Raw genomic sequence first — 57,671 nt, 5'->3', positions numbered from 1 at the left:
TCATCTAATATAGATCATTCTTTGCGTGGACATTTTCAATTAATTGGGAACAAAATTGCTCTTACAAGCGCTGATATATTTCTTAAAACGACGTTTCTTGCTCATTCGGCGTATTTTATGACCGATGCGATTATTCGTACACTCTATCGTATGACGATTTCAAAACAGCATCTTCTTGAATGGAAAACTTCTGCCGCAACAAAATCAATGCCCAATAGTTTGCGTTTCTATGTTTTTACAATGGCACCAGCATCGCTTATCGGTGTTCTTACTATAGCACTCCCTCTTTGTTCTGATAGTTTTGCAAGTTTGGTTGCTTTACCTTTTGGGATAGCATGGTTTTTTTCACCCTTTATTGCTTGGATTGTGAGTCAACCTTCAACCTTTCAAGATAGCCTTTATCTTTCTTCAAAAGATGAAAAAAAACTCCGCTCTATTGCACGGCGGACATGGCTTTATTATGCAACCTTTGTCAACGAACAAAACAACTATTTGCCTCCCGATAATTTTCAAGAAGATCCTGAACCTCTTGTTGCTCAACGTACATCGCCTACGAATATTGGCGTTTATCTCCTTTCTATTATTGCAGCACGTGATTTTGGCTGGATTGGTTTTGAAGAGACCATCAACCGTATTGAATGTACGTTACGCTCTCTTACAAAAATGGAAAAGTTTCGTGGTCATCTCTATAATTGGTATGAAACGGATACACTTAGGCCTCTTTTGCCTACTTATGTATCAACCGTTGATTCGGGAAATCTTGCCGGTCATTTGGTAACACTCTCTTCTGCGTTAAGTGAATGGGCTGAAAAACCGCCTCTTTTTTTTCAAAGTGATCGAGAAGGCTTATCGGATGTTCTTGCTATTCTTGAAGAAACTGTCAGAGAAATTCCAGATCATAAACCCAGTTTACGCTCTTTACGCCAAAAAATCGAAGAAAACATCACTCGTTTTCATGATTCTGTCTTCACTTTTATAGAACAAGAAAATACGATCCCTTCTCACGTCATAAATCTTTCACTTGCAGCCCACGATATTGTGCACTTAGTCGATGAACTTGACCACAAAATTCAAACGATAGAATCTGCTCGTGCACTTTCTTGGGCTAAATGCCTTATCGATACCTGTAACGCTTATCATCATGATGCGACTGCTCATTGTGATACTGAAAAATTACGTAAAAAACTAAACTGGCTGGCTATAGTGGCACGGCAAATAGCCTTTGATATGAAATTTGACTTTTTAGAACAGCCTAAACGGCATCTCTTATCCATTGGATATCGTGTTCAAGAAAACAAACTCGATGAAAATTGTTATGACCTGCTTGCTTCAGAAGCACGTCTTGCAAGCTTTTTTGCCATCGCAAAAGGAGATATAAAACTTAAACATTGGTTTCGTCTTGGTCGACTTCTCGTACCCATAGGTGGGAAAGGTGCACTCCTATCATGGTCTGGATCAATGTTCGAATATCTTATGCCATCTCTCGTAATGCATGAACCTTTAGGGTCTCTCTTAGATCAAACAAATCGATTGATTATTCGTTGTCAAATACAATATGCCCATAAACGGGAATTGCCATGGGGTATTTCAGAAGCCGCATTTAATGCTCGCGATCATTTAATGAATTACCAATATGCTCATTTTGGTGTTCCAAACCTCGGACTCCAACGTGGTCTTTCACGCAATGCTGTCATTGCTCCCTATGCCAGCCTTCTAGCGGCACAATATGCTCCTGCTTGCGCTGTCGCTAATTTAAAACGACTTCGTGATCTTGGAGCTTTAGGAACATATGGTTATTATGACTCTGTTGATTTTACCCCTTCACGCGTGAAAACAGGGGAAAAATACGCCGTTGTACGCAATTATTATGCGCACCATCATGGCATGTCTATCCTTGCTCTTAACAATGTTATTTTTCAAGGGCGAATGCGTGATCGTTTTCACCGTGATCCCGTTATTGAGGCAACACAATTGCTCTTACAGGAAAGAGCGCCTCATCTCATTCCTATTATTCATACCAAAGCTGTTAATCGTATGCGCAATAAGTCTCAAGCATTTGATGCAGCCCCTTTGCGCATTATTACAAACCCGTTACTCAAACCACGAGCAACTTTACTTTTGTCTAATGGCTTTTATTCTACCATGTTAACAGCGAATGGTTCTGGTTACAGCCGTTGGCACGATTATGCGATTACCCGCTTTATTCCTGATGCAACAGAAGATCAACAAGGTACTTTATTCTTCTTGCGTGACACGCATAGTGGACGGTGGTGGTCTGTTACTGGTGAGCCAACACGTGTTATTGAAGAAGAAGCTGTCAGCATTTTTACAGATGAAAAGGCTGAATATACAAAAATGGTTGATGGTATTAAATCAACACTTGAATGTCTTATTACATCTGAAGGATGTGGCGAAGGGAGACGTATTCAATTGATGAATACGACAAATAAAGACCGATTCATTGAAGTGACTTCTTATGGTGAATTAGCGCTTGCCACGATGGATACAGACCAAGTTCATCCTGTTTTTTCCCGTATGTTTATAGAGACAGAAATTGCTGAAGAAGGTAAAACAATTTTTGCCAAAAGGCGCAAACGCTCGCCTAGTGATCCTGAAGTCTATGTTGCCCATTTTGTTTCTAGTACAACAGATATTCTCCAAGAGACAGAAGCTGAAACAGATCGCTCTCTGTTTATTGGTCGGGGGCGATCCATTCATCGGCCCGCTGCATTTGGCCAAAATGCTCGTTTCAGTAACAGTCAAGGTTGTGTTCTTGATCCTGTTATGTCATTGCGATGCCGTATAAAAATTTCAGACCATGAAAAAGCAGAACTTATTTTTTGGACCTTTGCTGCTCATACAAAAGAAGCGCTAAATAATCATATTAAACATTATCGACAACCTGATATGTTTCAAAAAGAACTTTCAATGGCATGGACGCGCTCACAAGTCGCACTGTATCAGAGCGGAACCCAGCTTAAAGAAGCTATTATCTATCAAAAATATGCAACACCGCTTATCTATCCAGAAAGAACGTGGCGTCTTCCTTCTGAAATATTAGCAAAAACGCTAGGAAAACAGTCTGATCTTTGGCCCATGTCTATCTCAGGAGACAATCCACTCTGTCTTCTTAGATTAAATAACGAGGGAAATATAACCGTACTGCGCGAGCTCCTTAAAGCACACGAATATTGGTGTATGCGCGGACTCATTGTTGATTTGGTCATTCTTAATGAACAAACATTTTCCTATATACAAAATACACAACGCGCTCTCGAGTGGGTCTGTGAAACTTATTATCACCACACGCAAAAAGCAGATGAACGCCAACATATTTTCATGCTTCGACGCGATCAAATGAGTGAACAGAGTTTTAAAACGCTTCTTGCATCAGCACGCATCGTTCTTGATGCCCAAAATGGCTCTTTATCTGAACAACTTAAACGACTTGATGAGAATGATTTTAATCTCACAATTCGTAAAAATTATCAAGAATCTTATGATCAATTAGACTTGCCAAGATATAACGAAGGACAGCAATTTACAACACAAACTGAACAAAATCTTTTTTCTTCCATTGGTCTTATTAGCCAACAAAAACCATCCTCTTTGCTCCCAAATGGAGAAGATCTAAGATATTGGAATGGTTACGGTGGTTTTAATCAGTACAATCATTATGTAATACGTCTTCATGGACGTACCACCACACCACATCCGTGGATTAATGTCATTGCTAATCACAGATTTGGTTTTCATGTCTCTGCTGAAGGTGCAATTTTTACTTGGGCTAACAATAGCCGCGATTATCAACTAACTCCTTGGGCGAATGATCCAACGTCTAACCGGCCAGGAGAAGCTCTTTATCTGGTTGATCGCCAGTCTTTAAAACGTTTCTCACCCGTTTCTACTGTTGAATGTGACGAAAATATTGTCTATGAGGCGTGTCATGGGTTTGGATTCTCAACTTTTAAATCAATACATTCAGAAATCGCATTAGAACTGACTCATACACTTGATCCCGAAAAACCTATTCGCTTTTCACGTCTTATCCTTACGAATGAAGGGAAAAAACTACGCAGTTTACGCCTTTATAATTATGTTGAATGGGTTTTGGGAAATGTCCGTACAAAATATGCTCCCTTTATTGTTTCCTCTTATGAGGCCAGATGGGGTGCACATTTTATTCAAAATCCCTATCACATCGAGAAATCTCAACAAGTTACATTTTTATCAGCATCCGAAATGCCAACCAGCACTACAACCAATCGCGCTGAATTTATTGGTGCAACGGGAACCGTAACACGTCCAAATGCGATCCGTAAAGCCGGTGCTCTTTCGAATACCATTGAAGCAGGATGTGATCCTTGTTCAGCATTCGCCTATGATATTGATCTTCAACCAGGGCAAAAAAAAGAAATCATCTTCTATCTTGGCAGTGCTGAAAATAGGCAAGAAGCTGAAAAATTACTTAATCAAGTACGTGCAAGTGATTTTGAAATTCAGCTCACAAAACAAAAACAGCAATGGAGTGATTTTGTTTCTCCTTTCCAAGTCAAAACACCTGACGCTTCTTTTAATCTTATGGTCAACCATTGGCTTCCTTATCAAATCTACTCATGCCGCATCATGGCACGCGCAGGCTTTTACCAAGCTAGTGGTGCATTTGGTTTTCGTGACCAGTTACAAGATAGCCTGTCTTTGTTATTGCTGGAACCACAATTAGCACGTGAACAATTGTTAAATGCAGCAGCGCACCAATTTCTTGAAGGTGATGTGCAACATTGGTGGTTGCCTGACACAAATGCTGGTGTTCGTACATACATTTCTGATGATATCGTTTGGCTTGCATATGCAACAGCTCTTTATGTCAATACCACTGGCGATAATGCCTTTCTTGATACGCTGATTCCTTTTATTGAAGGTGATGTTCTCAAAAGTGGGCAACAGGATGCTTATTTTCAACCCACGCAATCCTCAAAGGTTGCAACAGTTTATGAACATTGTGCTTTAGCTTTAGACCTTGCCATTAAACGCTGCGGACCACATGGTCTCCCTCTTATTTTAGGTGGGGATTGGAATGATGGCATGAATTTGGTCGGTGTGGAAGGAAAAGGCGAAAGCATTTGGTTAGGATGGTTTCTTGGGCACACATTACAAGCATTTATCTCTTTAGCCAAAAAACGTGGTGACAATAGCCATATGCAAATATGGAGTACGTACCTTGAACATTTAACAAAATCCCTAGAGAAAAATGGTTGGGATGGTGCTTGGTATCGACGTGGTTATTTTGATGATGGAACGCCTCTGGGCTCTAAAGTCAATGATGAATGTCAAATTGATACTATTGCTCAATCTTGGGCTGTCATTTCTCAAATGGCATCGCTTGAACGCCAAAAACAAGCAATGACATCAATGCTGGAACATCTCTATGATAAAAAAGGTGGACTCATTCGTCTTTTTTGGCCGCCTTTTGATAAAAGTACGCTCGAGCCTGGTTACATAAAAGGTTATCCTCCAGGAATTCGAGAAAATGGTGGTCAATACACGCATGGTGCCATTTGGAGTATTTTTGCGTTGGCTGAAATGGAACAAAACGATAAAGCTTATGCTTTATTTTCTATGATAAACCCAATTACCCACGGACAAGATCCTGAAATTTATCGTGTTGAACCTTATGTGATGGCCGCAGATATTTATGCTGTTGAACCACGATGTGGTCAAGGCGGTTGGACTTGGTATACAGGTTCAGCCGGTTGGTTTTATCGCGCCGCAACACAAGCTATTCTTGGAATACAGCGTCAGGGAGACCTCTTGTTTTTGCAGCCACATTTACCCTCTATTTGGCCAAAATATGAAGCAACAATGAAGTTTTATGATGCCGTTTATAGCATTAAAGTAAAATGGGGACCTAAAAATATGCTCTATGTTAATAGCAAAGAATATACCGAATTTCATACAGGGATAAAGTTACAAAAAACAGGTCAGCATGAAATTATACGTATTGTCAAATATTAAAGATGAAAGATGAAAAAAGAGAGCAGACTTTTTTATTCTTGCCCAAAACTGTAGAGTTGTTATATTGCACCGCCTATATTAGCCGTGTTGGTGCATAATATTTTAGATTTTATGAAACTGAAAGAAAAAGGTTATGAATCATCCGGATATTGCTAGACGTGTTTACAATCATACTTGGAAACTTGATCCCATTATTCGTTCACTTCTCGATACGGATTTTTATAAGCTTCTTATGGTGCAGATGATTTGGGGGTTATATCCTAATGTTGATGTTACTTTTTCCCTCATAAATCGCTCTAAAACAATACGTCTTGCCGATGATATTGATGAGAGTGAATTACGTGCTCAACTTGATCATGCTCTTAGTTTGCACTTTACAAAAAAAGAAATGATTTGGCTTGCTGGTAATACATTTTATGGACGCAAACAAATTTTTGAACCGGATTTTCTTCAGTGGCTTGAGAATTTTCAACTCCCAGAATATGAACTAACCCGTAAAGATGGCCAGTATATTCTTCATTTTTATGGTTCGTGGGCTCATAGCTCTATGTGGGAAATTCCAGCCCTTGCTATTATAAGTGAATTACGTTCACGTGCTGCTCTCAAAAAACTAGATCGTTTTGCTCTTGATGTACTTTATGCGCGTGCTAAAGCAAAAATGTGGAGTAAAGTTGAACGTCTCAAAAAATTGCCTGATATTAAAATATCTGACTTTGGGACAAGGCGCCGCCATTCTTTTTTATGGCAGCGCTGGTGTGTGGAAGCATTAAAAGAAGGGATTGGTAATTCTTTTACTGGAACTTCTAATGTTCTTCTTGCCATGGATACGGATTTAGAAGCTCTTGGAACCAATGCACACGAATTGCCCATGGTTATTGCGGCTCTCAGCAACAACGATGATGAATTATGCAGAGCTCCGTATCAAGTCTTGCAAGATTGGAACCGTTATTATGGTGGAAATCTTCTCATTGTTTTACCTGATACCTTTGGTACAGAAGCATTTTTACGCAATGCACCAGATTGGGTAGCTGATTGGACGGGGTTCAGACCCGATAGTGCGCCCCCTATTGAAGGTGGCGAACGTATTATTCAATGGTGGAAAGAAAAAGGAAAAGATCCATGCAAAAAACTTCTAATTTTTTCTGATGCTCTTGATGTCAATACAATTGAAAAAACCTATCATCATTTCCATGGTAAAGTGCGCATGAGTTTTGGATGGGGCACGGATCTTACCAATGACTTTACAGGCTGTGCACCTCAGGAAATCGAAACTCTTGATGCTCTTTCCCTTGTTTGTAAGGTGACCTATGCCAATGGTCGACCAGCCGTGAAACTTTCAGATAATCCTGAAAAAACGATCGGTGATTCAAAAGAAGTACAACGTTATATCAATTTTTTTGGTAATACAAAGCGAATTGCTAGACCTATAAAGACGTAGTTTTCGGCTCTTTAAAACAAGTATATTGCCTCAACATATTGTTTATAAGATTGATTTTTGTTCTGCCCTAAGGATGAGGATTCTTAACCTTTGCTGGTCTGAAATAGTTCGGCTGTTTTTTGAGCAGATTCTACTTAGTCTATCAACGCATACGCTTCACTTACATAAGGCGCGATAGATAAGACTTAAAAATATTCACTACGCATTAAAAAAATACTTAACGCGCTAGGGAAGTTTAGCCAAGGAGGCTTCCTTATATCATTTGTCATAAATAACAGTGTTATACAGCATAACAAGATACTATCATTTTGCATGTTGAATGAGCGTGCGCGAGTATCATAAGTTTTTCTCATTTCAATCCTGTTAAATAAAGCACACACATCTCCTTGCATGTATGAAGGTTTTCAAGTTTTAAGGGTTATTGTTGTAGTTTGACAGCAGGTTTTGTACTAAGTGGGAAGAGTCCGGATTAAGTAGGAATACGTGGTAATTTGTTGTTTTTATGTATAACTGTTACCATTAAATGTGCGTTTTATCAAAATAGATTTTGACACCTCAAATTACAAAAATTACCGAAAATTAGAAAAAAGTGCGTTTTCATAGTAAAAATGAGAAAAGGTTTTGAAAACCCTTTGAGAACACCTTTAAAACTCTTTGAAAAAAATAAATTGGTACAAAATCTAGTGTCAAAATATACAAAACCAGATGACAAGCTACAATTGCAACATTAGAAATTACTAAGGCAACATTGGAGGATGACAAATAGCATGGTGACTATCGGTGTGCATTTTGCAAGGCAAGGATGATGGTGCTCAAATAGATTTTATACACTTTACAGGAGATTTTACTTTATCCATGTATGGTCTGCTATTATGAAATGAGTAAAGCGTTGAGAAATGTTTCATTAAAATAAATGTGTAAATAACATGATTTGGGAGACCTTTTGTTTTACGTGAGGGGCATGACTTCATTAAAAAACAGAGAATGCAATAATATTTTTATTTCGAATAAGCTTTATATCAAGACAGAGAAATTATTTATTCGCATATTATAATAAGAATGCGTGTATGTATAAACCATTTGAAAAATTCTGTTGTTTCTTATGAATTATTCTTAAGTTAAGAACAGATGTAACCTTAAAGATTGATATAATAGACCGGCTTCTTAACTGTATAAGTATAAAAATGAGGGTATTTAGTAAGCTTTGTATTATATCCTCATTAAGAGATATGAAAACAAACGAAATGTCTATCATATCAATGACTTTTCAATGATGTATATATAGAGATTCATACAAACATGCTTTACAAAAATAATGACTCTCTTCCATGAATGTGATTTATCATTGTTTACCAAGTGAGAACATTTTGAGTGTTCGTAAACAATCTTCGTTGTTCATAAAAATTATTTCACAAACATATTATTATTAATTGCGCTCAAAAAGCTTGCTATTTCATATGTATTTTGGATATGGAGAGCTTATATTCAAAACTTAAAAATCCTCATAGTTTTTACAAATAAGTCGAATCTAAAAAGAGTATCTCATAAAGCCTTTTTTATCATTAAGAAGATGGACGTGTTACAATATAAATGGCAATCAGCAATAATATAACCGCAACAAGTAAGGAAATCCATAAAGGAGGGTGTAGCATTACGAAAAAGGATAAAAATCCTCCTGTCATACTCATCATTGCAAAAACTTTAACGAATAGAGAGATTGCTTTTTTTTCTTCCCATCGCTTAATAGGGGGGCCAAAAATACGATGATTATTCAACCATTGATGAAAACGTGGAGAAGAACGCGTAAAACACCATGAGGCAACCAATAAAAAAGGCACAGTTGGCATAATAGGTAATACGACACCGATAATACCTAATATAACCATCGCCCACCCTGCTATATAATAGCAGATACGTAAAGGGTGCGATATCTTCGAATCTTTTTTCATTCTCTCGTACTATTTTCCTCTACGCAAAACCCTATACAAAAACATTGTATCTGTTTTTTTCTGTTTACATGTCTGAGTGCACAATTACGCTCTACCCCTTCATGCGTAAGTGTCTTTGCTGTTATAAGTTCCTTGAAAATACCGAATAGCTTACACAATATGATAATCATTTTAAATGATTTCAAGAAAAGAGGAGAGATTTTAGAAAAACAAAAAAATAAAAAGGCTGCAGAATAAATCAATGCAGCCTCTTAATTAAGAATGCAGTGTTGGGGGGGAGAAAATGTACTGCACTCATCTGCTAGATATTAGGAGGAAAAACAACCTAGCGCCCCAGACTCTAATTAAAATAAAAATGAGAAACAATATATAAAAATGCATGGCTGATATGCATGAATTTTAACACTTTCAAGTTTCTTGAACTGTGTTTCGACGAAAGAAAATCATCATGAAAATAGCCATAAAAATCAACGTCAAGATCAACACAATTGTGGAAGCAGAATCAGAGCCGATAAATAAGCTGAGATAAATCCCTAAAAAACCAGAAAAAGCTGCAACAAGTATCGCGATCATTAACATAAAAGAAAACCGCTTTGTGACAAGATAGGCAATTGCTCCTGGTGCTATCAGTAAAGAAATAACGAGCACGATGCCGACAGCTTTCAAAGCGGCAACAATTGTAAGAGAAATCATCGTTAGAAGGGTATAGTGGAGTAGAGATATTGGTAACCCCATTGCACGTCCTTGAACTGTGTCAAAAATATACAGCATAAAGTCGCGCCATTTTGCTGCTAAAATAAAAGTGACAACAGCAGAAATGATTGCCGTCTGCGTTATATCAAGCCAGTTAACACCCAAGAGATTACCAAATAGAATATGATTCAAATCTAAGCTACTATAAATAGACGTGGCTAAAACAAGCCCTAAACCAAACATTGAAGAAAAGACCACGCCCATCACCGTATCCTGTTTGATACGGCTATTGCTCCCTAAAAAACCCGTTAATAGTGCACACACCATTCCTGCAACAAAAGCACCGCAAGTAATCAAAGTCATTGTAATATTCTCTGGACGCATATGCTGAAACCAAGCAAATGGCAAAGAAGTTAAAAATGCGATTACCCATGGTGTTGTCATATAACCAACAACAACACCTGGAAAAACTGCATGAGAAATGGCATCGCCTAACAGCGCCCATCCTTTCAAAATAAGAAAACAGGAAAGCATCGCCATGGGAATAGAAAGAATCATGACAATAAGCATACCCTTAAGCATAAAAGAAAACTGAAACGGAAGCAGTAATTGATCAATCATGATAATATTACACCCTTTTTTGCTGCATTTATGCGTAAGCGCGCGGCAATAAACCCATGTTTAGGAGCAAAAATAAAAGCTAAAACAAATAAAGATGCTTGAAAAAGCACAACAACCCCCCCCGTTTGTGCATTCAAAAAATAACTCACATAAACACCAAAGATACTTGTGAAGGTTCCAATTACAACTGCAATAACCAAGATGTTCACGAAACGATCACTTAAAAGATAGGCCGTTGCCCCAGGTGTCACAACAAGACAAATGACTAAGAACGCTCCAACGGTTTGCATCGCAGCAACGGTACAAGCGGCAAGCAATGTGAAAAAGAGAATCTTTAAAAATTTTACGTTTAATCCAATGGCATGCGCATGCGTCTCATCAAATAACGAAATAAGAAGATCTTTCCATTTCAAAAGCAATATAAGCAACGAAACAAAGCCGATAAAAGCCAATTGTAGAATATCTGTTGAACTAACTGCTAAAATATTTCCCAAAACAATCGTATCAATATTAACAGCCATTGGTTTTAATGATTTGAGAAACAACCCAAAGGCAAAAAAGGAAGAAAAAATGAGCCCAATAATGGTATCTTCTTTAAGTTTTGTCCGGTGGTTAAAAAAGAGCATTGCTGCTGCTGCAAGACCACCAGAAAAAAAAGCGCCAAGTGAAAAAGGTAACCCTAAAAGGTAAGCTCCTGCTACACCAGGAACAATCGAATGGGAAAGTGCATCACCAATCAATGACCAACCTTTTAACATCAAAAAAGCCGAAAGAAAGGCACAAACACACCCAACTAACCCAGAAACCCACATTGCATTCACCATATATTGATAGCTCAGTGGCTCAAGCAACCAAGAAATCATGCAACGTGCTCCACTCTTTCAATATCTTCACAAACGGCAGACTGCTTTCTTCCCATGAAAACATCATTTTTTTTTGTGGTTTGAAGATCAAAAATATGGTGGTGCAAAGACCCTCCAAAAGTTTTCTCCAGATTTTCCTTTGTAAAAATTTTTTCTGTTAACCCAGAAGCTAAAACGGTCCCTTTTATTAAAACTGTATGATCACAAAATTCGCGAACAGAACCCAAATTGTGAGTTGAAACCAAGATCACTGCTCCTTCTTTACGAAGATCTTGTAACAAAGCAATGATTTTATCTTCTGTTGTAACATCAACCCCTGTAAACGGCTCATCTAATAAAATAGCTTTTGCTTTCTGTGCAAGAGCGCGCGCTAGGAAAACACGCTTTTTCTGTCCACCAGAAAGTTCTCCAATTTGGCGCTTGGCAAAAGCCAACATATCAACGCGTTCTAAGGCAATACGAACGGCTTCATAATCTTGTGTACGGGCATAGCGAAAGAAATTCATATGACCATACCGCCCCATCAATACAACATCTTCGACCAAGACAGGAAAATTCCAATCAACATCTTCACTTTGAGGAACATAAGCAATGAGGTTTTTTTTCAAAGCTATATCAACAGGTAAATCAAACATGCGAATTTTTCCCTTTGAGGGGCGTACAAACCCCATAATCGCTTTAAATAACGTTGACTTACCGGATCCATTAACACCAACCAATGCCGTAATAGAACCCTTTGGACTTTCAAAATTCACTTCGCGTAGAGCTGTATGTCCATTACGATATGTTACCGTTATTCCTTGGGCAAATATTCCACATTCCGTCATTGGCTTTTTACTCCCTCTACTAAAGCATTGCTAATACGCCCACTCGTGACACGTAATAAATCAATATAAGTGGGTACCTCACCATTTTTCTCACTTAAAGAATCAACATAAAGAACACCACCGTATTTAGCCCCTGTTTCTCTGGCAACCTGCTTAGCAGGCGCAGGGGAAATAGTGCTTTCAGAAAAAACTGCATGAATATTGTATTTGCGAACCATATCAATAACATGCTTGACCTGCTGTGGTGTTCCTTGTTGGTCAGCATTGATGGGCCATAAATAAAGTTCTTTTAGATCAAAATCACGCGCCAAATAGCTAAAAGCCCCCTCACTTGTCACAAGCCAACGTTTGTCTTGCGGTACAGCTTCTAATTCAGCCCTAATTGGATCAATCGTTGCACGAATTTTCTGTTTATAAATTTCAGCATTCTGTTTATAAATTTCAGAATGTTCAGGATCATATTTTACAAAAGCATCGCGAATATTATCAACGTAAATCAAAGCAGAGGTCGGTGACATCCACGCATGAGGATTGGGTTTACCGCTAAAGGGGCCATCACCAATTTTAATGGGTACAATACCTTTTGAAACAACAACACTTGGAACATCCTTGATATTTTGAAAAAACTTTTCAAACCAAAGCTCTAACTCTAAACCATTCCACAATACAAGGTTAGCTCCCTGAGCACGCATAAGATCGCGTGGGGTGGGTTGATATTCATGAATTTCCGCACCTGGTTTTGTAATGGATTCAACATCAGCGGCATCACCTGCTACATTGCGTGCCATATCAGCAATGATAGTGAATGTCGTAACAGCTTTAAATTTACCAGCACACAAAGCAAAATTGGGTGTAAAAAAAATAACACTTCCAAAAACTATGGTGAAAAACGTTCTTACGTTCATTGATTCTCTCTTTCCTTTATATGCCTTCTTTTTATTGCAAATAATTTGCATTATCATTTAGCAATAGCAGTTATCTTTTACATTTGCAATGAAGGATTAAGAGAAAAAATAACTTTTCAAAATGTTTAAAAACAGTTTTTTCATATTGAAAAAATTGATGATTTAAGCAGCTTGTTTTGGTAAGGAGGTCCCCTTTTAAGAAGTTCTATAGCTCTTGAATGCCAAACAAAAAGGGAGCACTCAAAGATGCTCCCACTTCATGTAAAATATCTCATAAAAAATGAGAATACTCAGTAGCGTAAATATGCACCTGTCATTTTGGTAACATTATCCACGATCTTTGAGGCAAGCTTTTCTAAATCTTCATCCGTTAGAGTCCGTTCTATGGGCTGAATAGTTACTTCAATTGCAACAGATTTTTTATCTTCACCAAAGCTTAAATCTTCGAAAACATCAAAAACTTGCACTGAATGAATAAGTTTTTTATCGGCTCCACTTGCCGCACGAATAATAAGAGAAGAGGCAACAGTTTTATCCGCTATAAAGGCAAAATCACGCCGCACCATTTGAAAAGATGAGAGTTTCAAAGGAGGACGGCTTTTGGTCGTTTTTTTCTTTGATTCTGGAATTCGGTCTAGAAAAATTTCAAAGCCGCATAAAGGGCCACTGACATCTAACTTTTCTAATGTAGCAGGATGAAAAACACCAAAAAAACCAAGAATAATCTTTGATCCAAGTTTTATGACACCTGAACGACCAGGATGATACCAATCTGGTGCTCCAACTTCAATCTGCACTTTCCCAATATCCATATCACATGCTTCTAAAATAGCTAAAGCATCTGCTTTGGCATCAAAAACATCAACGACGGTTGCATTTCCATTCCAAAAGCGCCCAGCACCTTTAAATTGCTCTGTTCCGCGACGAATCCCACTAACAACACGGTGTTGTTTATCAGGGGTGTCGCCCTCATAAATACTGGAAACTTCAAACAAAGCAAGATCGGAAAAACCACGATCAGCATTTCTTTGTGCCGCCATAATCAAACCAGGTAAAAGGGAAGGACGCATCATTGACATATCAGCAGCAATAGGATTAACCAATTTAAGCTCTTCTTGACCTCCTCCAAAAGCAAGAGCTTGATTTTCAGAAATAAAAGACCATGTTACCGCTTCTTTCATACCGCGTTGCACTAAAGCCAAACGCGTAGCACGTGAACGAATTTGTGCGCATGTTACAATCTGATCTTTTTCTTCTACGAAGTTTTCCAAAGGAATAGGTTTAATTTTATCTAACCCATAAATTCTCATGATCTCTTCCACCAAATCGGCTTTACCCATAATATCAGGGCGCCATGATGGTACTTTTACCGTAACGACATCTCCTTTTCCTTCAACAAAAAATCCAAGTTTTGTTAAAATAGAGATGATTTTTTCAGGCTCTATTTCCAAATTTGTTAAACGTTTAATTTCAGAAAAAGGAAAAGCGATCTGTTTGATTTCTTGTTGCTGATAGCCAACGATCCTCTTCTTAGATACTTCACCACCACAAAGATGCAAGACCAATTCTGTTGCAATCTCAAGCCCTGTTTCTATAAAAGCCGGATCAACACCTCGTTCAAATCGATAACGTGCATCACTGATAAGACCTAATGCTCTTCCTGTTTGTGCAATGCTTTGCGCATCCCAAAGCGCCGATTCAATAATAACGCGATGTGTTGTTTCATCACAACTCGTTCTTTCTCCGCCCATGATACCGGCAATCGAAACAACTCCTTCGTCATCTGCAATGACACAATTCTTAGCGCCCAAATGATAGATTTTTCCGTTCAGGGCTTGAAGCTGTTCTCCCTCACGCGCACAACGTACACACAAATTACCTTTAATTTTATCTGCATCAAAAACATGGAGTGGACGACCAAGGTCAAAACTGATGTAATTGGTCATATCAACAAGCGCATTAATCGGTCTCAAACCAATTGCATTCAAACGCTGTTGCATCCACTGGGGTGATTCGCCATTTTGAACATTGCGTACTTCACGCCAAGCAAAACCTAAACATAATGATGAATCTTGCGAAAAATCTAATGAAACATCGAGAGGTGTTTCAAAGGAAGGCTCAAATTTTGGTAAAGACAATTCTTTTAATTGTCCGATTCCTGTAGCGGCAAGATCACGGGCAATACCACGAACACCTGTGCAATCGGAACGATTAGGGGTCAAACCAATATCAATGACCGGATCATCTAAACCAGCATAAGCTGCAAATGAACCTCCAATAGGACTATCTTCTGGAAGTTCAATAATCCCATCATGCTCATTCGATAATTCAAGCTCTGCTTGTGAACACATCATCCCAAAACTTTCAACACCACGGATTTTTCCTACAGATAATGTTACATCAAGTCCTGGAATATAAGTACCTGGTAGTGCCAGAACACCAATAAGACCTGCACGCGCATTTGGTGCTCCACAGACAACTTGAACAGGTGTGGAAGTCCCTGTATCGACGGACAGAATCTGGAGTTTATCTGCATCAGGATGCTTTATTGCTGTTAAAACTTTTGCAATCACAAAACCTTTTAAAGAAGATCGATCATCAACGGAGTCAACTTCAAGACCGATAGCTGTTAGTTTCTCACAAATTTCATCCAAAGATGCATTTGTCTCTAAGTGATCTTTTAACCACGACAATGTAAATTTCATTTTAAAACCTCACATGAAAGCGATGACTAAGATCACACATTATCTATTAGGAAAAAAAGCAGGCATATCAAAGAAACGAAAGCCATAGTGGTCTAACCAACGCAGATCAGCATCAAAAAAAGCCCGCAAATCAGGCATACCGTATTTCAACATGGCAATACGATCAATGCCCATTCCCCATGCAAAGCCTTGATATTCATCGGGATCTAAGCCAACATTTTTCAACACATGAGGGTGCACCATTCCGCATCCTAAAATTTCCAACCAATCCTGCCCTTCTCCGAACTTTACGTCTGAACCAGAACGATCACATTGAATATCCACTTCCATAGATGGCTCGGTAAAAGGGAAAAAAGAGGGACGAAAACGCATTTTTACAGAGGGAACTTCAAAAAATTCTTTACAAAAGGTTTCATGTAGCCACATCATATGGGCAATGGTGGAGGTTTTATCGATGACAAGACCTTCTACCTGATGGAACATGGGAGAATGTGTTGCATCCGAATCCATGCGGTAAGTTTTTCCAGGAATAATGATCCGTATCGGTGCTTTTTGTCTTTCTAGTGTGCGAATTTGTACAGGTGATGTATGGGTCCGCAATAATTTTCGTTCTCCCATTTTATCAACATCAAAAAAGAAGGTATCATGCATTTCGCGTGCTGGATGCCCTTCAGGAAAATTCAATGCCGTAAAATTATAATAGTCTGTTTCAATATCAGGTCCCTCTGCAAGAGAAAAACCCAACTTCGTATAAATGGCAATAATTTCCTCAATCACTTGTGAAATAGGATGAATGCGTCCCCGTTCTATAGGTGAAGAGCGAATAGGCAAGGTAACATCAACTGTTTCACGAGAAAGACGGGCATCCATTGCCTGTCTTTTCAGAAGATCACGCTTTTGCGCCCATAATTCTAAAATACGATTTTTTAATCCATTAAGAACTGGTCCAACTTTATGACGCTCGCCAGCATCCATTTTTCCTAATTCTTTTAATTTTTCAGAGATACTACCTTTTTTACCCAATGCTGCAATACGCACTTCTTCAAGAGCTTTTTCATCACCTGCTGCCTCTAAGGCTAAACAAATTTCTTGTTCCAGACGCTCAATATCATTCATATTTTTGCCTATTTTTTAATAAAGAAAAACCCGCACTTGCAATAGCCAGCACGGGACCTCAAATAAATGAATGCTTTAAGAGAACACGACTGGCTTATTTGACAGCGCCTTCGAAAGCATTAGGTGTCGTATCTTTTAAATATTCTAAAGCTTTTTTTGCCGATGCAACTAAAGCAGAAAATGCTTCCGCCTCGTGGATTGCTATATCTGAAAGAACTTTACGATCAACTTCAATACCAGCTTTTGATAAGCCATCAATAAAACGTCCATAAGTTAAACCTTCTGCACGAACAGCCGCATTAATCCTCTGAATCCACAAAGCACGGAAAGTACGTTTTCTATTTTTGCGATCACGATAAGCGTATTGCTTTGAACGATCAACCGCTGCTTTAGCTGCACGAATGGTATTTTTACGACGACCGTAAAAACCTTCAGCCTGTTTAAGAACTTTTTTGTGCTTAGCGTGTGCTGTCACACCTCTTTTCACACGAGCCATATTATAATCTCCTCAAAATCAAAAGCGTAAGGTTTAAATACCATTCGGCAAATAATGCTGAATGACTTTTTTAGCATCTTGTTCACACAAAACCATTGTTCCACGTGCATCGCGAATAAATTTATTCGAACGCTTAATCATGCCGTGGCGCTTACCGGCAGCTGCTACTTTAATTTTGCCTGACGCAGTGATTTTAAACCGCTTTTTAGCGGATGATTTGGTCTTCATCTTGGGCATTTTGCTACTCCGTACATTAATTTATTCAATCAAAAATTTTATTTACTCAAGCGGACCAACGCTTGAACAAGCATTTAAACAGCCACGGCATGCCCTGCCGGGCGGCTCTTAAAGACGTTTTCATAAGCTAGTATACACAAAATTGCAAGACTGTATTACAAAAAAATCGGCGCTCCATTGCCTTGAAGCTCAACTAAAGGTGCTGGAATTGCATTTGTTTTGATGGCTGCTTTACATAAATCGGCAATAATGCATTGCGTACATTGTGGTTTACGGGCTTGACAAATATAGCGACCATGTAAAATCAGCCAATGATGTGCATGGCGAATATAATGAACCGGTATAATCTTTAATAATTTTTTCTCAACAATTTCTGGTGTTTTGCCAGGCGCTAAACCAAGACGATTGCTTAAGCGAAAAATATGTGTATCTACTGCCAATGTAGGTTGACCAAAAGCAACATTCAAGACCACATTAGCCGTTTTGCGCCCTACTCCAGGAAGGGCCATGAGTGCTTCACGCGTATCGGGTACTTGACCGCCATAATAATCAATTAAATAGTTGCAAAGCGCATAAACATTACGTGCTTTTGCACGCCAAAGACCAATTGAACGGATATGATGTGCTATTTCTTCTTCTCCTAATGCAACCATTTTTTCCGGTTGATCAGCAAGGCGAAATAATTCTTTTGTCGCTTTATTAACGCTTACATCTGTCGCTTGAGCCGAAAGCACAACGGCAACTAAAAGCGTAAAAATATTTGTATAGATAAGATCACTCTTAGGCGCTGGGCGTTGCACAGAAAAACGGCGAAATATTTCTGCAATTTCATTTTCATTATATAATATACCAGATAAATTTCGCACTTTTGACAATTTTATGGTACGTTGAGGCATTGAACACTCTTAAATCTTCTCTCTTGAAGTTATCATTCACGCTCGCCATATGAGAGAAATGCAGCGAACACTTTTATAGAGTTTGGTCAAGTAAAGCCGTTTTAAAGAGGATACTCATGAATGACACATGTGACGCCTTTCTCCAATCCCTTTCTTTTAGGGTTTGAAACCGTAGAAAAAATATTGCAACGTATCGGTAAAGCTGATGAGGCTTACCCAGCCTATAACATTGAACGTTTGCATAAAAATGATGATGCAAATCATATCCGGATAACTTTGGCTGTTGCTGGATTTAAGATTAACCATCTTAATATTTTGCTTGATGATAATCAATTGGTTATTCATGGTAAACAAACAGACAACCAAAATCATCAATATTTATATCGCGGTATAGCTGCGCGACAATTCCAGCGAACCTTTGTTCTCGCGGAAGGGATGCATGTTACAAATGCAGAGTTGAAAAATGGTCTTTTATCAATTAATCTGTATCAACCAAAATTAAAAAAAGAAATAAAACAGATTCCAATTAAAGTCAGTAGTGGTGAGTCATAAAAGTTAAGGCGTAAAGGAACAGTGAAATGGGAGAACATAAACAAAACTTGTCGTTTCAGAACACATCCTACTCTGATGCGGGACAGATTGCCTATTTAAAAAAAGTTTGTACAGATGATCTGGCTAAAAACTTTCCAGATCTTCCACCGATGACCCCAGGCATTACGATATGGGCTCTCTTTGGTGAAACAGGTTATCCTATCATTTTATCCGATGAGCGTTCTATCGCTCTTGCTGGAGCCAATGAGCATGAACTACAAATTGTAACTCTGCACTAGATTACCTTACGAGAAAAAGCTGTACTCTTTTATAAATTCTATCTGTTTTTTCGTAAAGGGTGTAATGTGGGTTATAATTAGATTAAGTATTGATTTATATTCATAATTAATTTTTTATAACTGGAATGAGAGTCCCGAATATCATAAGGTTCTCTCATTTGAGATCTTCTTATATTGAAACAATTAAAGTCACTTGCTTGATGTCATAAGCAGGGAGAGCCATGTGGATAAAAACACTTGAAGAAAGGAATAAAAATATCTCTTTTTAATTGTCTCAATTACCAAAGACATTCACAATATGGGGATGAAAAAATGTATGATGGTGTCAGTTTTCTTCTTCATAAGTGTGAAGATGTCCCTTATAGATTTATATTATTCACGGGGGCTGTTATACCATTCATGGGCGCTATCGTGAAATGGGCTCGAGTTACATTGAAAGATGTCTCTTTAAAATGAGTACATAAAGGCTATACAAGTGTATTTTGTTTGGTGTATTTTGTTTGGTGTGTTTTGTTCTTCCTGAGGGGAGTAGCTCTATTGAAGAGTGTAAAAACAAAAGCATGAGATAATGCGTCATAATTATTTAAAAGATATTTCTATGAATGCGTTTGAAAGGTGTAAAGCTGAATTGTAAGGAGATGATAGATTTTTACCACGATGCCTTTATATTCTTTCCAAATGAGGCTGTCTTCTTGTTCCAGAAATTACGCAAACAGATAGATGCAATATACTGACCAAATCTGGCATACAAAAATCTGGAACAGTTCGTTCCACACTGAAGCGTTTTGATATTTGTCTCAAATGTGGACTTGCACAGGGATTAGATGTTGATTAACAGGTAAGAAAAAAACAAAGGCTTTATGAAAAAGTTTATGCAGAGCTTTTAATTTTGTGCTTCAAATGCCTCAGTACGAGGTATTTTGCTCTTTTAAATATTAAAGCTCTTGTTTTTATAATGAAGTTACAGCACAACAAGCAAAATGGAATTATTTGAGGGGAAAAAAATAATGCCTTCTTACCGTTCAAGAATATCAACCCACGGGCGTAATATGGCAGGAGCCCGCGGACTTTGGCGTGCAACAGGGATGAAAGATACTGATTTTGGTAAACCCATTATTGCGATTGCGAATTCTTTTACACAATTTGTACCAGGGCATGTCCATTTAAAAGATCTTGGGCAATTAGTCGCACAACAGATAGCTGTTGCCGGTGGTGTTGCGAAAGAATTTAATACCATTGCTGTAGATGATGGAATTGCGATGGGGCACGATGGAATGCTCTATTCTTTGCCCTCACGTGAAATCATTGCTGATTCTGTAGAGTATATGGTTAATGCACATTGTGCGGATGCACTTGTCTGTATTTCTAATTGTGACAAAATTACGCCTGGTATGTTAATAGCTGCTTTACGGTTGAATATTCCGACAATCTTTGTTTCTGGCGGTCCTATGGAAGCAGGTAAGATTAAATGGAAGGATCAAGATCTAAGGGTTGATTTGGTCGATGCCATGGTTGCAGCAGCTTCAGAACAAAATTCAGAAGAAGAAGTTGCTGAAATGGAGCGTGCAGCTTGTCCTACATGTGGTTCTTGTTCAGGAATGTTTACGGCCAACTCCATGAATTGCTTAACGGAAGCATTGGGGCTTTCTCTTCCTGGAAATGGATCAATGTTAGCAACACATGCAGATCGACGGATGCTTTTCGAAGAAGCTGGAAAACAGATTGTTGCATTGGTTAAGCGTTATTATGAAAATGATGATGAAACAGTTTTGCCACGCTCTATTGCTTCACGCAAGGCTTTTGAAAATGCAATGACCGTTGATATTGCCATGGGGGGATCAACCAATACAGTACTGCATCTTTTAGCCGCGGCGCAAGAAGGTGAGGTGGATTTTACCATGACGGATATTGATCATCTTTCACGTCGTGTTCCTGTTTTATGTAAGGTTGCTCCTGCTGTTGCAAATGTACATATGGAAGATGTTCATCGCGCTGGTGGTATTATGGGGCTTTTAGGCGAACTGGATGCGGCGGGACTCATTGATACATCAACTTATACGGTTCATGCAAAAACAATGAAAGAAGCTCTTTACCGCTGGGATGTAAAGCAAACTAATGAGCCAACAGTTCGTGCATTTTATCGTGCTGCTCCAGGTGGTATTCCGACACAAACAGCTTTTAGCCAATCTTGTCGCTATGAGACCCTTGATCTTGATCGTGAAAAAGGTGTGATTCGCAATAGAGAACATGCATATTCACAAGATGGAGGATTGGCAGTTCTTTATGGAAATCTTGCAAAAGATGGCTGTATTGTAAAAACAGCAGGCGTTGATCAATCAATTTTAACTTTTAAAGGTCCGGCAAGAATTTTTGAAAGCCAAGATTCAGCTGTTTCAGCTATATTAACTGATAAGATTAAAACAGGTGAAATTGTTTTAATCCGTTATGAAGGTCCACGTGGTGGACCTGGAATGCAAGAAATGCTTTATCCAACGAGTTATCTCAAATCTAAAGGATTAGGCAAGGTTTGTGCACTTGTTACGGATGGACGTTTTTCAGGAGGAAGTTCAGGGCTTTCGATAGGACATATTTCACCAGAAGCTGCGGAAGGAGGAGAAATTGCGTTAGTGGAAGAAGGGGATATCATAGAAATTGATATTCCAAATCGTAGAATTCATATGTTGGTGGATGACGTTGAGATGAAGCAGCGCCGTGCTAAGATGGAAGCAAAAGGAAAAGGCGCTTGGCAACCGATTGAGAAGCGTCAGCGTAAAGTTTCAAAGGCTCTCAAAGCTTATGCAGCGATGACTACATCTGCTTCAAAAGGTGCAGTACGTAATATTTGATGAGTCAAATAGAGACAGTACTCTGATTTTTTGCATCTTTTGCACGATATTCTAAGCTAATTATTTTATGAGTTTATGAACCTATCAGAATATTTCGAGTCATGGATGAGTATGATTAAAAAGCTATCAATACAACTAAAAGCAGCTGCGGATTGCTTATTTTAGCAGCTATGTAAGACAGATAAAGATAGATACAGTATCATTACTTTTCATATCATATTCCAATCTTATACGAAATTACAATTTCCTGTTCTCATATTTATGGAAGATATTTATTGTACTGGTGGCATTATCTTGTTGTACCGTAAAACACTGTCATTTAGGACTGTGATATACGGCATCCTCCTTAAATATTAAGTGTTTCTTAGTGCGTGGTGAATATTCTTAGACTTGTTTGTAAAGCTTTTAGTTTAAGTGAATCACATGACTAGAAAGTCAAGATAAATTCCTTAGAATCTGGATTGTTTGCAGACTTGATTCGAATGAAAATCTTTATCCTTTGAGATGTAAGAAGGAGTTTAAGGATATTTAGGAAAATAAAATGCTGCTATGATATATCTGATTATATGTTCCATATGAAACAGTAAAAGAGCTCTTTATAGCTTAAAATGTGAAGAAAATACGAGACCCATTATCCATGAATTTATTATGCAAAATGGGATGGTATCCCAACACCAACAGCTTTAAACTAGAAATGTTGCTATGATAACAATAATATCGATCGTGAAAAAGCATAATTCACTAAATATGGCGTATTTGCAAGGTGGAGGAGATTTCATGACAATCTTTACAAAAAACGACTATCTTGTAAAAATAGTCGATCTTGACCAATTTTTTGTATAAGAGCCAATATTAATCTAAGGGAATATGAAATATAATGCATATGGTTTTGCTTCTATAGGCAATTATACTTACAAAATATATTATGTAGAAAAGCGATGGGAATACGATAAATAACTGTTTATGCTGTGGTATATCAAAAATGGTTACGTTATCTCCTATTAAGAAGGTTTTTTAATAAAAAATAACATCTGTTTTCTATAAAGGGTTACTCTTTTCAAGCTGTTTGAGGTGGTAAATTGCTTCTAAAGCTTGTTTAGGAGAGAGTTCATCGGGATGAATATTTTTTAAAGCTTCGTGAAGTATACAATGTTTGTTTTTTGCTTCATTGACGGGAGATGTTGCTTTAAGAGAAAAGAGTGGTAAATCATCAATGAGTTTATGTCCTTTTCCAGCCATTTCGCCTTGTTCTAATTGATGGAGTACATCTGTTGCTCGTGTAATAACGGCTGGGGGAAGTCCAGCAAGCTTTGCGACTTGTACACCATAGGAACGGTCAGCGGCTCCTGGTGTGACCTCATGAAGAAAAACTACATCACCATCCCAATTTTTGACTTTCATGGTTACATTATGCAGTCTGTCAAGTTTTTCGGTAAGTGCAGTCATTTCATGAAAATGGGTAGCAAGAATAGCACGACAATGGTTAACTTCATGGAGATATTCAACAGCAGCCCAAGCAATAGAAAGTCCATCAAAGGTTGATGTTCCACGTCCTATTTCATCAAGAATAACAAGGGAATGGTGGCTAGCATGATTGAGAATCGTTGCTGTTTCAACCATTTCCATCATAAAGGTTGAGCGCCCCCGTGCAAGATCATCGGAAGCCCCAACGCGACTAAATAGGCGATCAACGACACCAATATGTGCTGAAGTTGCTGGAACGAAGGACCCCATTTGCGCCATAATAGCAATAAGAGCATTTTGCCGCAAAAAAGTTGATTTTCCTCCCATATTAGGCCCTGTCAACAGCCAGATTGCTGCATATTGCTGATTTTCTTGCACAGAGAGATCACAATTATTGGCAATAAAAGGTTCTGCTGCTTGTTTGCGGAGTGCTTGCTCGACGACAGGATGGCGTCCTGCTGTAATATGAAAGGTAAGTGAAAGATCAATTTTAGGGCGGCAATATCCTTGTTCTTCAGCAAGATATGCTAAAGCGACAGAGACATCTAAAATAGCAAGTGCTTCAGAGGCTTTACGAATAAAATCAACTTGTTCGGTAATTTCCTGAACGAGAATATCAAAAATCTCTAGTTCAAGTGTCAATGCGTGATTGGCAGCATGGGCAATACGGCTTTCAAGGTCAGCGAGCTCTGTTGTCGTAAAACGCATAGCGTTTGCCATTGTTTGCCGATGAATAAAACGCGCTTTAGCTTGTGGATTATTTGTAAGGGAAGATGCTTGTGTGCTGGTTACTTCAATGAAATAACCTAGAATATTATTATGCTTTATTTTAAGCGTCTTAATATCTGTTTCTTGGGCATATTGCGCTTGAAGTTCAGCAATGACACGGCGAGATTCATCACGTAAAGCACGCATTTCATCGAGCTCTTTATGATAATTAGAACGAATAAAACCACCATCACGTTTAAGGAGTGGGAGATCATCAGCTAATGCCTGTTCTAAATGAAAGTATAACGCTGTGGGTAATTTTGAGAACACCTGTTGTACATCACTTATTTCTTGAGGCAGAAGCTCATTATCAAGAAGTTGATGCAATTCACGAATGATTTCAAAGCCACGCTGGATTGTCGCCATATCACGGGGACCTCCTCGTCCAAGAGCCAAACGTGAAACGGCGCGGGGCATATCTGGTCCCCCCTTTAAAATAAGCTTTATCGCTTCTGCAAGAGAAGGATTACGTAGAAAAAAATCGATAGAATCCAAACGCGTATCAATAGCCGAAGGAGTGGTGAGGGGAGCAATAAGGCGGTCAATAAGAAGGCGTGATCCTCCTCCTGTTACAGTGCGATCAATAGCTTTTAATAAACTTCCATCCCGTTGACCTGATGTCGTACGAATAAGTTCAAGGCTTAATCTGGTTGCGGCATCAATAAAAAGAGTCGCACTTTCATTTTGGCGCTCAGGCTGCATGAGGGGAGGGCGATGCGTGATTTGTGTTTTTTCGATATAACGAATAGCAGCTACAATTGCAGAGAGTTCGGAACGTGAATAATCGGCAACGCCTTCAAGAGTTGATAGTTTAAAATAATTGCAAATATCGCGTTCAGCGGTGAGTGCATCAAAGAGACAAGCAGGTTGAGGTGAAACGATACGATCAAGAATACTAAAAAGTGACTTGTGAGATTTATCATGAAAAAATGAATCAGCAACAATGATTTCTTGTGGATCAACACGCATAATATCTGCTAAAAGTTTTTCTTGGCGGCTTTCTGTTACACGAAATATGCCTGTTGAGATATCAATCCAAGAAAGAGCAAATTCCTCTCCATCGCTAGTTTTTATACGGGAAAGTGTCATCAAATAATTTGCGCGTGTTGGATCAAGGAGCTTTTCTTCTGTTATCGTTCCAGGTGTTACAAGGCGAACAACATCACGCCGAACAACAGATTTTGAGCCACGTTTTTTTGCTTCAGCAGGATCTTCTATTTGTTCACAAACAGCAACTCGGTAACCACAAGCAATCAGTTTTTGTAAATAATCATCAGCAGCATGAACGGGAACACCGCACATAGGAATATCTTGTCCTAAATGTTTTCCGCGTGCTGTGAGTGTGATTCCTAAAGCCTGAGCAGCTTCAATCGCATCATTAAAAAATAATTCATAAAAATCCCCCATTCGGTAAAAGAGAAGGGAATCATGATGGACGGCTTTGATTTCTATGTACTGCTCCATCATAGGTGTAAGACGTTCTTGAGAGGAAGCAGATGAGGAGGCAGGCTGTGGAATTAAATTATTTTTATGATTGTTTTTTTTATCCATTTGTACGAGGCCTGTTTCCTTTAAGTGAAGTTTTTACTCTTTTTTATTTACTTCAATATCTATTTATCTCTAAATTGCAACGCATCATCAGATTTGCTAAGGCAAGAATAGCGATTTCTAATATATGAATCAGATTTAATGACTATACGCATTATCAAGCAAAATTTACACTGTTTTTGGAGAAAATAAAGTGAGATGAAAAAGAGCGAGCAAGATCAGAAAATATCTCAAACTGTTTACAGTGCGAGCGAAAGAGAAGCTCTAGATTTTCATAGTCGTGGTCGACCAGGAAAGCTTGAGATTGTTGCAACAAAGTCTATGGCAACACAGCATGATTTAGCACTTGCTTATTCACCAGGTGTTGCCGTTCCAGTTAAGGCAATTGCTCAAAATCCAGCGCTAGCTTATGATTATACAGCAAAAGGCAATCTTGTTGCTGTTATTTCAAATGGTACAGCTATTTTAGGGTTAGGCAATTTAGGTGCACTTGCTTCTAAGCCGGTCATGGAAGGAAAAGCAGTGCTGTTTAAGCGTTTTGCGGATATTGATTCCATTGATTTAGAAATTGATATAAACGATACAGAAAGTTTTATCAATTTGGTGCGCCATTTAGAACCTTCTTTTGGTGGAATTAATCTTGAAGACATTAAGGCGCCAGAGTGCTTTATGATTGAAAGCCGCTTACGCGAGGTAATGAATATACCTGTTTTTCACGACGATCAACATGGTACAGCAATTATTGTTGCTGCTGGTGTTCTCAACGCTTTGACTTTAACAGGGCGCGATATGCAAAATACGCGGTTAGTCTGTAATGGTGCTGGTTCTGCAGGAATTGCTTGTATTGAACTGATTAAAGCGATGGGCTTTCGTTCCGAAAATATCATATTATGTGATACAAAGGGTGTGGTCTATGAAGGCCGCAAAGAGGGAATGAATCAGTGGAAATCTGCGCATGCTATTCAAACAGATAAACGTACGCTTATGGAAGCAATGGAAGGTGCAGATATATTTTTTGGGGTTTCTGCTAAAGGTGCTCTTACTCCTGAAATGGTAAGATCCATGGCACCCCAGCCGATCATTTTTGCTATGGCTAATCCCGATCCAGAAATTACGCCGGAAGAGGTTATGCAAGTGCGTCATGATGCCATTGTCGCAACAGGACGTTCCGATTATCCAAATCAGATTAATAATGTTCTCTGTTTTCCTTATATATTTCGTGGTGCGCTTGATGTGCGTGCAAGAGTTATTAATGAAGACATGAAGATTGCTGCGGCAAAGGCTCTTGCTAATTTAGCGCATGAAGAAGTGCCTGACAGCGTTGCAGAAGCTTATCATGGAAAGCGATTAAAATTTGGTCCTAATTATATCATCCCTGTTCCTTTTGATCCGCGTTTATTTACGGTTGTTTCAATAGCGGTAGCAAAAGCAGCAATGGAAAGCGGTGTTGCGCAAAAGAACATAGATGATTTAGAGGCCTATGAGCGCGATTTGAATGCGAGACGTGATCCTACTTCCTCGATGATGCGTGGGGTTTATAACCATGTTCGTCAAGCGCCAAAACAAATTGTCTTTGCAGAAGGTGAAGAAGAGCAAGTTATGCGGGCAGCCGTTTCCTATGTCCATCAAAAATTAGGACAAGCGATTTTGGTTGGTCGTGAAGAGCAAGTAAGAGAAGCGGCTGTTATCGCTGGAATTGATCTGGAGCGTGAAGGTATTTCTATTATGAATGCTAAGCTTTCTTGCCGTACAGATGCTTATGCGAATTATCTTTATAAAAAGATGCAGCGTCAAGGCTGGCTGTTGCGTGATTGTCATCATCGTATCAATAATGATCGCAATTATTTTGCTGCGTGTATGGTGGCACTAGGAGATGCTGATGCAATGGTTACAGGGGTGACACGCAATTATGAAACAGCGTTAATCGATATACGTCGTGCAATTGATGAAAAACCAAAAGAACGATTGATTGGTATTTCAATGGCTATTTGCCGTGGACGAATTGTGTTTATTACGGATACAGCCGTTTATGAAAATCCTAATGCTGAAGAACTTGCGGATATAGCGGAACAAGCAGCTTCATTTGTGCGAGGATTTGGATATCAACCACGGGTAGCATTTTTAGCATTTTCTACATTTGCTTATATGAAAGGGCAGACGACGCAGCAAATTCAGGATGCGATTAATATTTTGCATGAACGCAAAGTTGACTTTGAGTTTGATGGAGAAATGAGTGCTGATGTGGCACTCAATTCCCAATTGATGCAGCAATATCCATTTATGGGATTAACGGAGCCCGCTAACATTTTGGTTATGCCTGGATATCACGCGTCTTCCATTGCAAGCAAAATGTTACAAGAACTTGGTGAAGCAACCATCATTGGTCCTATTTTAATTGGATTGGAAAAATCTGTCCAAATTGTACCATTTAGTGGAAGCGATACAGATGTTGTCAATATTGCAATGCTTGCGGCTTATCATGCCGCAAAAGTCGTCTAAAGGAAAAAAGCCCCTACTATACCAAGAATATATCAAGGGGCTTTTTAATAACAAAAGAATAAACTTTTTAAGAAGGCTGTATTTGACTGTCTTTTTGTTCTTCAGAAAGACGCTTTTGGAAGAGTGCTGCAAAATCAATAGGATCAATCCACAAAGGTGGAAAGCCACCGTTTTGAGTAGCATCAGATATAATTTGGCGAGCAAATGGAAATAAAAGACGGGGACATTCAATAAAGACCAGAGGCATAACATGTTCTTGTGGAATGTTTTTAAGGTGAAAAACACCACCGTAAATCAATTCTACATGAAATAAGGTTTCAGTTTCATCATTGGCTTTGACGGAGAGAGACAAAACGACATCATAATTGTCATCACCAATTGGGTTAGCATTGACGTTAATATTGATATCAATTTGTGGTGATTTTTCACGTGCACGCAATGAACGAGGAGCACCTGGATTTTCGAATGATAAATCTTTTAAATATTGAGTTAATACAGCAAAAACCGGCTCTCCACCACTGTTATTCATTTCACCTTCGGCCATACGACGAACCTCTCTTATTATAATATGTATAATTTATTTTAGATCTAAAGGCCAGATTGGTTATCACGCCTTGCAAAAGGTTGCAAGAAATGCGCTCTTTATCTTGAATATTTTTTTAGTTTGTTGCAGATTTTTTAGGCATTTCAATGGTTATCATCATTTTTGCGCCATGGAGATTCTGTCGTATCATGAATTGTGTAATCTTCTGCTTTAAGATCAATTATTTTTTCAGAGTCATTTTTTCTTTTAGTATTGGGATTCATTTTGTTTTTTAATGATATAAAGAAATGCCAAGCAACAGAGCGAATTGGTTTAATAAGAAGTAATATTCCCAAGAAATCACTTACAAAGCCGGGAAGAATAAGTAAAATTGCACTAAAGATGATGAAAGCATCATTAATAATATTATTCTCTAATGTGCGTCCTTGGACAAGTTCAGTTTGTATATTTTTTAAAAGGCTAATCCCTTGAATTCGCAATAAAACAACCCCAACTATGGTTGTGAGAATAACCAAACTCAAAGTTGCCAAAATACCAATTTCTTGACCAACAAAGATAAAACCAGCAATCTCGATTAAAAGAATGCAAAGAAAGATAACAACAAAAAAACGAGGATTTATAGAATAAAGTTTTATCACATGAAAATTTCCTTCTGGATGAGTAGGGGGAGAAATTCTTAAGAGCACTCCGTTTAAATACAAAATCTATAAAAATATTTGAATGATAAGATTCCTTATTTTACATATTTATTGATAAATGGTATTGACTGCAATGTTTATTAGAGACTTAAGCTTTGGAGATTGACAGCGCCTATGGAATTTGACGTTATACTTGTCATAGCTCTTGTTGTTATGGTTGTTATTTTTGTACAACTCCGTAATGTATTAGGGAAACGAATTGGGTTTGAAAAGCCACCCTTTGATCCTTATTCACGTCGTTCTAAAAAACAGGTTGAAGCAGAAACGGCTGATAATATTGTTTCGTTCCCTCATCAGAAAAATTCACAAAAAGACGACTTTAGTGAAATTGATAAAATTTCACCGGAGGGGAGTCTTTTGAATAAAAATTTGCGGGAATTGCATAGAATTGATTCTCATTTTTCTCCTCAACTTTTTATAAAAGGTGCGCAAATTGCTTATGAAATGATTGTAACAGCTTTTGCCAAAGGTGATCGCAATCAGCTTAAAAGCTTGCTTTGTCAGGATGTTTTTGAGAGTTTTTGTACGGCTATTGAGCAACGAGAAAAAAATAAAGAAAGAATAGAATTCACTTTTGTTGGAATTAATAAGATCGAATTTATTGCGGCGGCAATACAAGAAAAGGATGAACTTTTAACGATACGTATTGTCAGTGAGATGATTTCTGTTACTTATAATGAACAGGGCGAGCGTATAGACGGTGATCCTGATGCTATTGTAGAAATCAGAGATATTTGGACTTTTGTTCGCAATAGTTTATCGTCAGATCCCAACTGGAAGCTTTTTGCTACAGAAAATGAAAATTAAAATATTTTTTGTTTTTCTTCCATAAGCATTCAATGATTTATGAGAAATTAAAATGTCCTCAAGTAAATGGAGACAAAAAAGAGATTTATTGGCTTCACAAGATCGCCTTTTATGGGAGATGGTGTGTCGTACGATAACACCGCTTCACGGTAAGATGCTCTCTTCTACTTCAGAAATTATTGCAAATATTAATGATAAAAATCAACCTGTAACTCAAATCTCCTCATTGTCTCAGGAAAATCAACAACCCTCGACAATTATTAAAAGAGAAAAGAGGGCAGTTACACAAGCACAAAAGATTCATTTCTTCGATCATGTTGCATATCGTAAAATTTCCCAAGGTCGTTATCCTCTTGAGGCGCGTCTTGATCTTCATGGTTATATGCAGGAAGAAGCTTATTTTTTCTTAAAAAAATTTCTACAATCCTCTCAGCAGAGAGGATTGCGTTATGTCCTTGTGATTACAGGAAAAGGACGATCCGTTGGGAGTGATGGAGCTTTGTATAGATTTGTTCCGTATTGGTTATCAACACCAGCTTTTCGATATTATGTCCACGCGTTTGAGCAAGCAGCACGTCAGCATGGCGGAGAAGGTGCGCTTTATGTTTGGTTGCGCCGTTTTATGTCGGGAGAAGGAATGTGATGTCATTATGGTCGTTTCAGGTTTAATATTTATTTATACTTATAATTTATTGTTTTCGTATATTTCGTAAGAGCCTTGAATACAATATTCCCTTCGTTATAATTTTTTATAAAGAATTATAAAGATATTATTTTACATTCTACGTATTGCTTCACGCTTTTGTTTATAGCATTCGTTAACGGGGCACATCCCTCACGCAAAACAGAACGACATTGAATTGAATATATCCACAGGCTTGTTTTAAAGAAACATCTTTCAACGCTCTCAAGCTTATTTTGCGACAGTATCCGTGAAGGGTATAATGATAAATCCATGAAGCACCCCCCCTATCTTTATGCTTAGTAAAAGAGTAAGCTGGCATCATCATACACTTTGCCATCTCCCAATGTTGCAACAACCCTTTAAGTCATTGGTATTTTAAAGCGTTTATACAGAGGCATGCTTTTCTTTAAGTGTTTTTACTCTCCGCAGTTCTCATCTCGCTCGTGACGCCCAAACGAAAGATTTTGATCGATTCAATATAAGAGGACTTAAAATGAGAGAGATATAGATGGATCTCATTCAGGTTGCAAAGCGATAAATTATTTTTATAAACCACAGCATTACTCTATTAAATACACGAAGAATAAAAACATGAGAAATAGAGAACTGTATTATTCAAAAGACATTGCTATGGATAGTGTTAACAGCAGTACAACTAAATTAAAGAGAATCGTGAAAATAAACAAGAATATAACTTTACAACACATAGCTGCGCAGTAGCATCAAAAGATACAGTTTCGTTGAATAATTTCATGAAGAAATTTTTTCATTCATTAAAAGCTCCATCAAATTTCGTTCTCATAATAATTCGATAATTAAAATTTAATAACGAAGCGCAGAAGACGTAAAATACGAGATTCAATTGAGGATATTACACTCTTATCCGACGTCTTTCAGATATTGGTTGAAATGCTAGCTTAGCATGAAAGGCACAATAGGGGCTACTTTCATCAGAATCTGCACCACAAAAATGAAAATCTGCTGATAATGGATCGCCAACCGGCCATCTACATGTATTTTCACTCAATTGTAGAAGATTAAGTTGACGTGATATAGGCACCACTACATTGGATTTTGTGGACATATCAACTTCTCTTACATCTTCCACTACAAATTCTGTCTTTAAAGCTGTTTCTTCAATACTTACAGATGATGTGTTTATTGGCGATACCGTGGATGTGTTGCGACGCACACGTGGAGATGATGGGCTGCTGCTTCCCACGGGAGTTTTTTGCGCACGCGTGCTTCCTTGAGCTGTCTTACCACGTCCTGGTAACTTTAATCGATGTACTTTGCCGATGACTGCATTTCTGCTGACCCCACCTAATTGAGCAGCAATTTGACTTGCACTTAACCCTTCACTCCAAAGCTTTTTAAGAAGCTCAACGCGTTCACATGTCCAACCCATACCAGCACTCCATTCCGATTACGTCACTAAGATGCTCTCCCCCGTTGCATCTTCAAATGTTTAAATAATGTTTTCATTACGCTGAATGAAAGAACTTTACACTCTAAACGAGCACAAGAAAATCATCCAACCTGTGGACTTACAAATCAAAACACATCATCTTGCTTATTATATTGTAAATTACAATATGCACTCACTCTATGACAAGAGTCTTTACCTCTTGAAGAGTTTATTTAGAATGTTTTCCCCAACTTGCAAATCAATCATAGGTTAAACTTTCACTTTTGTTTAAGGTTTTTTCCCAAAATGCTTATTTGTAGAACCTTCATTGACTTTTTTTCAATTGGTGTAATGATCTATTCTATAGGTGTAATCACTAATCGTAATGAAATGTTGAAAGCACCGTAACGAAATGTACCATGCTGTTTTATTTGTAGTGTTGCTTTGTATATATATTGAAAAGGTTAAAATATAAAGGGAATTATGATGGATGCTGTCTCTATACAACCACTTTATGAATGCTTCGCACGACGGAATTTGCATTTTGAACAGGGGCATGGTGTATGGCTTATTTCCGATAAAGGAGAACATTATCTTGATTTCACATCTGGCATTGCTGTTAATGCATTAGGGTATTCACATCCAAAATTGGTTGATACGCTCAAAATACAAGCTGAAAAACTTTGGCATGTTTCTAATATTTTTCAATCTCCTGAACAAGCATCTCTTGCCACGCGGCTTTGTGCAAATAGTTTTGCGGATAAGGTTTTTTTCTGCAATTCAGGTACTGAAGCATTGGAGTGCGCATTCAAAACGGCACGTCATTATTACTATGCTGCTGGTCATTCAGAACGCATTGAAATAATTACTTTTGAAGGGGCATTTCATGGACGTACACTTGCAGCACTTGCTGCGACTGGGCATGAAAAATATCTTGAAGGCTTTGGACCTAAAGCTGGTGGATTTATTCAAGTACCTTTTTGTGATGAAATCGCTTTGTGTAATTCTATTAATAAAAATACCGCCGCTATTCTTATTGAACCTATTCAAGGAGAAGGAGGAATACGAACGGTCCCTCATGAATATTTAAGATTTTTGCGCAAAATATGCGATGATAATGGTCTATTATTGATTTTAGATGAAGTCCAAACGGGTATAGGACGAACAGGAAAGCTTTTTGCTTATGAATGGAGTGATGTCACACCTGATATTCTTACCCTCGCAAAAGGATTAGGAGGGGGATTTCCATTAGGCGCTTGCCTTGCAACGGATAAAGTTGCAAAAAGCATGACACTTGGGACACATGGTTCAACCTTTGGAGGAAATCTTCTTGGAATGGCTGTAGGAAATAGTGTTCTTGATATTTTGTTAGAGCCAAGTTTTCTCAACCATGTTCAGCGCATGGGGGATAAACTAAAAAGTGGACTTTTGCATATTCTCAATATCTATCCTGATATTATCCGCGCAGTTCCGGGGATGGGGCTAATGTTGGGTATTCAATGTGTTGTGTCTTCAAATCTTGTCGTTAATGCTTTAGAAAATGAACATCTCTTAAGTGTTGCTGCCAACAACAATGTTGTGCGCTTATTGCCTCCTCTTATCATTAGGGAAGAAGAAATAGATGAAAGTTTGCATCGTATTGAAAAAGCAATAGCTTATCTTTCGCAAGTAAACAAAGAAAGACAAATATCACACACATGACAAATGCTCTTCGTCATTTCACGGACTTATCCATTTTAACGCCAGCAATAGCACGCGCACTGATCGATTATGCGAAGATCCTTAAAGCATCTTTTAAAGCAGGAAAAGGTTCAAAACCTTTTATAGGTAAAACACTTGCGATGATTTTTGAAAAACCATCCACACGAACCCGTATTTCATTCGATATCAGTATGCGCCAGCTTGGCGGAGATACAATCATGCTCACGGGTTCAGAAATGCAGCTTGGTCACAGTGAAACTATAGCTGATACGGCTCGTGTTTTATCTCGTTTTGTGGATATCGTGATATTACGAACAACAAAACATCAACGTATGCTCGAATTGGCACAATATGCACAAATTCCTGTCATTAATGCCCTTACAGATGATACACATCCTTGCCAAATTCTAGCAGATATATTAACCTATGAGGAGCATCGGGGGCCTATTTCTGGTAAAATATTTGCGTGGATGGGGGATGGTAATAATGTACTCCATTCCTTAATTGAAGCTGCAGCTCTTTTTGATTTTCATTTGCGTATTGCTACTCCAAAGGGCAGTGAGCCACAGGAAAAATTTATCCATTGGGCACGTGAACGAGGAGCACATCTTACACTAACCCATAATCCCCAAAAAGCAGCTCAAGATGCTGATTGTATTATGACCGACACATGGGTCTCCATGGGACAAGAATTTCGTGCTCGCAGTCGTTCTACTTTTCAGCCTTATCAAGTCAATGAATCTCTCATGAAATTAGCAAAATCTGATGCTCTTTTTATGCATTGTCTTCCTGCTCATCGTGGTGAAGAAGTTGTCGATACTGTGATTGATGGACCGCACTCCGTTGTTTTCGATGAGGCTGAAAATCGTCTTCATGCTCAAAAAGCAATTCTTTCTTGGTGTTTACAAGATGCGTTTTTCTCTCCACAATAGCCTCCCTACAACAAATTATATAAAAAAGGCAAAGCTATGAGTGAACAAGCTAAAGATGAAGCCTCTCTCAACAACAACTTCTTGCATGAAGATGATAGTGTTATTCCCTTTCAAGTTGAAGAACTTGATATCCGTGGACGTGCCGTACAACTTGGGGAAACTTTAAATTCTATTCTTAACAGACATCAATACCCTGAACCGGTTTCTTATCTTCTGGCAGAAGCTTTACTTTTAACGGTTCTGCTTGGAACTTCTCTAAAACTTACGGGAAAATTTATTCTACAAACCCATTCCGATGGACCGGTTAATATGTTGGTGTGCGATTTTTCGCCTCCTTCCAGTTTACGTGGATACGCTCGTTTTGATAAAGAACAGCTGAAACAAGCCATAGACAATGGTCAAACCTCTTCAGAAACACTTTTAGGAAAAGGCACTTTAGCCTTCACAATTGATCAAGGTCCCCATATGCAACCCTATCAAGGGATAGTTGCATTAGATGGATCAAATTTACAAGAAGCTTCTCGTATTTATTTTGATCAATCAGAACAAATTCCTACCGATATCCGTCTGGCTGTTGCTATATTAATTAATCGTGACCAACAAGGAAAACCGCAGAAAAGCTGGCGAGCTGGAGGTATTTTGATCCAACTTTTACCCCAAGAATCGTCTCATCATAAAATAGATGCCCCTCATCAAAAGCGAGAAGAAACGAAAACTCATACCCAATTAGATAACCAATGGCAGGAATCTAAAATACTCACGGAAACGATTGAAAGTTCAGAATTAACAGATCCCCAAGTCGGTAGTAAACAGCTCTTGTTCCGTCTTTTTCATGAACAAGGTGTTAGAGTTTTTAATCCTTTTTCTCTTGTCGATCAATGTTCTTGTTCACACGAAAAAATTAAAGGAATCCTAGAAGGCTTTTCTATTGATGAACGCAATAAAATGGTTAAAAATAAATATATTTCAGTCACATGTGAATTTTGCTCAAAAACATATTGTTTTACACCGCAAGAATTTTTAGAAGAAAAAACATAATCAAATATTTTTCATCAAAAATGATGATTGCGACAAAAGCCTATTTTATTTGCGTCATAAAAGTTTGCGCATAAGCTCATATGAACTTCTAGAATATTTTTTGTCTTAGAGTTTTTTAATGTATACGAGTGATTTTTCTGTTGAGATCACTAATTACGTTATAGAGTGCTTAAAAAAGAGTTCTCTGTAAAATATATTTTCTCCTCTCGAAAAAGCTTCTTTTATACTTTTTACATCTCAAAAGTTTATTTCTTACAATGAATTCTTTTATAATGTTCATTGATAGATTGATTATGGACTCATAACTTATCTTCTCTGTTAAATGAGATTTTTTGATTGTAGTCATATTTTCTTACTCGAATTTATCTTATTAAGAGTCAAAAAAGCTCATTAGTTATAATCATAAGAGAAATTATCGATAGAATAAGAATGTATAGACTCAATATGGACTTTATAGAGTCTATTACGAACAGATAGTGTAATGGGAATAAATATAACAATGACGCTGCGAAGGAACGGGTTTGTTATTTTATAAAAAAGATGAGAATAGTGGTGAAGTCCCCTCATAACAATGTGCATTTTAGATAAAAAGCGAAGACAAAATACTATATGACTTTGAAAATAATAGTTGGTTGCTGTCACTAATCTAACGATGGTTCTATAGCAATATTGTTTTTGTCCAAGTAATCAAAAATAAAGCTCCCAAACAGATATTTCTTTACACATGTTTTTGAATCAACAATGGTAATGCTCTTGTAAAATTTTTCTAAGAAGAATGATGGTCCGTATAAATAAAATAGCATACATAGCATGATAAAACGTTATGTTTTTACAAACCTGCATTATTTTATTTTTCTTCTGTCATAATCGCTTGTTCAATTTTTGGTAGAATTTTTTTTTGATAAATTTGCCACGTTAAGGGACCAACATGTTTGGCAATAATGATGCTCTCTTTATTCAAGAGAAAGGTTTCTGGGGGGCCATATATTCCCCAATCAATGGCTGTATATCCTGAAACATCAAAGCCAATAAATTTAAAAGGATTACCAAAACTGTTTAAAAAACGCAGAGCGTTTGTTTTATTATCTTTATAATTAATACCAATCAGATCAAAACGTTTATCTTGTGCAATTTGCATAAGAATAGGATGTTCTTCGCGACAGGGCAGACACCAAGAGCCCCAAAAATTGACCAATGTGACACGTCCTTTAAACTGTTTTGAATTGAGATAACTTTCTTTATCAAGAAGAGGAAGATGAATATTGGGAGCAGGTTTTTCAGCCAATGCGTTTGCGAGAAGAGAAGAATCTTGAAGGTGTTTTTTATCCATAAAGTTGAAAAAAAACACCATGAGAAGAAGAAAAAGAACAAATGGTCGAAAAAAAACAAGTAGAACAGGCAAAGATATATTTTTTTTAAGTTTGGAGGGATGTTTTTCATTATACTTTTCTTTTTGTGACAGCTCTTTTTTGTTTAGTTGTTGGAGAATTTTTTTTTGGTATAGAGCTTTGCAAAGAATATATCCAATAAGACATAAGAGAGATATTGCAGAAAGCACATAGCTTAAAACAACAATTTGCTCGTGTTTAAGGGTGCTAAGGAAAAAATCAATTTTCTGAGATAGATTTCCTAAAAGTCCGCTGTGGATGCCATTTAGGTCGAGCATGATGAAGCGTCCTGTTGTTGTGCACGACGGGATTTTTTAATCTGAAGTATTCGGATATAATGACTATTGATTTCATTTCGCATAGCCATCAAATAAAGCACAATAAACATAAAGATAAAACAAAAGAGCATTGTTATAAGGGGCCATAACATAGCATTGTCGATTGTTGATCCTCCAGCACGTAACAATGATGCTGGTTGATGCAATGTATTCCACCAATTAACGGAAAATTTAATAACAGGGATATTAACAAATCCAACAAGTGTAAGAATTGCAGTCGCACGAGCGGCTTTTACTTGGTTGTCAAAAGCACGCCCAAGCAGGATAATGGAGAGATAGATAAAAAGCAGAATTAAAACTGATGTTAACCGTGCATCCCAGACCCACCATGTTCCCCATGTAGGTCGCCCCCAAAGCGCTCCTGTCATGAGAGCCAAGGCGGTAAAAATTGCCCCAATAGGCGCTCCACATTTAAGTGCCACGTCAGCAAGATGATATTTCCAAATCAGATTTCCTAATGCCGCTGCACTTATCGTTACATAGCAGAATGTAGACAACCACGCAAAGGGAACATGAAGGTACATAATCTTAACAGTAATGCCTTGTTGGTAGTCATCAGGGGAATGCATCACTAGAATAAGTCCTAAGATAAGGAAACACAATGTTATGCCGGCCAACCAAGGTAAGACGATACTGCTTATTTTCATGAAAAGGGTGAAACTTGCAGGGAGTGACCTGATTTTATATGTACGAGATAGTTCATTCATAAAATTCATAATAGGCAGAGTTTTGCTATGCGGCAATCATCTTTTATTATTCTGATAAAAGTTTAAGCGTTATTGCAGCAACAAAAGAGCTAAAGAGACTCAAAAGAAGTGAAAAAGCACTGAGAAGAGCTAGGGAAGTAAGAAAAGAGGTATTTGGGTTTATTGGGGCTGTAGCAGCCGAAACACCAAAAATCATAATTGGAATGATCCACGGCAAGATAATGATAAAAATAAGCAAAGTACTGTGCAACAATGAGGTTGCTAGTGCAGCGCCTATAGCACCAATAAAAATAATAGCTGGTGTTCCGCATAAAAGGGTGAGTATTGTTGTAAAAGTTATTGTTACATCTAAATGGAGCATGAGGGCTAAAATAGGTGTGGCAAAAATAAGAGGAAGCATCGTTCCTACCCAATGGGCAAAACATTTGGTAAAGACAATTAGAGTAAAACTTTGTCTTTGTCCTGAAAGGATAAATTGGTCGAGATTACCATCATCGCGATCGATTTGGAAAAGTTTGTTCAGATTGAGAAGCCCTGCAAGAAGGGCTCCAAACCACAATATACCTGGTCCTATTTGTGCAAGAATTTTGGGGTCTGGCCCAATGGCAAAGGGGGTTATGACAACAACAGCGATAAAAAACAATAATCCTGTTAGTGAAGAGGCTTGTAGCGCTAATAATAGTTTAAGATCACGCCAGAACAGTGCTTTCATTTTATTCTCTCCTAGAGAGGTAAAAATTTTTCCAGAGCGATTTTATGGTTTTCTGGAATGCCTATGGAATTATGAGTTGCAGCGATAATCATACCACCTTGATTGAGATGACGCTGGAAAATACGAGCAAGGAGTTTTTGAGCATGGTTATCAAGCCCAGATATTGGTTCATCTAAAATCCAAAGAGGACGATAGGAGAGCAAAAGGCGAGCAATAGCTACGCGTCTTTGTTGTCCAGTTGACAGAGCGTTAAAGGGTAAATGTTCAAGGTTAGAAAGACCAATATCGGCAAGAGCTTCATGCGCAAAACGTAAATGTTGACCGTAAAAATCTGCCCAAAATTGCAAATTATCAATGACAGATAAAAGAGGTTTCATAGCATTTTGAGGACCAAGATAATGACAGGCAGTTGCAACAGGGTATATTTGATCATGGTCTTTAAGTATTATATGACCTTCAGCAGCTTCAAGAAGACCGACAATGATTCGGAGTAATGTAGACTTTCCGATACCATTAGGACCGGTGATTGTCATAAGTTGCTGTGAAAATAAACAAAAAGAAAGACCTTTAAACAGAATTTCTTCGTTTCTGTAAGCGGCTAAATCTTTGCCTGATAACACCATGTGATTGCCTATTTTGTTTTTATTTTCATATTCTTTATTGTATTATAGAATAAAAAACACATTTTTTATGCAATTGTACCTAGAATAGTTCTAGAAATAGTTCTATAAAGGATACCTTACATCAATATCTGGTGTAAAATGGTTTCTGGCGCTGATTTCCGCATTTGCCTATGAGAGGGTGGAGGGGAAATGGATAGCGGAGGTAATTGCGTCTGCGCTCAAGCTGCGACCTTGACTCGTAGTTTGTGTTGTTCATTCCTGGAAATTGGGTGGTTATAGTATTGAGGGTGGACAGTCATGACTCAAATTGATAGCTTTAATTGTCGCAGAGTATTAAATGTTGGTGGTAAAGAATATACTTATTATAGTTTGATCGAAGCGGAGAAGAACGGACTTGAAGGTGTTTCTCGTTTACCGTTTTCGATGAAAGTTATTCTCGAAAATTTATTGCGATTTGAAGATGGTCGCACAGTTAAAAAAGAGGATATCCTCAATGTTGCTAAGTGGTTAAACGACAAAGGGAGTGCCGGGGCAGAAATTGCTTACCGTCCTGCGCGTGTTCTTATGCAGGATTTTACAGGTGTTCCAGCAGTTGTTGATCTTTCTGCAATGCGTGATGCTATGGTTAAACTTGGTGGTAACGCTGAAAAAATCAATCCTCTCATTCCCGTTGATCTCATCATTGATCACTCAGTTATTGTTGATGCTTTTGGCACTTCCATGGCTTTTAAGGAAAACGTCGAGCATGAATATGAACGCAATGGTGAACGCTATCGTTTCCTTAAATGGGGGCAGCAAGCCTTTCAAAATTTTCGTGTTGTTCCTCCAGGAACAGGGATTTGTCATCAGGTTAACCTAGAATATTTAGCACAATGTGTATGGATGAAGAATGAAGAGGGGTGTGAGACGATTTATCCTGACACCTGTGTGGGAACTGATTCGCATACGACTATGGTAAATGGTTTAGGGGTTTTAGGTTGGGGTGTTGGTGGTATTGAAGCAGAAGCAGCAATGTTAGGCCAACCTGTTTCTATGTTGTTACCTGAAGTGATTGGTTTTCGTCTAACAGGTAAACTTAAGGAAGGTGTAACAGCCACCGATCTCGTATTGACGGTGACTCAAATGCTACGTCGGAAGGGTGTTGTCGGTAAATTTGTTGAGTTTTTTGGTCCTGGTTTGGAGCATATGACACTTGCTGATCGGGCAACGATTGGAAATATGGCACCTGAATATGGAGCAACGTGTGGTTTTTTCCCAATTGATAAGGAGACAGTGCGTTATCTCAATATGACAGGGCGTGATGAAAATCGGATTGCCTTAGTGGAGGCTTACACCAAAGCACAAGGGATGTGGCATGATGAAATGGTAGCTCATCCCATTTTTAGTGATACAATTGAATTAGATATGGGAACTGTTGTCTCTTCTATGGCTGGTCCTAAACGTCCTGAAGGACGTATTGCATTGGAAAACGTTGGGCAGGGTTTTGAGAAGGCATTGGTCGAAGTCTATAAGAAGACTTCTGGACAAGATAAGCGTTATCAGGTCGAGGGTGAAGAATATACGCTTGGTCACGGTGATGTGGTGATCGCTGCGATTACGTCGTGTACGAATACATCGAATCCAAGTGTTCTTATTGCAGCGGGTCTTTTGGCACGAAATGCTGTGGCAAAGGGGCTCAAGAGTAAACCATGGGTAAAAACTTCTCTTGCACCTGGTTCACAAGTCGTTGAAGCTTACCTTCAAAATTCGGGTCTGCAAAAAGATTTAGATGCACTGGGATTTAACTTAGTAGGATTTGGGTGCACAACATGTATTGGGAATTCTGGTCCTTTGCATCCAGCTATTTCCAAAACGATTAATGACAATGGTATAATTGCATCTGCGGTTCTTTCAGGAAATCGTAATTTTGAAGGGCGTGTTTCCCCTGATGTGCAAGCGAATTATTTAGCTTCACCACCGTTAGTTGTTGCACATGCGCTCATCGGGACGGTGTGTAAGGATTTAACCAAGGAGCCTCTTGGTGAAGATTCAAATGGCCAACCCATTTATTTGAGAGATATTTGGCCAACTTCTCAAGAAATACAGGAGTTTATCGAAAAAAATGTCACGCGTAAGGTTTTTGCCGAAAAGTATGCAGATGTTTTTAAGGGAGATGAAAATTGGCAAAAAGTTCAGATTCCTACGGGTTCTACCTATTCTTGGGATGAGCGATCCACCTATGTACGCAATCCACCTTATTTCGATGATATGCAGAAAACACCTGATATCTTACCAGATATTAGAGATGCACGGATTTTAGGTTTATTTGGTGATAAAATCACGACGGATCATATTTCTCCTGCTGGTTCTATTAAAGCAGCTTCTCCTGCCGGAAAATATTTAATGGATCATGGTGTTAAAGTAGCTGATTTTAACCAGTATGGAACGCGTCGTGGGAATCATGAAGTTATGGTGCGTGGGACCTTTGCCAATATTCGCATTCGTAATTTTATGTTAGGGGAAAATGGTCGAGAAGGAGGTTATACGGTTCATTATCCGTCAGCGGTAGAACAAACCATTTACGATGCAGCAATGGCGTATAAACAAGAAGGTATTCCGCTCGTTGTTTTTGCAGGTGTTGAATATGGTAATGGATCATCACGCGATTGGGCTGCCAAGGGGACCAATCTTCTTGGTGTCAAAGCGGTGATTGTGCAATCTTTTGAAAGGATACATCGTTCTAATCTTGTTGGTATGGGCATTGTCCCTTTTGTCTTTGAGGAGGGGCTAAGTTGGAAATCTTTAGGCTTACAGGGAGATGAAAAGGTGACAATTGAAGGGATTCATAACTTGAAACCTCGTCAAAAGACTGTAGCGAAAATTACTTTTTCTGATGGTACGGTAAAAACCGTTCCATTATTATGCCGTGTTGATACTGAAGATGAGCTAGATTATTTGCATCATGGTGGAATTTTGCAATATGTCTTGCGTAAGTTAGCCGTTTAAATTCTTTTGTTTGTTAAGGAATATCTATTATTAGGCTATAAAGTTGCGGATCAAAGAGTTTGGCTTCGTTTTTTTATGACTATCTTTGAAAATCTAATTGACGTTAGCTTTGGGATTGCGTTATAAACCACACGAGTTATAGGCAGCTTTATAGTTTTGCTTGGGTTGGATTTATTTATATTGGTAGAGTTGTTATTGAGACTCATTTTACCAAGGTGTTGAAAGAGAGATTATATTTATGGCGAATACACCTTCTGCTCGAAAAGCGGTGCGCAAGGTTGCGGCGCGCGCACAGGTTAATAAGGCCCGCCGTTCACGCGTTCGTACTTTTATACGTAAGTTTGATGATGCTTTGGCGGGTGGCGATAAGGCATCTGCGGAGATTGCATTTAAGAATTTTGAGCCTGAAATTATGCGTGCAGTTTCTAAAGGGGTTTTTCATAAAAATGCTGCTGCGAGGAAAGTATCGCGTTTAGCTAAACGGTTGAAGGCTCTCAGCGTTTAAGCTTTTTCTCCTTTAATTGAGAAAAAAGCCAGTATCCATGAGGATGCTGGCTTTTTGTTTATTATTTCAAAAAGTTTCTATTGAAAATAAGAATCGATAATGATTCTCCACTTGAAAAAGGAGAGAAAGTTTATAGAGGGGGTATGGTTATCCACAAGCTTTGTGGATTTTTACAGAGTCTTTTTTGTCAAGCATTTTATTTTTTTTTTTAAATCTGAAGAGATTCTTTAATTATTGGTAAATTTAGAGAAAAAAAATGAATTGAATCAATATTTTTTTCAGTCCTCATTAATATAAGCATTTTTTTTGGGTTTTTTGATTTTATTTTGACCTCTTGCATTTTACCTCTGCTGTTTTGTATGGTTCTTATGAAGACTAAAAAGCATGAAGGGGTCACATCAGCGTATTATTCTGTACTTTGTTGAATACAAGATGTTTTGATTTAGGCTTTTCTAAACTTTTGTGTTGGAGAGGTTTTCTGACGGTTTTCTAGTTTTCTTAATGGATATGTTTACCATTTTAGAAGGGTGGGTCATATCATGAGTGCAAGTAAATCTTATTGGTCATCTTTGTTAGTGGGGTTGTGATGAGGCTATCCTAGGGGAGGGTGAGTAATCTTATTTGGGGTAGGGCGTTTTGCCTTCGCTAGATTTATTTTAGCTGTTTGGCAGGACAAAATTTTATTTTTATCAGGATGGAAGATGGTGGATAAATTGAACTCTAAAGCTAGTTCCTTTAAAAGGGTTTCGGTAAATATCCTGTCGGCAGAGAACATAATAAAGAATAGGATGACGGAGAGTGATGAGAATGTTTGTAGAAGTGCTCCTATAGGGCATTCTATTGTTTCAGAGGAGGAAAGTGCAGCGGCTTTTATACGTGTTATGGCGCAATTAAAGGTACAGGTTGGTGTTGAGGCTTATACCAGTTGGTTTGGGCGCGTGAAGCTTGCTGAATATAGTCATACTCTTGTAAAGCTTTCTGTTCCTACTGCTTTTTTACGTTCATGGATTAATAATCACTATGGTTCTCTTTTGACTCATTTATGGAAACAAGAGAATTCAGCAATTCTTCGTGTTGAAGTTATTGTTCGTGGTATGGAACGCGTTTCAAGAGATGTCGTTTGTAAAAGAAGTGTTCCTTCTGTTGTACTAGAGGAGCAGGCGACTTCATCTTTTGTTGAAAGTTGCGCAGAGCATTCAGTTAAGAGTTCTCAAACGGGAGTTTTTGGATCTCCACTTGATTCTCGTTATACTTTTGAAAGTTTTGTTGAGGGGGCTTCTAATCGTGTTGCTTTAGCCGCTGCGCGTTCTATTGCGGAGGGGCATAAAAGTGCTTTACGTTTTAATCCTCTTTTTATTCACGCATCTGTTGGCTTAGGAAAAACACATTTGCTTCAAGCGATTGCTGCTTCTGCATTGAAGCGTTTAACGTCTGCGCGCGTTATTTATTTAACTGCTGAATATTTTATGTGGCGTTTTGCAACAGCTATTCGTGATAATGATGCTCTTTCTTTTAAAGAACAGCTTCGTGATATCGACCTTTTAATTATTGATGATATGCAGTTTTTACAGGGTAAGTCGATACAACATGAGTTTTGCCATTTGCTTAATATGTTGCTTGATAGTGCAAAACAGGTTGTTGTCGCTGCAGATCGTCCACCAGCAGAATTAGAATCGCTTGATCTTCGCGTTCGCTCTCGTCTTCAGGGAGGGGTGGCCCTTGAAATTGAAGCACCAGATTATGAAATGCGTTTGCAAATGTTGCGCCAGCGGTTGAAGGTGGCACAACAAGATGATGGCATGGTATCAATTTCTGATGATATCTTGGAATATATTGCGAAAACGGTTTTAGGGTCGGGGCGTGATATTGAAGGTGCATTTAATCAGCTCTTGTTTCGTCAATCTTTTGAGTCTGATTTATCTTTAGAGCGGATTGATGAGTTATTAGGTCACTTGACACGTCCTGGTGAACCTAAGCGTATTCGGATTGAAGAAATTCAGCGTACGGTAGCACGCCATTATAATGTTTCTAAACAGGACTTGTTATCTAATCGTCGAACACGTACGGTTGTGAAGCCACGGCAAGTTGCAATGTATTTAGCAAAAGTATTAACTCCTCGCTCGTTGCCAGAAATTGGGCGCCGTTTTGGTGGGCGTGATCATACAACAGTTTTACACGCTGTGCGTAAAATTGAAGATTTGGTTTGTGGTGATCAGACCTTGGCTAAGGAACTTGAATTGCTTAAGCGGTTGATTGGAGAACAGGCTGTATAGTGTTTATCGTTTCTTTCCTTGGAGAGACTTTAAAGAATTTAATGAAAAGATTTATTTTTTCTTATGCAGGAGTGACTTGCCATTTTAAGAGAGGTTTAATAAACTCTAGCAGGCGATTCTTAAAGAGGGTCTATTCTTTAAGTCTAAAGAATTCTTATTAGTTTTTAGTAAATCATACGGGGCTTTTATGCGTATTACAGTTGATCGCAGTCAATTTCTCAAGTCTCTTGGTCGGGTTCACCGTGTGGTAGAGCGCCGTAATACTGTTCCTATTTTATCGAATGTGTTGATTGATGCAGAAAATGGCCGTGTACAGTTAAAAGCAACAGACCTTGATTTAGAGGTTATGGAATCTTTTGCAGTTAATGTTAAACAAGCTGGAGCAACAACTGTTCCAGCACATTTGCTCTATGATATCATTCGAAAACTTCCTGATAGCAATGAAGTTGTATTATCCGTCGATGAGAATCAAGCAGGTACAATGTCCGTGGTTTCGGGTTGTGCACATTTTCAGCTTCAATGTCTTCCGAAGTCAGACTTTCCAGAGTCGCTTCCTGGGCAGTTTGCTTATCGTTTTTCTTTATCGGCATCAGGCTTAAAACATTTACTTGATTGTACACAATTTGCCATTTCTACTGAAGAAACCCGTTATTATCTTAATGGTATTTATTTCCATATTATTATTGATGATGTTTTGAAATTGCGTTTGGTTGCAACTGATGGTCATCGTTTGGCACAAGTTGAGATGGAAGCTCCTTCGGGTGTTGAGGGAATGCCTGGTGTTATTGTTCCCCGTAAAGCTGTAGGAGAATTGCAAAAACTTCTTTCAGAAGAAAATGATAGTGATGTGTGTATAGAGCTTTCAGAGACAAAAATTCGTTTTTCTATAGGCTCTGTGATTTTTACATCAAAATTAATTGATGGAACATTTCCAGATTATCAACGTGTTATCCCTCTTGGAAATGATAAAGAATTAATTGTTAATAGGCAGGACTTTTCTTCTGCCGTTGATCGTGTTTCAACGATTTCAAGTGATCGGGGGCGTGCAGTTAAATTAACGATTGAGCATGGACAGTTAAGGCTTGTTGTTAATAGCCCAGATTCGGGCAGTGCAGAAGATCAATTATCAGTAACTTATGCATCTGAACCGCTTGAGATAGGGTTTAATTCACGTTATCTTTTGGATATTGCTGGGCAGCTTTCAAGCGATGAGATGGTTTTTATGTTGGCTGAGGCTGGAGCACCCGCTCTGATTCGTGATAATGATGATGTGGATGTGCTCTATGTACTGATGCCTATTCGCGTTTAGGGGCGGTTGTTTTGCAATGTATGGCCAGTCATGTGCACAAAGTGGCAGTGAGGCAGCTGAAGCTTTTACGTTATCGCAATTATTCTTTTTTCAATATTCATTTTTCTGGTCAGCATGTGGTTTTTACTGGCCATAATGGTGCTGGTAAGACGAATCTTTTAGAGGCGTTATCTTTTCTTTCTCCTGGCCGTGGTTTGCGGCGCGCTGTTTATTCTGACGTTAGCTTTGTAGATGGTGGTGGAGGATTTGTTGTATTTGCGCGTCTTGAATGCGCTCTTTATGGTGAAGTAAAGATTGGTACAGCTTTCGAGGTTAGCGATAACAGTCGAAAGGTCCATATTAATGGTGTGAATGAGTCGAGTGATTGCCTAACAGATTATTGTCATATTAGTGTCCTAACACCGTCTATGGATGGTCTTTTTACAGGTCCTTCACTTGAGCGCCGTAGTTTTTTGGATCGTATGGTTTTGGCGATTGATCCCTTGCATAGGCGCCGTATAGCCGATTATGATAGAGCTATGCGCGCACGTAATCGTTTGTTTTTAGATGGAAATGAAGATTGTGCTTGGTTTGATGCTTTAGAAAAGCAGATGGCAGAACTGGCGACAGCTATTTCTGCGGCGCGTGTTGATGTTATTCGTCTTTTAAATGACATGTTTACGCAAATGCCATCACAGATACCTTTTCCACGAGCTTTTTTGCAAATTGATGGTTTTTTGGAAACAGCTCTTAGTGAAATATCAGCAACTGAAGTTGAAGAACAATTTTGTGATCGATTACGGCATAATCGCGCAATGGATCGTGCTGCTGGTCGGACGTTAGAAGGACCACATCGTGCAGATTTGCAGGTTTTTTATGCTGATAAAAATAGAGCAGCAACATCTTGTTCAACAGGTGAACAAAAAGCGCTGCTGACAGGTTTAGTTTTGTGTCATGCACGTCTAACAGGTATGATATCGGAAAGATCTCCCATTCTTCTTCTTGATGAAATGGCTGCTCATCTTGATTCGCATCGACGTGCTGCTCTATTTGATATTCTTGATGATTTAGCTGTACAAACATTTATGACAGGAACAGATCGTCTTTTATTCGATGACTTAAAAGGACGCGCAGAATTCTTTGAGATTAAGGATGGAGCTTTATTGCCGTAAAAACATGCTAAATATTTTTTTAATAAGTGATAGGTCTGAAAAAAAAGGCTTGCTATGTCAGAGATAATAACAATTTTAAATGGTCCTAATTTAAATTTTCTAGGTCAACGTGAGCCAGAAATTTATGGAACTGAAACTCTAGAAGATATTGAAAAAAGATGCAGAGAATGGGCAAAAAAAAATGATATTATAATAAATTTTTATCAAAGTAACTGTGAAGGGCAATTAGTAGCATGGATACAAGAAGCAATAGAGGCAAGTTCTGGATTGATCATTAATCCAGCGGCTTACAGTCATACATCTGTTGCACTTCTTGATGCCCTAAAAATGTTTTCAGGGCCGAAAGTAGAAGTTCATTTATCTCATATTTATCAGCGTGAAGCTTTTCGTCACCATTCTTATACATCTGCAGGTGTAGACGCTGTCATAACTGGGTGTGGAGGTGATGGATATTGGTTTGCACTTGAGTATATTGCAAAACAATTAAGCAAAACAATTAAATTGTGATAGATAAAGAGTAGGCGTTTAATAAGAGTAATATAGGCATTGAATTCTCTTGATAATTATTTTCAAATCTGTACAATGTGAGGTATATATTTATGACAATTTTTAGTGCGTATGACGGGGGTAAATAAAGGTGAAAAGCTTTGTTAGACAATTAGAAATGCTTGTGATTTTAGGGGGAGCACTGCTTTTGTCTGGTTGTAAAATTGATGTTATACAGCCATCAGGTTATGTTGCACGTCAACAGCTCATTTTGATCGTTGTTTGTGTGGTGGTGATGCTTTGTATTGTCATCCCAGTTATGGTGAGTGTGGTATTTTTAGCTATAAAATATCGTGCATCGAATATGAAAGCGGACTATTCTCCTGATTGGGCGCATTCAAATAAAATTGAAGCATTGATGTGGGGTATTCCAGTTGTAATTGTAATGGTTTTAGGTTCATTAACAGCTTATTATACCTATAAGCTTGAACCTACAAATCCTCTTCCAGTGGAAGTTGTGGGTGAAGGAAAGCCATTACAGATTGATGCTGTTGCTCTTGATTGGAAATGGCTTTTTATTTATCCTGAATATGGTGTTGCATCGATTAATGAGATTTATGCGCCTGAAGGACGTCAAGTTTTATTGCAATTAACGTCAGAGAATTCTGTCAATGCTTTTTGGGTTCCCAAATTGGGTACAGTTCTTTACGCTATGCCGCAGATGAATGCTAAGTTGCATTTGGTCGCTGAAGAGCAAGGAGTATTCAAAGGAGCCTCAGCAAATTACAGTGGTGATGGTTTTTCGAGTATGCGGTTTAAGTGGCATTCTGTGTCTTTGCAGGGTTTTGAGGATTGGATTGTAAAAGCTCGGGCTAATGGTCGAGTACTTGATCGTGCATCTTATCGTCAACTTTCTATTGCGCCTCGTATGGGTGATATTGCTGCGAAGGAAAAAGATGCTGAAGTTCGTTATTTTGCACCTGTTGAGAAGCGGCTTTACTATCGTGTTGTTAATCGATGTGTCGATGAAAAGACGGTATGTAATGAAGATTTAATGAAACGTGCTGCTGCTCAGACGCTGTGGGGTGCACTATGTTCAGTATTTGATCCTGATGTTATTTAACAGAGTCAATAAAGTAAAGAGCCCTTTTAACAAAGGTTTCTTTTAAACTTGAATTTCATTTGAAATGGGTTGAGAAATGTTTGGAAGACTTACAGATCCTACGGCAGGTGCTTTTCATGCGCTTGCACATGAACCGATCGTTTTGTATACATGTATTGCGATTGTTTTGGTTGGTTTAATTGCTGTTATTGCTTTAACAGCACTTGGGTGGTGGGGAATTCTATGGCGAAATTGGATTACAACGGTTGATCATAAACGCATAGGTATTATGTACATCGTTCTTGGAATTATTATGCTTGTTCGCGGTTTTGCGGACGCACTTATGATGCGAACGCATCAAGCTTTAGCTCTTGGGAGTGAAACAGCGGGTTATTTGCCCCCTGAGCATTTTGATCAAATTTTTTCGGCGCATGGTACGATCATGATTTTTTTCATGGCCACGCCTATTTTATTTGGTCTTTTTAATTATCTTATACCGCTTCAAATTGGTGCGCGTGATGTTGCTTTTCCCTTTGCAAATAATCTAGGTTTTTGGATTACGGCTGCGGGGGCAATATTAATTAACATATCCCTAGGTGTTGGTAATTTTGGTCGTGGTGGTTGGCTGATGTACCCACCTTTTACAGAATTGCAAACGAGTCCAGATACAGGGGTAGATTATTATTTATGGTCACTTCAGCTTTCTGGTATTGCAACAACAATGGGATCAGTAAATTTTATTGCAACGATGATTAAAATGCGTGCTCCTGGAATGACAATGATGAGAATGCCTATTTTCTGTTGGAGTGCTTTTGTCAGCAATGTTCTTATTTTAGTTATTTACCCTGTCTTGGCCGTAGCATTTGCACTCTTGGCATGCGATCGTTATTTGGGCATGAATTTCTTTTCTAATGTTGGTGGCGGAAATCCGATGGTATGGATTAACTATGTTTGGGTTTTTGGTCATCCTGAGGTTTATGTTTTGGTTGTTCCTGCTTTTGGAATTGTTTCTGAAGTTGTGTCAACTTTTTCTTCAAAGCGCCTCTTTGGTTATACTTCGATGGTATGGGCCATGTTGGTTATTTTGATTCTTTCGCTTCTTGTTTGGGGACATCATTTTTTCACAATGGGTGGCGGTGAAGCTGTAAATACTTTCTTTGGTATTGCGACAATGATCATCGCAGTTCCAACAGGTGTAAAAGTCTTTAATTGGCTGCTTACGATGTATAAAGGTCGAATTCGCTTTGAGCCTCCAATGCTTTGGTGCATGGGCATGATCTTTACATTTGTTGGTGGTGGATTAACCGGTGTTTTATTATCTATTGTCCCTGCTGATTGGCAGTTTCATAATTCGCTCTTTTTGATAGCACATTTCCATCATACAATTATTGGAGGTGTGGTTTTTGCGTACTTAGCGGGGATTGCATTTTGGTTTCCAAAAGTTTTTGGTTATAAACCAAATCGCATACTAGGTATTGCATCTTTTTGGTGTTGGTTTATTGGTTTTTACCTTGCCTTTTTCCCCGTTTATGCGCTTGGTTTAATGGGGGCGACGCGTCGTCTTCAGCATTACATGGAACCTAGTTGGCAGCCGATGTTTATTATTGCTGCATTAGGTGCTTGTATTATCTTACTTGGTATTCTTTGTTTTGTGTTACAGGTTGTTTTGGCGATTTGGTACGGTATTAAGCATAAAGGTCACTTACCGGTAACATTAAATGATTCTTGGGGTGATGCACGTACACTTGAATGGTTTACCTCTTCACCGCCTCCTTCCTATAATTTTGCCCTCCTTCCAAAGATACAGTCTGATGACGCTTATTGGAATATGAAGAAAAGTGGTTATCAACGGCCGACAAGTGGATTTACAAAAATTCATATGCCATCAAATACATCTGCTGGAATTATTGCAGGATTCTTCTCATTAGTTGTTGGTTTTGCACTTGTTTGGCATATTTGGTGGCTTGTTGCGGTTGGACTGGTTGGTTTTATTGCAACGCTTGTGTGTCATTCATTAACAGGTGATCATCATGGTTACTATATTCCAGCTGAAGAAGTGCAAAAAACTGAAGATGCCTTTACGGCTGTTCTTAAAGAACAAGGAGTGACAGTATGAGTGCTGTAACAATGAATAACGCGAGTACTATAGATGAACTTCACCACGATAGTAGCTCGGTAATGACGTTTGGTTTTTGGGTCTATATTCTTTCAGACTTAATCCTGTTTTCGACATTATTTTCAAGTTTTGCTGTATTTTCTGCTTCTTATGGCGGTGGTAAAGCGGGTAATGAGTTTATAGATTTAAAGTTTGTTTTGGTTGAGACTGCTTTCTTGTTGTTTTCATCCGTCACTTATGGCTTTGCAATGGTACAAGCACATAAAAATAACATCAGTGGTGTGCGTTTATGGATGGCTATTACCTTTGTATTGGGGTGTTGCTTCATTGGTATGGAACTTTACGAATTTCATGAACTTTTGAGTGAGGTTTTTTATTACGATCCAAATGCTTATGCGGGTATTGATCCTGCAACAGGTTTACAGCTTTTTGGACGGGAAATTCTTTCTGCTTATTGGTCAGCATTTTTTGCTTTGGTTGGCACCCATGGACTTCATGTAAGTGTTGGTCTTCTTTGGATGGTTGTGATGTTTTTTCATCTTCGTCGTAATGGTTTGGATCAGAACAATAAAACACGTTTAGCATGCCTTTCCATTTTTTGGCATTTACTTGATATTGTATGGATTGGTGTTTTCACCATGGTTTATCTATTAGGAGCGTTGTGATGAGCGTGCAAAATGAAACACATGGTCCCAGTACTGGTTCCTATTTGGTTGGTTTTATTCTGGCTGTATTTTTCACTTTGGGTTCTTTTGTTCCTGTGATGTATGGAATGATGGAGAGTTGGGCAGTTAGTACAAAGGTTGCGTATCTTATTGGGATGGCGATTATTCAGATTATAGTACAAATTGTTTTCTTTTTGCACTTGAATTCTGGTCCAGACGCCAAGTGGAATTTAAGCGCGTTATGGTTTGCTGCTATTTGCGTTTTTGTTATTATTGGGGGAACTTGGTGGGCTATTTCTCATTTAAATTATAATATGATGGGTGGTTCAGGACGTGTTATTGAACCGGAAATATCAAGTAGAGATGATTCTTCAGTGTCTGAGCAGTTATCAAACAAAGATATATCCGTAAGAAAACAGCCAGAAAAGATACAGGGTTCAGAAATGCCCATTGGGCAGGATCTAAGTACGCAAACACCTGTAGATCAAGCACCTAGTTCAGAAATGCCCATGGGGCAGGGTCTAAGTACGCAAACTCCTGTAGATCAAGCACCTGGTTCAGAAGTACCCATGGGGCAGGATCTAAGTACACAAACTCCTGTAGATCAAGCACCTAGTTCAGAAATGCCCATGGGGCAGGGTCTAAGTACGCAAACTCCTGTAGATCAAGCACCTGGTTCAGAAGTACCCATGGGGCAGGATCTAAGTACACAAACTCCTGTAGATCAAGCACCTAGTTCAGAAATGCCCATGGGGCAGGGTCTAAGTACGCAAACTCCTGTAGATCAAGCGCCTGGTTCAGAAATACCCATGGGGCAAGGTCTAAGTACACAAACTCCTGTAGATCAAGCGCCTGGTTCAGAAATACCCATGGGGCAAGGTCTAAGTACGCAAACTCCTGTAGATCAAGCGCCTGGTCCAGAAATACCCATGGATCAAGATCCAAATACACAGTTTCCTGTGGAGTAGTTGTTAGAAATATCTATGGAGCTGATGCGGCATGTATCAGCTCGTAGAAGAAATTCGTAGGATATAAAGAAGGGAAGAAGTACAAGATATCAGTGGATATGAGTATCATTATTTTGAATATACTTTTAATTTAAAAGAGAAAGTCCGTGGGGTATTTAGTCAAGCTTTAATTTTTGAGATAAATAGCTATTTGTAGAATATACAAAAAGTGATGTTTGTAAAATTTACTACAAAGAAAGAGAATGTGAGAAACAAGTTTTTATGTTGTGTGAGATAAAAAAACACGAAGCAGTAATGTTTTTAGATTTACAGAATTTATATTAAAGATAGCATTAAAGTTATTTGTAATAATAATATGCAATTGAAATCAAAAATTTAGAGAAGAATCAGAAAACTTAATGAAAACCGTTGCAATGACAGTTATTGGTGCTGGTTCTTTTGGTACTGCATTAGCGATAGCTCTTGCCCGTAATGGTCATAATGTTTTACTTTGGGGATATAGTCCTCAACATATCAAGGAATTACAGGAACAACGTTGTAATCAAGTATATTTGCCCGATATTCGATTTCCTGACAATTTATTACTTGAAGCTTCGCTTGAAACTGCAATAACGGCGAGTCACAATATATTAATCGCAGTTCCAAGCCATGTATTTCATCAAGTTTTGTGTAATATTCAGCCTTATTTAGATCAGCATTCACGTGTTATTTGGGCTACAAAAGGTTTAGAACATGGTACTGGACGTTTTTTACAAGAGGTTGCTCGTGAGATTTTAGGTGAAAAAATTCCTTTAGCTGTTTTTTCTGGACCAACTTTTGCTCAAGAACTAGCTATTGGTTGGCCTACTGCAATGACGATAGCAGCTTCTGATGTTGAGTTTGGTAAAGAATTGCAGCAACTTTTTTATTGTGACAAAAGTTTTAGAGTTTATAAAAGTTCAGATATGATTGGTGTTCAATTAGGGGGAGCAGTCAAAAATGTTATTGCTATTGGTGCAGGAATATCAGATGGCATAGGTTTTGGGGCAAATGCACGAATAGCTCTTATCACACGAGGACTAGCTGAAATCAGTCGTTTAGGGGGGGCTATGGGTGCTGAGCTTTCCACATTTATGGGAATGACAGGCTTAGGTGATCTGGTTTTGACATGTACTGATAATCAGTCACGTAATCGTCGTTTTGGAATACTTCTTGGTAAAGGAATAGATATAAAAGAAGCGGAAAAACAAATTGGTCAGGTTGTGGAAGGATACTTAAATACCAAGGAAGTACATACGTTGGCGCAGCGTATTGGGGTAGAAATGCCCATTGTAGAACAAATTTATCAAATTCTCTATTGTGGTAAAAACATAACTGAAGCGGCAAATACATTACTAAGCCGCGCCCTCAAGGACGAAATACAATGATATCCTGTTTTTTAATAATTCAAATCGTAAAAAATAGAAACATGCTATGATAGACATATAAAATAGATTTTATTGATGGTTGTATAAGATAGTCATATTCCAGCAAATTATAGATTCATATCATTCGATTCTTTATGAAACATGGCTGAAATATAAAAGTTTTTGCTTTTATCTAAGAGCTATCTCTTTGAAGATAAATTATCGTTTCCACTTACACATGTTTATGTAATGTAATGAACAAGATATTTTTATTGTCTCTTAAATTCATCTCACAATGATATTTGCAAACAGAATAATACAAGACTCATTAGGTAGAAGCATCTTATTTATGTAACGTATAAGTTAAGAATATCGGGGCAGGGATATTATGAATCTCTGTTTTTGTAATTCTTTAAAACAAGAAGACAATCTAATTTGGGAAGAAGATGAAATTTTAAAGCTGAAAATCAGTTCCCATTTCTACAATCATTTTTAAATTCAATTTTACGCTATCTAAAGCAATATCTTTTAAATAATGGAGATTATCGCACACCTTTATTTTCTCATTTTTTAATGAAAGCATTTCTCTGATGTGTCAGGTAAAATAGAACGCCCAAAAAAACACGATAGCTGTTGTATATTCACGCGCTTGTTTTAAAGAGACCTCTCTTAAAACTTCCAAGTCCCCTTCGCGACGGTAACCGTGAATAGTGTAACGATAAAGCCATTGTGCACATCCCCATCTTTACGTTTATGAAGGAGGAAGCCGAGCATCATTACACCCCCCAATGTTGAGACAGCTCTAAGCACTTGAAGCTGTTCAGTAGAAATATTTAAGTCTTTTATTTTCTCACATGTCAATTCTGTTTTTTATATGCAAGAAATGATTTTTGGAATTATAACTTTGAAAGTCTAAGATTGAAAAAAATGTTATTATACTTGTTTGTGGCTGTCATTTACACTGAAAAATCATGTGATTATAAAGATAAAAAATTGATTTATATAAATAATTCATTTTATTTTTGTATTGAGTTAATTAAAAATATGTGTTTGCTTGTCACAAGCGGGTTAGTATGTGGATAAAAATTATTAAAGATACTTCTAATGAATCATCTCAAGTGTCAAGGGTTGTTTCAATATTAGAACATGGCAAGTAAAATGACGGTGTCGGTTTGTCATCTGTATAAACATTAAAATGGTGGTAAAAAAAGGATTTTATGTACTTCACAGGGATTTTTTATACGTTCTACAGGTACCATTGTGAAATGGAATGGCGTGCATTGAGAGATATCTTTAAAAAATGCATGAAGGAGAAACAGCTATAGTGTTTTTGGGTGTTCTATTTTACCTGACACATCAGAGAAATGCTTTCATTAAAGAACAAGAAAAATAAAGGTGTGAGGTAAAGCGTAACCTCCATTATTAAAAAAACATTGATGTACATGCTTTTAAAATCGTAAAGCCTCATTAAAGAATAATAGTAAGATTAATGATTGATTTCTTTACGCCTTCATATTCGTCCTAAATTAGATTGTATTTGCGTTTCAAGAATAAATCAAACGGTAGGAATATTTTTTTCAATTTGCTACACAAAAGCTGAAACTAAGGATTTTAATAATTCTCTAATCTCTGTTTCAAACTACGGTAGCATGAGGGCTGGATATTGATTTATAAGCAACGACAAAAGCGTATGCTTTAGTAAGGTAAATAACGTCATAAAATACACACTTTATCAACCATGGATTGAAGAAATACTCCGGCTTTTTATAAAATATTTTGCGAAACAAGGCATCGTACATCTGGTTTTGTATTGACTTATTCTTACAAACATTTGCACATATGCCTTACGTCATATTATTATAAGTCAATACACTATTATATAGCTGAGAAAGTACTCAATACCCGATTAAAGCACTATGGACATGATTTATTTTCTTTTTTAGTGCAATGAAATAAATTTTATTCTTCTTGGGAATCGTCACTTTTTTTCAGTTCTTCAAGTATTGGCATAGACATGATGTTATAGCCTGAATCAACATAATGGATTTCACCTGTAACACCTGATGATAAGTCAGAGAGTAGATAAAGAGCAGATTTTCCAATTTCATGAATATTTACGGTACGCCGTAATGGGGCATTACGGCGTTGATGTGAAAATATTGCCCGCGCAGCTGCAATACCATTACCTGCTAAAGTTCTAACAGGACCAGCGGAAATCGCATTGACACGGATATTTTGAGGACCAAAGTCCGCTGCTAAATAACGTACCATAGCTTCTAAAGCTGCTTTAGCAACACCCATGATGTTATAATTAGGCACAACTTGCTGTGAAGCACCGTAGGTAAGAGTTAAAAGTGTTCCTCCATTGGGCATAAGCTTACCCGCGCGCTGGGCAATTTCAGTAAAGGAATAAGCTGAAATAACCATCG

Annotated in this window: 41 protein-coding genes (2 of these 41 cut by a window edge); 22 read left to right on the top strand and 19 right to left on the bottom strand. The window is 38.1% G+C overall.

The annotated features are described in order from the left end of the window. Positions 1-6,015 carry the 3' portion of a GH36-type glycosyl hydrolase domain-containing protein gene (locus ACFILU_RS04495; RefSeq protein WP_375674917.1) on the top strand. Its footprint begins 2,556 nt before the window's first position, so 6,015 of the gene's 8,571 nt are visible here — the last part of the coding sequence; its start codon lies off the left edge, out of view; its stop codon occupies positions 6,013-6,015. 133 nt (positions 6,016-6,148) lie between these two features. After that, on the top strand, positions 6,149-7,453 hold the full coding sequence (gene pncB, locus ACFILU_RS04490) for a nicotinate phosphoribosyltransferase (protein WP_375674915.1): 1,305 nt from the start codon (positions 6,149-6,151) through the stop codon (positions 7,451-7,453). A 1,562-nt stretch (positions 7,454-9,015) separates the two neighbouring features. Here the strand turns inward: pncB and ACFILU_RS04485 are convergent. From ACFILU_RS04485 to nth, 10 genes are all read right to left on the bottom strand, one after another. Further along, positions 9,016-9,402: a YbaN family protein gene (locus ACFILU_RS04485; protein WP_375674914.1), complete on the bottom strand. Its 387-nt coding sequence runs from the start codon at positions 9,400-9,402 to the stop codon at positions 9,016-9,018. Between the two features lie 408 nt (positions 9,403-9,810). Then, positions 9,811-10,716, bottom strand: coding sequence for a metal ABC transporter permease (locus ACFILU_RS04480; RefSeq protein ID WP_273790250.1), 906 nt, complete (start codon positions 10,714-10,716; stop codon positions 9,811-9,813). Next, positions 10,713-11,579: a metal ABC transporter permease gene (locus ACFILU_RS04475; protein WP_375674913.1), complete on the bottom strand. Its 867-nt coding sequence runs from the start codon at positions 11,577-11,579 to the stop codon at positions 10,713-10,715. Before ACFILU_RS04475 ends, ACFILU_RS04480 begins: the two co-directional genes overlap by 4 nt. After that, on the bottom strand, positions 11,576-12,406 hold the full coding sequence (locus ACFILU_RS04470) for a manganese/iron ABC transporter ATP-binding protein (RefSeq protein ID WP_375674912.1): 831 nt from the start codon (positions 12,404-12,406) through the stop codon (positions 11,576-11,578). The genes ACFILU_RS04475 and ACFILU_RS04470 overlap by 4 nt, the downstream gene beginning before the upstream one ends. Then, positions 12,403-13,311, bottom strand: a complete 909-nt coding sequence (locus ACFILU_RS04465) for a metal ABC transporter substrate-binding protein (RefSeq protein WP_375674911.1) — start codon at positions 13,309-13,311, stop codon at positions 12,403-12,405. The genes ACFILU_RS04470 and ACFILU_RS04465 overlap by 4 nt, the downstream gene beginning before the upstream one ends. A 290-nt stretch (positions 13,312-13,601) precedes the next feature. Continuing rightward, positions 13,602-16,016 (bottom strand): phenylalanine--tRNA ligase subunit beta, encoded by a 2,415-nt coding sequence (gene pheT, locus ACFILU_RS04460; protein WP_375674910.1) that lies wholly within the window; start codon positions 16,014-16,016, stop codon positions 13,602-13,604. Between the two features lie 39 nt (positions 16,017-16,055). Next, on the bottom strand, positions 16,056-17,132 hold the full coding sequence (gene pheS, locus ACFILU_RS04455; protein WP_375630537.1) for a phenylalanine--tRNA ligase subunit alpha: 1,077 nt from the start codon (positions 17,130-17,132) through the stop codon (positions 16,056-16,058). A 94-nt stretch (positions 17,133-17,226) separates the two neighbouring features. Continuing rightward, positions 17,227-17,628, bottom strand: coding sequence for a 50S ribosomal protein L20 (rplT, locus tag ACFILU_RS04450; protein WP_012754515.1), 402 nt, complete (start codon positions 17,626-17,628; stop codon positions 17,227-17,229). 33 nt (positions 17,629-17,661) lie between these two features. Next, positions 17,662-17,865 carry a 50S ribosomal protein L35 gene (gene rpmI / locus ACFILU_RS04445; RefSeq protein WP_183193590.1) on the bottom strand — a complete coding sequence of 68 codons (204 nt, stop codon included), beginning with the start codon at positions 17,863-17,865 and terminating at the stop codon, positions 17,662-17,664. Between the two features lie 155 nt (positions 17,866-18,020). Beyond that, a complete protein-coding gene (gene nth / locus ACFILU_RS04440; protein ID WP_273790256.1) occupies positions 18,021-18,761 on the bottom strand; it encodes an endonuclease III in 741 nt (246 codons plus the stop codon). A gap of 120 nt (positions 18,762-18,881) precedes the next feature. Between nth and ACFILU_RS04435 the strand changes: the two genes are divergently transcribed. The 3 genes from ACFILU_RS04435 to ilvD all read left to right on the top strand — a co-directional run bounded on the left by ACFILU_RS04435 (position 18,882) and on the right by ilvD (position 22,437). Next, a complete protein-coding gene (locus ACFILU_RS04435) occupies positions 18,882-19,313 on the top strand; it encodes an Hsp20 family protein (RefSeq protein WP_012754518.1) in 432 nt (143 codons plus the stop codon). Positions 19,314-19,339: 26 nt separating this feature from the next. Further along, positions 19,340-19,591, top strand: coding sequence for a DUF1150 domain-containing protein (locus ACFILU_RS04430; protein ID WP_012754519.1), 252 nt, complete (start codon positions 19,340-19,342; stop codon positions 19,589-19,591). A gap of 1,007 nt (positions 19,592-20,598) precedes the next feature. Further along, positions 20,599-22,437: a dihydroxy-acid dehydratase gene (gene ilvD, locus ACFILU_RS04425; RefSeq protein WP_375674908.1), complete on the top strand. Its 1,839-nt coding sequence runs from the start codon at positions 20,599-20,601 to the stop codon at positions 22,435-22,437. 1,038 nt (positions 22,438-23,475) lie between these two features. Here ilvD and mutS read toward each other — a convergent pair. Then, a complete protein-coding gene (gene mutS, locus ACFILU_RS04420) occupies positions 23,476-26,220 on the bottom strand; it encodes a DNA mismatch repair protein MutS (RefSeq protein ID WP_375674906.1) in 2,745 nt (914 codons plus the stop codon). Between the two features lie 195 nt (positions 26,221-26,415). On the opposite strand from mutS, the gene ACFILU_RS04415 reads away from it, so the two are divergent. Beyond that, positions 26,416-28,716: an NADP-dependent malic enzyme gene (locus ACFILU_RS04415; RefSeq protein ID WP_375674904.1), complete on the top strand. Its 2,301-nt coding sequence runs from the start codon at positions 26,416-26,418 to the stop codon at positions 28,714-28,716. A gap of 67 nt (positions 28,717-28,783) precedes the next feature. Here the strand turns inward: ACFILU_RS04415 and secB are convergent, their stop codons facing one another. Both secB and ACFILU_RS04405 read right to left on the bottom strand, forming a co-directional pair. Further along, positions 28,784-29,260, bottom strand: a complete 477-nt coding sequence (gene secB, locus ACFILU_RS04410; RefSeq protein ID WP_375630527.1) for a protein-export chaperone SecB — start codon at positions 29,258-29,260, stop codon at positions 28,784-28,786. Between the two features lie 143 nt (positions 29,261-29,403). Next, on the bottom strand, positions 29,404-29,898 hold the full coding sequence (locus ACFILU_RS04405; RefSeq protein WP_375630525.1) for an FxsA family protein: 495 nt from the start codon (positions 29,896-29,898) through the stop codon (positions 29,404-29,406). A 174-nt stretch (positions 29,899-30,072) separates the two neighbouring features. Between ACFILU_RS04405 and ACFILU_RS04400 the strand changes: the two genes are divergently transcribed. Continuing rightward, on the top strand, positions 30,073-30,765 hold the full coding sequence (locus ACFILU_RS04400) for a Tim44/TimA family putative adaptor protein (RefSeq protein WP_273790262.1): 693 nt from the start codon (positions 30,073-30,075) through the stop codon (positions 30,763-30,765). 52 nt (positions 30,766-30,817) lie between these two features. Then, positions 30,818-31,408, top strand: a complete 591-nt coding sequence (locus ACFILU_RS04395; RefSeq protein WP_375657964.1) for a Smr/MutS family protein — start codon at positions 30,818-30,820, stop codon at positions 31,406-31,408. 913 nt (positions 31,409-32,321) lie between these two features. Here ACFILU_RS04395 and ACFILU_RS04390 read toward each other — a convergent pair. After that, on the bottom strand, positions 32,322-32,858 hold the full coding sequence (locus ACFILU_RS04390; protein WP_375674902.1) for a GcrA family cell cycle regulator: 537 nt from the start codon (positions 32,856-32,858) through the stop codon (positions 32,322-32,324). Positions 32,859-33,344: 486 nt separating this feature from the next. On the opposite strand from ACFILU_RS04390, the gene ACFILU_RS04385 reads away from it, so the two are divergent. The 3 genes from ACFILU_RS04385 to ACFILU_RS04375 are packed head-to-tail and all read left to right on the top strand — an operon-like array spanning position 33,345 to position 36,529. Further along, the gene (locus ACFILU_RS04385) at positions 33,345-34,559 is read left to right on the top strand and encodes an aspartate aminotransferase family protein (RefSeq protein ID WP_375675039.1); all 1,215 of its coding nucleotides are present in this window, start codon (positions 33,345-33,347) and stop codon (positions 34,557-34,559) included. After that, positions 34,556-35,491: an ornithine carbamoyltransferase gene (gene argF, locus ACFILU_RS04380; protein ID WP_273790266.1), complete on the top strand. Its 936-nt coding sequence runs from the start codon at positions 34,556-34,558 to the stop codon at positions 35,489-35,491. Before ACFILU_RS04385 ends, argF begins: the two co-directional genes overlap by 4 nt. A gap of 36 nt (positions 35,492-35,527) precedes the next feature. Next, positions 35,528-36,529, top strand: coding sequence for an Hsp33 family molecular chaperone (locus ACFILU_RS04375; RefSeq protein ID WP_375674900.1), 1,002 nt, complete (start codon positions 35,528-35,530; stop codon positions 36,527-36,529). 847 nt (positions 36,530-37,376) lie between these two features. Here the strand turns inward: ACFILU_RS04375 and ACFILU_RS04370 are convergent. The 4 genes from ACFILU_RS04370 to ccmA form a co-directional block, all read right to left on the bottom strand. Continuing rightward, complete coding sequence (locus ACFILU_RS04370) at positions 37,377-37,991, bottom strand: DsbE family thiol:disulfide interchange protein (RefSeq protein WP_375675037.1); 615 nt, start codon at positions 37,989-37,991, stop codon at positions 37,377-37,379. 191 nt (positions 37,992-38,182) lie between these two features. Next, complete coding sequence (locus ACFILU_RS04365; protein WP_375642985.1) at positions 38,183-38,962, bottom strand: heme ABC transporter permease; 780 nt, start codon at positions 38,960-38,962, stop codon at positions 38,183-38,185. A gap of 46 nt (positions 38,963-39,008) precedes the next feature. Continuing rightward, a complete protein-coding gene (gene ccmB, locus ACFILU_RS04360; RefSeq protein ID WP_273790269.1) occupies positions 39,009-39,674 on the bottom strand; it encodes a heme exporter protein CcmB in 666 nt (221 codons plus the stop codon). Positions 39,675-39,685: 11 nt separating this feature from the next. Next, entirely contained in the window at positions 39,686-40,297 is a 612-nt protein-coding gene (gene ccmA, locus ACFILU_RS04355) for a heme ABC exporter ATP-binding protein CcmA (protein WP_273790270.1), read from the bottom strand. Positions 40,298-40,594: 297 nt separating this feature from the next. Here ccmA and acnA point away from each other — a divergent pair, with 297 nt between their 5' ends. The 11 genes from acnA (at position 40,595) to gpsA (ending at position 55,263) form a co-directional block, all read left to right on the top strand. Next, positions 40,595-43,282: an aconitate hydratase AcnA gene (acnA, locus tag ACFILU_RS04350; RefSeq protein ID WP_375674898.1), complete on the top strand. Its 2,688-nt coding sequence runs from the start codon at positions 40,595-40,597 to the stop codon at positions 43,280-43,282. A gap of 238 nt (positions 43,283-43,520) precedes the next feature. After that, positions 43,521-43,787 carry a 30S ribosomal protein S20 gene (rpsT, locus tag ACFILU_RS04345; RefSeq protein ID WP_375612830.1) on the top strand — a complete coding sequence of 89 codons (267 nt, stop codon included), beginning with the start codon at positions 43,521-43,523 and terminating at the stop codon, positions 43,785-43,787. Positions 43,788-44,488: 701 nt separating this feature from the next. Beyond that, entirely contained in the window at positions 44,489-46,060 is a 1,572-nt protein-coding gene (dnaA, locus tag ACFILU_RS04340; protein ID WP_273790273.1) for a chromosomal replication initiator protein DnaA, read from the top strand. A gap of 187 nt (positions 46,061-46,247) precedes the next feature. Next, positions 46,248-47,369 carry a DNA polymerase III subunit beta gene (dnaN, locus tag ACFILU_RS04335; RefSeq protein ID WP_375674896.1) on the top strand — a complete coding sequence of 374 codons (1,122 nt, stop codon included), beginning with the start codon at positions 46,248-46,250 and terminating at the stop codon, positions 47,367-47,369. 20 nt (positions 47,370-47,389) lie between these two features. Further along, entirely contained in the window at positions 47,390-48,520 is a 1,131-nt protein-coding gene (gene recF, locus ACFILU_RS04330; protein WP_273790275.1) for a DNA replication/repair protein RecF, read from the top strand. Positions 48,521-48,574: 54 nt separating this feature from the next. After that, a complete protein-coding gene (gene aroQ / locus ACFILU_RS04325; RefSeq protein ID WP_375630506.1) occupies positions 48,575-49,027 on the top strand; it encodes a type II 3-dehydroquinate dehydratase in 453 nt (150 codons plus the stop codon). A 130-nt stretch (positions 49,028-49,157) separates the two neighbouring features. Then, entirely contained in the window at positions 49,158-50,129 is a 972-nt protein-coding gene (gene cyoA / locus ACFILU_RS04320; protein ID WP_375654273.1) for a ubiquinol oxidase subunit II, read from the top strand. Positions 50,130-50,205: 76 nt separating this feature from the next. After that, positions 50,206-52,224 carry a cytochrome o ubiquinol oxidase subunit I gene (cyoB, locus tag ACFILU_RS04315; RefSeq protein WP_273790278.1) on the top strand — a complete coding sequence of 673 codons (2,019 nt, stop codon included), beginning with the start codon at positions 50,206-50,208 and terminating at the stop codon, positions 52,222-52,224. Further along, positions 52,221-52,889 (top strand): cytochrome (ubi)quinol oxidase subunit III, encoded by a 669-nt coding sequence (locus ACFILU_RS04310; protein ID WP_375654271.1) that lies wholly within the window; start codon positions 52,221-52,223, stop codon positions 52,887-52,889. The genes cyoB and ACFILU_RS04310 overlap by 4 nt, the downstream gene beginning before the upstream one ends. Continuing rightward, the gene (cyoD, locus tag ACFILU_RS04305; RefSeq protein ID WP_375674894.1) at positions 52,889-53,857 is read left to right on the top strand and encodes a cytochrome o ubiquinol oxidase subunit IV; all 969 of its coding nucleotides are present in this window, start codon (positions 52,889-52,891) and stop codon (positions 53,855-53,857) included. The genes ACFILU_RS04310 and cyoD overlap by 1 nt, the downstream gene beginning before the upstream one ends. Before the next feature lie 398 nt (positions 53,858-54,255). Next, complete coding sequence (gene gpsA / locus ACFILU_RS04300) at positions 54,256-55,263, top strand: NAD(P)H-dependent glycerol-3-phosphate dehydrogenase (RefSeq protein ID WP_375630496.1); 1,008 nt, start codon at positions 54,256-54,258, stop codon at positions 55,261-55,263. Positions 55,264-57,201: 1,938 nt separating this feature from the next. Here the strand turns inward: gpsA and fabI are convergent. Next, positions 57,202-57,671, bottom strand: the 3' portion of a protein-coding gene (gene fabI, locus ACFILU_RS04295) for an enoyl-ACP reductase FabI (RefSeq protein WP_273790282.1). The gene runs 349 nt beyond the window's last position; only the last 470 of its 819 coding nucleotides appear in the window; its start codon lies beyond the right edge, outside the window — the gene reads right to left on this strand; it ends in the stop codon at positions 57,202-57,204.

Source organism: Bartonella sp. CL100XZDX, assembly GCF_042195375.1.
Lineage (GTDB): Bacteria > Pseudomonadota > Alphaproteobacteria > Rhizobiales > Rhizobiaceae > Bartonella.
This window is presented reverse-complemented; position numbering and strand designations above follow the sequence as displayed.

Bases quoted from the DNA above. Each gene is read 5' to 3' on its own strand.
- rpmI (WP_183193590.1), bottom strand. From the start codon at position 17,865: ATGCCCAAGATGAAGACCAAATCATCCGCTAAAAAGCGGTTTAAAATC.
- pheS (WP_375630537.1), bottom strand. From the start codon at position 17,132: ATGAATGATATTGAGCGTCTGGAACAAGAAATTTGTTTAGCCTTAGAG.
- dnaN (WP_375674896.1), top strand. From the start codon at position 46,248: ATGCGTATTACAGTTGATCGCAGTCAATTTCTCAAGTCTCTTGGTCGG.
- recF (WP_273790275.1), top strand. From the start codon at position 47,390: ATGGCCAGTCATGTGCACAAAGTGGCAGTGAGGCAGCTGAAGCTTTTA.
- cyoB (WP_273790278.1), top strand. From the start codon at position 50,206: ATGTTTGGAAGACTTACAGATCCTACGGCAGGTGCTTTTCATGCGCTT.
- ilvD (WP_375674908.1), top strand. From the start codon at position 20,599: ATGCCTTCTTACCGTTCAAGAATATCAACCCACGGGCGTAATATGGCA.
- acnA (WP_375674898.1), top strand. From the start codon at position 40,595: ATGACTCAAATTGATAGCTTTAATTGTCGCAGAGTATTAAATGTTGGT.
- dnaA (WP_273790273.1), top strand. From the start codon at position 44,489: ATGGTGGATAAATTGAACTCTAAAGCTAGTTCCTTTAAAAGGGTTTCG.
- ccmA (WP_273790270.1), bottom strand. From the start codon at position 40,297: ATGGTGTTATCAGGCAAAGATTTAGCCGCTTACAGAAACGAAGAAATT.
- ACFILU_RS04390 (WP_375674902.1), bottom strand. From the start codon at position 32,858: ATGGGTTGGACATGTGAACGCGTTGAGCTTCTTAAAAAGCTTTGGAGT.
- ACFILU_RS04400 (WP_273790262.1), top strand. From the start codon at position 30,073: ATGGAATTTGACGTTATACTTGTCATAGCTCTTGTTGTTATGGTTGTT.
- gpsA (WP_375630496.1), top strand. From the start codon at position 54,256: ATGAAAACCGTTGCAATGACAGTTATTGGTGCTGGTTCTTTTGGTACT.
- rplT (WP_012754515.1), bottom strand. From the start codon at position 17,628: ATGGCTCGTGTGAAAAGAGGTGTGACAGCACACGCTAAGCACAAAAAA.
- ACFILU_RS04470 (WP_375674912.1), bottom strand. From the start codon at position 12,406: ATGACGGAATGTGGAATATTTGCCCAAGGAATAACGGTAACATATCGT.
- ACFILU_RS04375 (WP_375674900.1), top strand. From the start codon at position 35,528: ATGAGTGAACAAGCTAAAGATGAAGCCTCTCTCAACAACAACTTCTTG.
- cyoD (WP_375674894.1), top strand. From the start codon at position 52,889: ATGAGCGTGCAAAATGAAACACATGGTCCCAGTACTGGTTCCTATTTG.
- mutS (WP_375674906.1), bottom strand. From the start codon at position 26,220: ATGGATAAAAAAAACAATCATAAAAATAATTTAATTCCACAGCCTGCC.
- rpsT (WP_375612830.1), top strand. From the start codon at position 43,521: ATGGCGAATACACCTTCTGCTCGAAAAGCGGTGCGCAAGGTTGCGGCG.
- pheT (WP_375674910.1), bottom strand. From the start codon at position 16,016: ATGAAATTTACATTGTCGTGGTTAAAAGATCACTTAGAGACAAATGCA.
- ACFILU_RS04435 (WP_012754518.1), top strand. From the start codon at position 18,882: ATGACACATGTGACGCCTTTCTCCAATCCCTTTCTTTTAGGGTTTGAA.
- ccmB (WP_273790269.1), bottom strand. From the start codon at position 39,674: ATGAAAGCACTGTTCTGGCGTGATCTTAAACTATTATTAGCGCTACAA.
- ACFILU_RS04365 (WP_375642985.1), bottom strand. From the start codon at position 38,962: ATGAATGAACTATCTCGTACATATAAAATCAGGTCACTCCCTGCAAGT.
- ACFILU_RS04415 (WP_375674904.1), top strand. From the start codon at position 26,416: ATGAAAAAGAGCGAGCAAGATCAGAAAATATCTCAAACTGTTTACAGT.
- ACFILU_RS04395 (WP_375657964.1), top strand. From the start codon at position 30,818: ATGTCCTCAAGTAAATGGAGACAAAAAAGAGATTTATTGGCTTCACAA.
- nth (WP_273790256.1), bottom strand. From the start codon at position 18,761: ATGCCTCAACGTACCATAAAATTGTCAAAAGTGCGAAATTTATCTGGT.
- ACFILU_RS04465 (WP_375674911.1), bottom strand. From the start codon at position 13,311: ATGAACGTAAGAACGTTTTTCACCATAGTTTTTGGAAGTGTTATTTTT.
- ACFILU_RS04485 (WP_375674914.1), bottom strand. From the start codon at position 9,402: ATGAAAAAAGATTCGAAGATATCGCACCCTTTACGTATCTGCTATTAT.
- ACFILU_RS04480 (WP_273790250.1), bottom strand. From the start codon at position 10,716: ATGATTGATCAATTACTGCTTCCGTTTCAGTTTTCTTTTATGCTTAAG.
- ACFILU_RS04310 (WP_375654271.1), top strand. From the start codon at position 52,221: ATGAGTGCTGTAACAATGAATAACGCGAGTACTATAGATGAACTTCAC.
- pncB (WP_375674915.1), top strand. From the start codon at position 6,149: ATGAATCATCCGGATATTGCTAGACGTGTTTACAATCATACTTGGAAA.
- ACFILU_RS04385 (WP_375675039.1), top strand. From the start codon at position 33,345: ATGGATGCTGTCTCTATACAACCACTTTATGAATGCTTCGCACGACGG.
- ACFILU_RS04475 (WP_375674913.1), bottom strand. From the start codon at position 11,579: ATGATTTCTTGGTTGCTTGAGCCACTGAGCTATCAATATATGGTGAAT.
- secB (WP_375630527.1), bottom strand. From the start codon at position 29,260: ATGGCCGAAGGTGAAATGAATAACAGTGGTGGAGAGCCGGTTTTTGCT.
- aroQ (WP_375630506.1), top strand. From the start codon at position 48,575: ATGTCAGAGATAATAACAATTTTAAATGGTCCTAATTTAAATTTTCTA.
- argF (WP_273790266.1), top strand. From the start codon at position 34,556: ATGACAAATGCTCTTCGTCATTTCACGGACTTATCCATTTTAACGCCA.
- ACFILU_RS04430 (WP_012754519.1), top strand. From the start codon at position 19,340: ATGGGAGAACATAAACAAAACTTGTCGTTTCAGAACACATCCTACTCT.